The following is a 54,179-nucleotide window of genomic DNA, read 5'->3' as shown; positions in this document are numbered from 1 at the left end:
GGCGTTGCAACGGTTACAGAATTCTGCGCTGTTGCACATTATGGCAACGGTCACGGCATGGATCCTCGCCCGAGGATGACGAAGGCGTGGTTGCCCCAAACAAAACGGCCCGCCTTTCGGCGGGCCGTTCATCGTTGGATTGGGCCTGATTACTGAGCCGGCGCAGGTGCCGGTGCCGGTGCCGGAGCTGGCGCAGGGGCGGGCGCGGGAGCCGGGGCCGGTGCGGGAGCCGGCGTGGGCGCAGGCGCAGGAGCCGGGGCAGGCGCCGGTTCGGCAGGCTTCATGGCAGGCGCTGGGGCCGGCGTGCTCGCGGCCGGTGGCTCAGCCGGAGCCGGGGCATGCACGCCGCCGCTTCTGCCAAAGACATAATACGCAACAATGGCCAGGATAATGACAACTAGGGCGATCAGCCATCCGCTGCCGCCACCACCCGACTTGGGAGGCGTGCTCGAAGGGGTGAAGGGGTCGTTAGGGTTCGCCATGAAACGTGTCCTCCTTGGATGAAAGCATCAAAATAACAGCCATCAACGCATGGATCCCGCAATGGGTTTCACGCGGACGGACGGAAAGCGCTGAAAAAACCGGCGTTTTCAGGTCCGCCAACCGCCAGACGACTCAGTTGACGGCGGTAACACTATACCCTGCCTTGCGAAAATCCTCGACCAGTCCTTCCGGACCGGGCAGATGCATGGCGCCAACGGCCATGAAGACGTTGCCTTTGGCCAATATCGGCCCGGCATGCGCCGCCATCACCTTGTTGCGGCTGGTGATCATGGTCTGCTCGAAGGCGGCATAGCCGGCCTTGTCGTCGGCCGAGTCCGGCAACACGGCCCGGAACAGCGGCCAGAACATGCCGACCTCGCCTCGCTGGTAGAGCACGATCATCGTCTCGTTGACGTCGTTCACCTTGTCGCCGAGCTTCATCGTCTCGACCAGGCTCTTCATGTGGAATTCGAGCGGCAGCGAGGCCATGGCGCGCAACTGGTCGACGGCGGTTTCGAGCCCTTCGACGTCTTTTCCCGAGGCCTTCGCGTCCGACGCGAGCTTGACGTCCAGCACCGGTTCGCCGGCGGTCTGGCGCGCCACCTCGCAGGCCGGCAACGCCATCATCGCCGACAGGATCCACGGCTTCATCTTGGCGACCGTCGCCGGCGGAATGCCGCGGGCGTCGAGCCCCTTGTCCAGCGCCGCAGCATCCTCAGGTGACAATAACGACGACAGCGTGGTGTTGTCGGTGAACATCATCAGCCCGGGTTCGCTGGCCATCGCGCCCATCATCTTGGCCTTGTCGAGCGCATCGGTGGTTTCGATGATGATGGTGCTGGCGCCGTCATAGGCCTTTTGCGCAGCAGCCGGCAGCGTGGTGACGCGCGTATCGGTCATGTGCATGGTGCCGAACAGGTAGGATGGTTTTTCGCCCGGCTTCTCCAGCTTCCACAGCAGGCCCTTGCCGTTGGGAACGGCAGCCGCCTCGGTCTCGACCTTCTTGAAGGCGGCGGGATCGTTCTTTTCCAGCGCGGTCAAAAGATCGGTGCCGGCGCAACTGGGCGCTTCGGCATGCGCCCGGACGGCGAGTAGCAGAACGACGATGAAAGACAGGAAAAACAGCAGGTTGAGCGCCGCAAGCAGCTTCAACGAGACAAGGGCCGCGCGGTCGGCGATGGCGATGACGCGTTTCATGAGGAAGCGTCATAGCGATGAAAAGCGGCAAAACGGTTAACTGGGAGAGTGAAATTGTTTGCGGTCCGGTGAGCTTTGACGTTCGCTTGAGTTGTTGGGGAATGCTTTGACGATTGGCCGCAATGCCCATCGCGTCGTCATTCCAGGGTCTCCGCTTCGCTACGCCCTGGAATGACGACGTCCGAAGGCCTCGCACAACGCCAAAGGCGTCACGCCCTGGGATGCGCCTTCTCATAGATGTCGAGCAGCCTTGCCGTGTCGACGCCGGTATAGATCTGGGTGGTCGACAGGCTGGCGTGGCCGAGCAGTTCCTGGATGGTGCGCAGGTCGCCGCCACGGCCGAGCAGATGAGTGGCGAAGGAATGGCGCAGGGCATGCGGCGTCGCGGTGTCCGGCAGGTTCAGCGCCGAGCGCAGCTTCGCCATCTCGCGCTGGACGATGGCCGGGTTGAGCGGGCCGCCACGGGCGCCGCGGAACAGCAGGCCCTTGGGATCGATATGGAAAGGACAGAGCCGGCGGTATTCGGCGACCGCGCGCAACGCGACAGGCAGCACCGGCACCAGCCGCGTCTTGCCGCCCTTGCCGGTGACGCGCAGCACGGTGTCGGCTTCGGAGGCGAAATCGGCGCCGGTCAGGCCGAGCGCTTCCGAAATGCGCAGGCCGGAGCCATAGAGCAGCGTCAGCACGGCGGCGTTGCGGGCGGCGATCCAGGGCTCGTCGGCGAGCTGGCCTTCCACGGCGACGACCTGCTTGGCGTCGCTTGCCGTCAGCGGCTTGGGCAGCGATTTCGGCTGGCGCGGCGCGCGCAGTGCCGCCGCACCCGCCGCGTTGGCGAGACCTCGCCTTTCGAGAAAGCGCAGCAGCGAGCGGATGCCGGCAAGGCCGCGCCCCAGCGTGCGGGCGCCTGCGCCGGTGTTGCGGCGCGCGGCGAGGAAGCCGCGCAGGTCGGCGGGGCGCAGGTCGGCGATGTCCGAAATGCCCGGCGGGCCGCCGCGGTGTCCGGTCAGGAAATGCAGGAATTGGCGCGTGTCGCGCTCATAGGCCTCGACCGTTTCCGGCGACAGCCGGCGCTCGCGCGCCAGCATCTTCAGCCAGGTCTCACGCGCCGCCTGAAGGTCGGGTTTTGCCGGGATGAGGAATTCCTGCATGGGCGTTTTCCGGTTTCCGGCAGTTTCAGGCATGCGGGTTAGGAAGCGGTGAAGAGGCCGTCATTGAAATGGCGGCTTCAGGGGGTTAGAGCAGAGCAAAGGAAGTGGCGCCGATGTCGAAGCTCGAAAACCCCGTACAGATGGGTGTCATCGGTGCCGCGCACGGCATCAAGGGCGAGTTGCGGGTGAAAACCTTTACCGGCGATCCGATGGCGCTGGCCGATTACGGCCTGCTTCATACCAAGGACGGCCGCACCTTCCAGATCATGGATATCAGGCCGGCGGGTACCGTCGTCGTCGTGCGCTTCAAGGGCATCGGCGACCGCAATGCCGCCGAGGCGTTGGCCGGCACCGAGCTGTTCGTCGACCGTTCGGTGCTGCCGGACGACGGCGAGGAGGACGAGTTCTATCACGCCGATCTCATCGGCCTCGATGTCAGGGACGATACGGGTGTCATCGGCAAGGTCGTCGCCGTGCATAATTTCGGCGGCGGCGACATCCTCGACGTCACGCTTGCCGGCCGCAAGGGCGTGCTGATCCCGTTCACGCAGGCCGCGGTGCCGCATGTCTCGATCGCCGACGGGTTCGTCGAGATCAATCCGCTTGCGGCGGGACTGGTCGATGACGAGGAAAGCGAGGCGCCAAGCCGGTCCGGTTTCGATCCGAAAGGCAGGCCGCGCGGACCGAAGGATGCCGGGGGCAACCGTTGAGCTTTGCCGCCTCGGTGCTGACGCTCTATCCGGAGATGTTCCCGGGCGCGCTTGGCCTGTCGCTGGCCGGCCGCGCGCTGGAGGCCGGCACGTGGTCGCTGCAGGCGATCCAGATCCGCGATTTCGCCTCCGACAAACACCGCACGGTCGACGACACGCCGGCCGGCGGCGGCGCCGGCATGGTAATGCGCGCCGATGTGCTGGCCAAGGCCATCGACCACGCCTCGCCGCCGGGCGATCCGCGCCCGCGCCTGCTGATGAGCCCGCGCGGCAAACCGTTGACGCAGACGCGCGTTCGCGAGCTGGCCGATGGTCCGGGCGCCGTGATCCTGTGCGGACGCTTCGAAGGCGTCGACCAGCGGCTGATCGAGGCGCGCGGGCTGGAGGAAGTCTCGGTCGGCGATTTCATCCTGTCGGGCGGCGAGCCCGCCGCGCTCGTGCTGCTCGATGCCGTGGTGCGGTTGTTGCCCGGCGTCATGGGCAACGTCGTCTCGGGCGAGGAGGAAAGTTTCGAGAATGGCCTGCTCGAGCATCCGCATTACACGCGGCCGCAGGAATTCGAGGGCAGGCCGATCCCCGAGGTGCTGATTTCCGGCAATCACAAGAAGATCGCGGAATGGCGGCGCGCCGAGGCCGAGAAGCTGACCCGGGAACGGCGGCCGGACTTGCTGGCGTCCGATCCGCCCCGGTAGCCCGGGGCGATCGTCCTTTTTGTCTGACCATGATCTTTTTCCGAAAACCGGTTCCCGCTTTTCGCTTACGCGGTCCTGCGGTTCGGGATCATGGTTCTCAGCCCTTGGTGAAATAATAAAACGCCAGAAGCAGGCCGACGGCGACGACGAAGCCGCGCACGACGCCTTGCGGCACGCGCTTGGCGATCCAGACACCGGCATAGCCGCCGAGCGCGCCGCCCGGAATCATGACGATCGCCTGCGGCCAAGCGACGACGCCCCCCGAGGTGAAGACCAGGATGGCGATGGCAGCGATGACCACGGCCAGCATGTTCTTCAACGCATTGAGCCGGTGGTAGTCACCGGCCTGCGTCAGGCCGAGCGTCGCCAGCATCATCACGCCCATGCCGGCGCCGAAGAAGCCGCCATAAACGGAGGTCGCGAACTGGGCGAGCGATCCGGCGAATGAGCCGAGCGAGGCCTTATGCTCCGGTCCGGCCGCAGGCTTCAGCCACGGTCCGGCAGCGAACAGCGCGGTCGCGGCGATGAGCAGCCAGGGGACCAGGGCGCGGAACGACGGATTGGACAGCGCAAGCAGGATCAGCGATCCCGCCAGCGCGCCGCAGGCGGAGATCACGCAGAGCAGCAGCGCCTGGCGCCAGAAATGCCTTAAGTCGTCGAGATAGGCGAGCGTCGAGGTGATGTAGCCGGGAAACTGCGTCACCGAGGAGGTGGCGTTGGCGACGATCGGCGGCACGCCGACCAAAGTCATGGCGCCGAAGGTAACGAAAGTGCCGCCGCCGGCGACGGCATTGACCGCGCCGGAGACAAAACCCGCGAGAAACAGCAAGGCGGCATCGAACATGGTCATTGAGAAGACGTCTGGCAAATACACATTTCCCCGCTTAGAAAGCTTGCGAGGCGCGCGCAACCCGGCACGGCGGCAATATCATGGTGCCATCAGGTTCAAAAAATACGCGTCAAAGTCCTTGTTTTGATGCATGCCGCGGTCCCAGAACCGCGCACACTTCTGAGCGACATGCATTAGGGGCGTGACAAAGCGCTGAAATAGCTGTATGTGCCCGCCCGAACCGGAAGAACGATCTTCTGGACCCGTCAACAAGTGCGGTGTAGTCGTCCCTGCCCGATGGGCATAGCCGAGCGGCCAATGGAACTGCAAGGCGAGCGCAGGACGCTCTGACTGTCGGAAGAACAAGAAGTGGATATTTGAGATGGATCTCATCCGTCAGCTCGAGGCCGAACAGGCCGCCAAGATCGAAGCCAAGCGCAAGCTGCCTGAATTCCAGCCGGGCGACACCGTGCGCGTCCAGGTGCGCGTCACGGAAGGCACCCGCACCCGCGTCCAGGCCTATGAGGGCGTCGTCATCGCCCGCTCCGGCTCCGGTTTCCAGGAGAATTTCACCGTTCGCAAGATTTCCTACGGCGAAGGCGTCGAGCGCGTTTTCCCGGTCTACTCGCCGATGGTCGAGGGCGTCGAGATCGTGCGCCGCGGCAAGGTGCGCCGCGCCAAGCTCTATTACCTGCGCGACCGTCGCGGCAAGTCGGCCCGCATTTCGGAAAACACCGGCGTCCGCGCCCGCAAGCTTAACGACGAAGAGCGCGATGCGCTGAACGCCGAACGCGCCCGCATCGAGGCCGAGAAGGTTGCCGCCGCGCAGGCGCTGGCCGCCGAGACGGCCGCCAAGGAAGCCGCGGAGAAGAAAGCCGCCGAGGCCGCTTCCGCCGAATAAGAGACTTCGACAGCACTGTTTGGAAGAGGCGGCTTCGGCCGCCTTTTCGTTTTGGCAAGTCTGCCCGACCCTCGCCATCCTCGGCCAGTTCTCGGGCAGTTTTGTAGTGCTGCGTTCCTTCACACCCCCTCTGTCCTGCCGGACATCTCCCCCGCAAGGGGGGAGATTGGCAGCTTGGGCGACGCGCCCTCCTTTCAACGTCGACAATTGGCGAAAGCCGCGGTGACGTCCGATCTCCCCCCTTGCGGGGGAGATGGCCGGCAGGCCAGAGGGGGGTGCTGTCCCGCCAGCGTTTCGAATGTCTACGCTGCAGCAAAGCTTTGATCCTCGGGTCTGCGCTCCGCTTCGCGTCGCTCCGCCCGTGGATGACGACATCGGGGTTGACAGGCAATTACCTTGTACACTAAATAATAGTGTACAAATCAAATGGAGATGAAGATGACGGCACTTTACAGCACCCAGGCTCACGTTACCGGCGGTCGCGCCGGTCACGGCGAGACCAGCGACGGCCTGCTCAAGGTCGATCTGGCGATGCCGAAGGAGCTCGGCGGCAAGGGTGGCGCCACCAATCCCGAGCAGCTTTTCGCCGTCGGCTACGCGGCCTGCTTCGAAAGCGCGGTGCGCTTCATCGCGCGCCAGCAGAAGCTGCCGCTGCAGGATGCTTCGGTGACGTCCACGGTCAGCCTCTATCCGAACGGCCAGGGCGGCTTCAAACTCGGCGTCGCGCTGGCGGCTGAGATCAAGGGCCTTGATCAGGCGGGCGCAGAGGCGCTTGTATCGGAAGCGCACAAGATCTGCCCCTATTCCAACGCCATCCGGGGCAATATCGATGTGGCGCTCTCGGCAAGGGCGCATCCGGCAAAGGCAGCATGACGACGACAACCGAAATTCGAGCCATGGACGTCCCGGCGGATACCGCCGGGACGATTGACGTGCCGCGCCTCGACCAGCAGCTTTGCTTTGCGCTCTATTCGGCAAGCGGGCTGATGACCAAGCTCTACCGGCCATTGCTCGATCCGCTTGGCCTCACCTATCCGCAATATCTGACGATGCTGGCGCTGTGGCAGCATTCGCCGAGCACAATCGGCGAGCTCGGCGCCGCACTGGGTCTCGATTCGGCGACGCTGACGCCGCTGATCAAGCGGATGGAAGCGGGCGGCCTCGTGACTCGGCGCCGCGATGCGGCAGACGAGCGGCGGGTGCTGGTCGAGCCGACCGCCAAGGGCCAGGCGCTGCGGGCGAAGATGAAGGACGTGCAGGAAGGGCTGAGCTGCGGCGTGCCGCTGGGGCGGGCCGAGCTCAAAGCCCTGCATGGCACGCTTACCCGCCTGGTCGCCGGATTGCGCGAGGCCACGGCCGATCAGGACTGATCGCCGCGACGGCCGTCCTCGAAACCGTCGCTGAAGAGCATTGGATTTGCGTATTGGCGCGCCAAGGCGGTGCCGACCGGCTTGCAAGGCGCTTGCGGCAAGCTAAAGTCGGCCCCGGATTTTCCTGGCCGCGAGAATTGCAGCGCGGCCCTGCACCTTCGGAGATTTGTCATGACCAAGTCGAAACTGCTGCTGGCCGCCATGGTGGCCTGCTTTCTCGCCCCCGTCGCCGCGCTTGCCGACAACCTGCCCGATCTCGGAGGCAAGAAGGTGGTGGTGGTGACGGAGAACGCCTATCCGCCACTGCAGTTCATCGACAAGAAGACCGGCAAGCAGATCGGCTGGGAATATGACGCAATGGACGAGATCGCCAAGCGGCTGAACTTCAAGGTCGAGTACCAGAACACCTCCTGGGACGCGATGATCCAGGCGGTTTCCGACAACCAGTACAACATCGGCATGACCGGCATCACCATCAAGGACGACCGCAAGGAGAAGGTCGATTTTTCCGATCCCTACATGCGCTCGGAGCAGTTCATGCTGGTGCGCGGCGATGAAAGCCGCTTCACCGACGCCAAGAGCTTCGGCGCCTTCAAGGACGGGCTGATCGGCGCCCAGCCCGGCACCACGCCGTTCTACACCGCCGTCAACAGCGTGCTCGACGGCAACGAGCAGAACCCGCGCATAAAACTGTTCGAGACCTTTGGCGCGACCGTGCAGGCGCTGAAGTCGGGCGATGTCGATGTCGTCTTGACCGACGGCACCGCCGGCCAGGGCTATGTCGATGCTTCCGAAGGCAAGTTGAAGCTGATCGGCGGGCCGCTCGGCACCGAGGACTTCGGCTTCATCTTCCCGAAGGGCTCGGACCTGGTCAAGCCGGTCAACGCCGCGATCGCCTCGCTCAAGGTCGACGGCACCTTGGACAAGCTCAACAAGAAGTGGTTTCTTGATTACAAGATGGGGCAGTAGGCGCTTTTGTTGCCAATGATGCGCGACAGTGGCGGGCCGAAGTTTCCAAAGGCCTCATTCCTTCACACCCCCCTCTGTCCTGCCGGACATCTCCCCCGCAAGGGGGGAGATCGGCAACTTCACCGCTGGCGCATTTCCTCCAACGTTGGAGATTGGCGAAAGCCAACGCGACATCTGATCTCCCCCCTTGCGGGGGAGATGCCCGGTAGGGCAGAGGGGGGTGTGCCGGAACGCGGCCTTCGCAACTACGCTGCCGGCGCCGCCTGATGTCCGCAGCCTTCACCGCCAAATCCGAATTCCCCTGGTGGCTGGCCGCCGCGACCGTGCTTGCTTTGGCCGCCGCCCTCGCCATTGCTTCCAGCGACCTCTACGCCGAGGTCTTCGCCACCGTCGCCAAGGGCATCGGCATCACCATCTTCGTCACCGCGGTCGCTTTCGCGCTGGCCTCGGCGTTCGGGCTCGGCATTGCGCTGATGGCGCTGTCGGGATCGCGGTGGCTGCGCCAGATCGCGCGCTTCTATGTCGAGATCATCCGCGGCGTGCCGATCCTGGTGCTGTTGTTCTGGATCGCCTTTGCCGGCGCGCCGGCCTTCGTCGCCGCCTGGAACGCCCTTACCGCACCGCTGCAGAGCGCCGGCCTCATGGGCGAACTCCTGGTGCGCGACGTCTCGCTGCTCTGGCGCGCCATCATGGCGCTCACCATCGGCTATTCGGCCTTCATCTCGGAAGTGTTCCGCGCCGGCATCCAGTCGGTCGAGAAGGGCCAGATCGAAGCGGCCAAGGCGCTTGGTCTGACACGGGTGCAGCGCTTCCGGCTGATCGTGTTTCCGCAGGCGATCCGCACCATCCTGCCGCCGCTCGGCAACGACTTCGTCGCCATGGTCAAGGATTCCTCGCTGGTCTCGGTGCTCGGCGTCGCCGACATCACGCAGATCGGCAAGGTCTATGCCGCGGGCTCGTTCCGCTTCTTCGAGACCTATTCGATCGTCGCCTATATCTATCTCATCCTGACCGTCGGCCTGTCGCTGGCGCTGCGGGCGCTGGAGCAGCGGCTGCGCCGGCAACATCAGGAATAGCCCGGCGCCAAAGTCCGCGCGATCTCTTTGTTTTTGACGCAATTCCGGACGGAAAACCGGTTCCCACTTTTCCTGGAATTGCTCTACCTTGGGTCACATGCGCCCGCGGAGGAGACGTCCCATGAATTTCGACAAGGCCAATGCGGCGCTGGACTCCGTCTACACGGCCGATACGCCGGAAGCCTTGGCCAGTGCCTATGCCGAATGGGCGGCGACCTATGACGGCGAAACCGCCTCGCTCGGCTACCTCCTGCCTTTCCTGATCACCGCCTGGGTGGCGCGGCACGTGCCGGCGGGCGAAGGCCCGCTGCTCGACGCCGGCTGCGGCACCGGCCTTTCGGGACCATCGCTCAAGGCGCTGGGCTATGGCGACATCGCCGGGCTCGATCTTTCCGACGACATGCTGAAGCTTGCCGGCAGCCGCAATGCCTATGGCGAGTTGAAGAAGGCGATGCTCGGCGGGCCGCTGCCCTGGCCCGACCGGCATTTCCGCGCTTTCTTCTCGACCGGCGTCTTCACCATCGGCCACGCGCCGGCTTCGGGGCTGCATGAGCTGGTGCGCGTCACCAAGAGCGGCGGCCACGCCATCTTCACCGTGCGCGACCAGGTTTTCGAGAGCGGCGGGTTCCAGGTGGTGTTCGACGAAATCACGCAGGCAGGGAAATGGCGGCTGGCCGAGGAGAGTCCGTGGTTCCGCTGCTATGCGATCGGCGACCCGGAAGCGCTGGTGAAGACGTTTGTTTTTGAGGTGGTTTGAGCGCGGCTCTCCCTTCTCCCCTTGTGCGAGAAGGTGGATCGGCGCGATAGCGCCGAGACGGATGAGGGGTGTTCCAGCGGAGTCAGACGACGGCGTTCCCTGGAGCACCCCTCATCCGTCGCCTTCGGCGACACCTTCCCCCACACGGGGAGAAGGCAAAGCTGCCGCAATTGCCGAAAAGCCAAAACATTGCTATTTACGCCGCCATGGAAAAGCTTTTCAGCGATCCGGCCTACAAGGGTTTTGTGCTGCAGGACAGAAAGCGCCTGCCGTCGCGATTTGCCGCGCGCGTCTGCGGCGCGCCTACCAGCCGACTTAGCTGAGCCGACGGATCGCAGTCGTTGCGCCGGACTGCCGGCGCTCCTTCTTCCTATTCTCATATCGACGGATTTACGCACATGAGCGCACCGCGCACCCTCTACGACAAGATCTTCGACGATCACACGGTCGACCGCCAGGACGACGGCACCTGCCTGCTCTATATCGACCGCCACCTCGTGCACGAAGTCACCAGCCCGCAGGCCTTCGAAGGCCTGCGGATGAGCAACCGCAAGGTCCGGCATCCGGAAAAGACGCTGGCCGTCGTCGACCACAACGTGTCGACCTCGCCCGAGCGCAAGTTCGGCATCAAGAACGAGGAAAGCCGCATCCAGGTCGAGGCGCTGGCCAGGAACGCCAAGGATTTCGGTATCGAATATTATTCCGAGAACGATATCCGCCAGGGCATCGTCCACATCATCGGTCCGGAGCAAGGCTTCACGCTGCCGGGCATGACGATCGTCTGCGGCGACAGCCATACCTCCACGCACGGTGCTTTTGGCGCATTGGCGCATGGCATCGGCACGTCGGAGGTCGAGCATGTGCTCGCCACCCAGACGCTGATCCAGCGCAAGGCCAAGAACATGCTGGTGCGCGTCGACGGCCGGTTGCCGGAAGGCGTCACCGCCAAGGACATCATCCTCGCCATCATCGGCGAGATCGGCACGGCCGGCGGCACCGGCTATGTCATCGAATATGCCGGCGAAGCCATCCGATCGCTGTCGATGGAAGGCCGCATGACGATCTGCAACATGTCGATCGAGGGCGGAGCCCGTGCCGGCCTGATCGCGCCGGACGAGACGACCTTCGCCTATGTCAAGGACAAGCCGCGCGCGCCCAAGGGCGCCGCCTGGGATGCAGCACTTGCCTATTGGAAGACGCTGCAGTCCGACGAGGGCGCGCATTTCGACAAGGTGATCGTGCTCGACGCGGCGAAACTGCCGCCGATCGTCTCCTGGGGTTCCTCGCCCGAGGACGTCGTCTCGGTGCAGGGCATCGTGCCCAATCCCGAAGAGATCGCGGACGAGAACAAGCGCACGTCGAAGATCCGCGCGCTCGATTATATGGGGCTGACGCCGGGAACCAAGATCACCGACATCGCGCTCGACCGGGTGTTCATCGGCTCCTGCACCAATGGCCGCATCGAGGATCTGCGCGCCGCCGCCAAGGTCGTCGAAGGCAGAAAAGTCAATCCGCGTGTCAACGCCATGATCGTTCCGGGCTCCGGCCTGGTCAAGGAACAGGCCGAGGCCGAGGGACTGGACAAGATCTTCCTCGCCGCCGGCTTCGACTGGCGCGAGCCCGGCTGCTCGATGTGCCTGGCCATGAACGACGACCGGCTGAAGCCGCATGAACGCTGCGCCTCGACCTCGAACCGCAATTTCGAGGGTAGGCAAGGCTTCAAGGGCCGCACCCATCTGGTGTCGCCGGCCATGGCGGCGGCGGCGGCAATCGCCGGCCACTTCGTCGACATCCGCGACTGGAAATAACGGCGCGGTTTGGAAAGCAGCAGGCCCGGAAATCCGCGCAAGCCCCAATCTCGTCATCCCAGGGCGAAGCAGGAGCGTAAGCTCCGTCGCGGAGACCCTGGGATCCATGCCGTTACCTTGATCGAAGGGTGCAGCGGAGCAGAATTCTGCACCGCAGAAGCGCTTATGCCTCACGGCATGGATCCTCGGGTCTGCGCCGCGTCGCTTCGCTCCTTGCTTCGCCCGTGGATGACGACGGGATGGGCGTTTCGGCCAATCTCCGACGCATGCGACCTGCCAACGCAGGCCGCCGCTTAACCGCTTGTTTGGGCTTACGTCTTAGTATCTCCTCCTGGGTAAGTTGGGGAAAGTCGCAGTCCTTTGGACACCGGTCTGCTCATAGCGCTGCTCAATCCGACAATAGCGCTGGCGCTTGGCGCTGCGTTCCTCGTGCTGTGGTCCTATCAGCGCCATCGTCCGTATCTGGCGGCGCTGGCCGCGAGCTACTGCCTGTCGGCGCCGGGCTTCCTGCTGCAATATTTCACGCTTCCGGTCGGCGTCGTGCTGACCAAGCTGATCTCCAACATATGCTTCACGATTGCTGCCTGCTGCCTTTCCGGCGCGATCGTGGCACGCTACGGTCGGCGCGTGCCCTATATCGGCATCGGCATCATGACCGGTGGCGGGCTCGCCGCCTTCGCATGGTTCATGTTCGTCCAGCCGGATCTCACCTGGCGCGTGCTCGGCATGAATTTCGGTTTCGGCGGCTTGAGCCTGCTCGTCGCTGCCGAGCTCAGGCCGGTTCGCAACAATGGACCGACCGAAAAGATCCTGTTCGCGCTGTCGCTGCTTTCCGCGCTGAACTTCACCGCCCGCACGCTGGTCGTCGTCGTCGCGCATGGACCGTTCCCGAGCTATGCCGGCTTCTACGGCTCGTCTTACTGGACGACGGCGCTGCTTTCGCATGCGCTTTTGTCGCTGCTGATCGCGCTTTGCCTGTTCACCGCCGCCGCGCTCGATGTGATGAGGGCGCTGAAGGCGGAGACCCACACCGATCCGCTGTCGGGCATCCTCAACCGTCGTGGCTTCGAGGAGCGGTCGACCCTGCTGCTCGATCAGTGCGGCAAGGCCGGATTTCCCGTCGCCCTGGTGCTGGCCGACCTCGATCACTTCAAGGCGCTGAACGACCAATACGGGCACGAGACCGGCGACCGGGTGATTGCCGACTTCGCCGCCAAGCTGCGCTCCGCCACCGGTGCGCGCGGGGCCGCCGGCCGCATCGGCGGCGAAGAGTTCGCCGTGCTTTTGCCGCTCAGCGACCTTGCTTCGGCAAGGCTCTTTGCCGAAGCGATCCGCGCCTTCTATTCGGCCGGCGCGATCGACGGCCTGCCGCCCGGCACCCGGGTCACGGCAAGCTTCGGCGTTGCCGCCCGCACCGGCAAGGAAGGGCTGATGCCTTTGATGCGGCGCGCCGACGAGGCGCTCTACAAGGCCAAGAAGAACGGCCGCGACAGCGTCCGTCTGTCCTACGAGCGGCCCGAAACGACTTTCGTTGCCGACCCGCTCGCCGTCGGCTGAGGCAAGGCCACGGCGAAGTCGCCGAGCCCGACCGCTGCACGCTATTTCCGGGTTGCTTCAAGCAACTCATGCGCGCATTAACGTGTTCTTCGCCCGTCGATGGTTTTCTGTCCGGAACGTCCGACGAAGGAAGATATGGGCAGCGCCGACTTCATCCTGATGATCAACCTGCTCGTCGCCGGGCTCCTGGCAGGGGCGTTCATGGCGATTGCCGTCTATGATGCCGGGCGCGTGTCGGCGCGCTGGCTTGCCTTCAGCTACCTGCTCGGCATGGCCTATTTCGCCATCGAATTCAGCATCCCCGCCTTCGCGGACGCGCGGCTGCCGGTCGTTGCCGCCTTTGCCGTGTTCCTCGGCGCGACCATCGCCTTCAATGGCGGGCTGGCCCATAAATATGGCGTGCGGCCGCCCTGGGCGCCGATGCTGTGCTTCCTGGTCGTCGCCACGGTCGCCGTCTATCTGGCGCAGGATCTGCCGCGCCACTCGCTCACGCGAATGATGGCCTACCAGCTTCCCTACGCCGCCATGCAGTTCGCCGCGCTCGGCATCGTGCTCTCCTCCCGGCAAAGGCTTGGGCGGTTCGACCACCTGCTTGCGCTGGTGCTCGGCGCCAGCGCCGTGCAGTTTGCATCCAAGCCGCTCATCGCGGGAGCGCTGGGTGGCTGGGGCGCCAACCCGCAAGCCTATGTTCAGACGGCTTACGCGCTGGTGTCGCAATCGCTCGGCACCGTGTTCGGGCTGGCGCTGGCGCTGCTTGCTTTAGCCGTCCTGGTGCGCGACGTGCTGGCCGAGGCGACCTCGAAGTCGGAAACCGACGCATTGTCGCGGCTCTTCAACCGCGGCGGCTTCGAGCGTCACGCGGACCTTGCCATGCGGGATGCCGTTCGGCGTGGCGTGCCGGTGGCGCTGGTGATCGCCGATCTCGACTATTTCAAGAGCATCAATGACAGCTATGGCCATGCCTGCGGCGATCGCGTGATCGAGACGTTCGCCGGTTTCCTGCGCGAAGCCGCCGCCAAGCACCACGTCGCCGGCCGTATCGGCGGCGAGGAGTTCGCCATCATCCTGCCAGGCACCAATCTTGCCGCCGCGCGGCTTTTCGCGGAGGGCGCGCGCAACGCGTTTGGAGCCTTGCCGATCGAGGGCGTGCCCGCCGACCATCGCTGCAGCGCAAGCTTCGGCGTGGCGGAACTGGCCGCGGACGAAGGTTTTGCCGATCTTTTGCGGCGCGCCGACGCCGCGCTCTACGAAGCCAAGAATGCCGGCCGCGACTGCGTCCGGGTATCAGGCTCGGCGCGCCGCCGCCAGGCGCCGACGGTTTTCAACGGCAAGGGCTGAGATTGGGCATCTCGCCGTCGGAAAGCCCGTACATATAGGAGCGGCCTTTCACCAGCACCGGCGCCTGGTAGCAGCCGGGCGCGCCAGGCTCGTCCGCACCGTCATAGACGACATCCGGCTGGCCGGCGCCGGTGTATTCGGAAAGCTTCCTGGCAAGCTTGCCTTCGCCGACGATGATGCGCTTGTAGCCGGCGGCGCTGTCGATGACGAGATTGCCGAAGGAATCGGCATAGACGCGGTCGTGATGCCGCAGCCCCGCTTCGGCCGGCGAGGCGATCGCCACGACAAGCGCCGCCAGCGATGCGGCCGCAAGAACTATCCGCACTGAATTCAAACGCATGTCGCTCTCCCTTGATGGACGCGACAGGTCGCGCCCGGTATCCGGTCCGAATCAGAAATTAACTCTTTCTTAACCTTTGTTAAGTGGCTGGAGGCCTTCGACGCCGGTTCTTAAGGAACATGGTTAATTTCCGGGACCGGTTTCCCAGGGGGGAGCGGGCGCGGAGCGGGGGTGACTCTGGGTGAACTTGATCTTGGGGCGCCGCGTGGCTAGAGCGTTTGACGCAATTCCGGACGGAGGGCTACGGCGAATGCGCCGAGCCCAGCCGTTTCACACTTTCCCTGGAATTGCTGTAGCGTGCCGCGCACGAAAGGGGCAGCGCATGAGCTTTGGCCACACGGTTCGGGTGTCGATAACGATCCCGCTGCTTCTCGCGGCCGCGGCCTGCGTGCCGCAGGATAACGCGCCGAAAGCGGCCAATGCCGCGCCGCCGCCGGTCTTGTCCGCGCCAACCCAGCAGTCCGCCGCAGCTGGGGCGGCGCCGATACCGGCAACACCCCCGGTATCTGCAACGGCCAAAATGCCGGCAACGCCTGCGCCACCCACAACCAAGACCATCACCGACCTTACCGTGCCGCGATCCGGTATCGGCACGGCCACCTACAGATGCGGCAATGGCGGCATGATCACCATCCAGAATCTCGGCGCGTCGCTGCGTGTGGTCCGGCCGGATGGTACGGCCGAGGAATTTGCGGCCTCGCCCGCCAACCAGAGCAGCCGCTACCAGGAAGCTGCGACGCATGACGCAATCGTGATCGACGGGCGCGAGGCGTTGGTGATGAAGCGGGGATCGACGCCGCAGACCTGCAAGCGCTGAGGGTACGCTGCCATTCAGGTCACGCCGGCCTGCAAACGCCAGCCACTCGTGAGTGCTTCCGCCCTTCGCCGGCCGAAGCACTCATGAGTGGCTGGCAGTTAAATCGAGACTACGGCCGGCGTAGGCCGGTTCTCGGAAGCCACCGTTCTCGGCCCTGCCTGACCTGAATCTCAAGCACACCCCGGCACTTGCCCGTACAGATGAGAATACCGCACTGCAGCGAACGCTGCGCCGGCTTCAAAACAGCCGCTAATCGATTGAAGCGCGCAGCCGCCAATTTGTCAGACTAAATGATGTTTCCAAAACGATTTTCCGGCTTTGACGCGGTGCAAAAAGAGCATTAGAAACCGGCTGTCCGGAGCCATATATGCGGGCGGCAAACGCCGCATTCTCATCGCGGCTCCAGGATGCCGAACTGGGGGAGCCATGAGCAAATCACCAGCCACCCGCGCAGTTGCCAGACGTGAACGGCCGCTCTCGCCGCATCTGTCGATCTACCGGCCGCCGATCACGATGACGATGTCGATCATCCATCGCATCACCGGCGGCGCGCTTTATTTCGGCACGCTGCTGGTGGCGGCGTGGTTGATCGCTGCTGCGAGCTCGCAGGCCGCTTTCGACTGGGTCGACTGGGCCTTCGGTTCCTGGCTCGGCCGGCTGGTTCTCTTCGGCTACACCTGGGCGCTGATGCACCACATGCTGGGCGGACTGCGCCACCTCGTCTGGGACACCGGGGCGGGATTGGAAAAACACACCGCTTCGAAGATCGCCTGGGCGACGCTCGCCGGCTCGATCGTGCTGACGCTTTTGATCTGGATCGCCGGCTACATGGCGCGGGGGGGCCTGGCATGAGCGGCAACAATAACGATATGCGCACGCCGCTCGGCAAGGTGCGCGGCCTGGGCTCGGCGCGCGAAGGCACGCTGCATTTCTGGCGCCAGCGGCTGACGGCGATCGCCAACATCCCGCTGCTGTTGTTCTTCGTCGGCTTCCTGATCGCGGTCAACGGCCACGGCTACACGGAAGTGCGGGCGGCGCTCGCCAATCCCTTCGTGGCGCTGGTGCTGGCGCTGGTGCTGATCTCCGGCCTCTACCACATGCGGCTCGGCATGCAGGTCATCATCGAGGACTATGTGCATGGCGAAGGCATGAAACTGGCGCTGATCGCTCTCAACACCTTCTTCGCAGTCGCAGTCGGCGTCGCTTCGCTGCTTGCCCTGCTCAAACTGGCATTCGGAGGCTGAAGTCTTGGCCAAGGACGCAAACAACACGGCTTCCGCCTATAGCTTTGTCGACCACAAATTCGACGTCGTGATCGTCGGCGCCGGCGGCGCCGGCCTGCGCGCCACGCTCGGCATGGCCGAGCAGGGTCTGCGCACCGCCTGCATCACCAAGGTGTTCCCGACGCGCTCGCACACCGTCGCGGCGCAGGGCGGCATCGCCGCCTCGCTGTCCAACATGGGCCCGGATTCCTGGCAGTGGCACATGTACGACACCGTCAAAGGCTCGGACTGGCTGGGCGATGTCGACGCCATGGAATACATGGTGCGCGAAGCGCCGGCCGCGGTCTACGAGCTCGAGCATTACGGCGTGCCGTTCTCGCGCACCGAGGAAGGCAAGATCTACCAGCGGCCGTTCGGCGGCCACATGATGAATTATGGCGACGGTCCGCCGGTGCAGCGCACCTGTGCCGCAGCCGACCGCACCGGCCACGCCATCCTGCATACGCTCTACGGCCAGTCGCTGAAGAACAATGCTCAGTTCTTCATCGAGTATTTCGCGCTCGACCTGATCATGGAGCCGGACGGCACCTGCACCGGCGTGGTGGCCTGGAACCTCGATGACGGCACCATCCACCGCTTCTCGGCCAAGATGGTGGTGCTGGCGACCGGCGGCTACGGCCGCGCCTATTTCTCCGCCACCTCGGCGCACACCTGCACCGGCGACGGCGGCGGCATGGCCGCGCGTGCCGGACTGCCGCTGCAGGACATGGAGTTCGTGCAGTTCCATCCGACCGGCATCTATGGCGCCGGCTGCCTGATCACCGAAGGCGCGCGCGGCGAGGGCGGCTATCTGGTCAATTCCGAGGGCGAGCGCTTCATGGAGCGCTATGCGCCGTCGGCCAAGGACCTTGCCTCGCGCGACGTGGTCTCGCGCTGCATGACGCTGGAAATCCGCGAGGGCCGCGGCGTCGGCAAGAAGAAGGACCACATCTTCCTGCATCTCGACCATCTCGATCCGGCCGTGCTGCATGAGCGCCTGCCGGGCATTTCGGAATCGGCCAAGATATTCGCCGGTGTCGACCTCACCAAGGAGCCGATCCCGGTGCTGCCGACGGTGCACTACAATATGGGCGGCGTGCCGACCAATTACTGGGGCGAGGCGCTCAACCCGACGGTCGAGAATCCCGACCGGGTGTCGCCCGGCCTGATGGCGGTCGGCGAGGCCGGCTGCGCCTCGGTGCACGGCGCCAACCGGCTGGGCTCGAACTCGCTGATCGACCTCGTCGTGTTCGGGCGGGCGGCCGCCATCCGCGCCGGCCAGGTGATCGACCGCAAGTCGGCTATCCCGACGCCCAACGAAGCTTCGGTCGAAAAGATCATGGAGCGCTTCGATCACCTGCGCCACGCCAACGGCTCGATCCCGACCGCGGTGCTGCGTGAGAGAATGCAGCGGGCGATGCAGGAAGACGCCGCCGTGTTCCGCACGCAGGAATCGCTCGAGAACGGCTGCAAGCGCATTTCGGAACTCTGGGGCGAGCTCAAGGACATCAAGGTCACCGACCGCTCGATGATATGGAATTCCGACCTCGTCGAGACGCTGGAGCTGGAAAACCTGATGGCCAACGCCATCACCACGGTCTATGGCGCCGAGGCGCGCAAGGAGAGCCGCGGCGCGCATGCGCGTGAGGATTTCGACAAGCGCGACGACGCCAACTGGCGCAAGCATACGCTTGCCCATCTGAGCGAGGACGGCAAGGTGGCGCTGACCTACCGGCCGGTGCACACCGAGCCGTTGCTGGCGGAAAAGGACGGCGGCATCAGCCTGGCCAAGATCGCGCCGAAGGCGCGGGTGTATTGATCATGGCGCAGGCGGCCACGGGATATTCCGGCACGCCTCTTCCGGCCAAGCTCGGCCTGAAGGACGGCATGGTCGCCGCCTTCATCGCGTTGCCGCCGGAGCTCGATGCGCTGACCGAGGCCGTTTCCTTTGCCGGCGTCGATCGGCTGGCGGAGTGGTCGGCGATCTCGGGAAGCCAGAAATACGACGCCGTGCACGCCTTCACCCGGCAGCGCGCCGAGATCGAGGACGGCCTGTCCGGCATCGAGACGGCGATCAAACGCGACGGCATGGTCTGGGTCTCATGGCCGAAGAAGGCCTCCAAGGTGCCGACCGATGTCACCGAGGATGTCATCCGGTCGGAGGCGCTGAAGCGCGACCTGGTCGACGTCAAGGTCGCCGCCGTGAACGAAATCTGGTCCGGGCTGAAGCTCGTCATCCGAAAGGACCGCAGGTAATGGTCGAACTCACGCTTCCCAAGAATTCCAAGGTCCAGCAGGGCAAGACCTGGCCGAAGCCCGAGGGTGCCACCAACCTGCGCGAATACCGCATCTATCGCTGGTCGCCGGACGATGACGAGAATCCGCGCATGGATACCTATTTCGTCGACATGGACGATTGCGGGCCGATGGTTCTCGACGCGTTGCTGTGGATCAAGAACAAGATCGACCCGACGCTGACGCTGCGCCGCTCCTGCCGCGAGGGCATTTGCGGTTCCTGCGCCATGAATATCGACGGCTCGAACACGCTGGCCTGCACCAAGGGCTGCGACGACATTTCCGGCGCGGTGAAGATCTACCCGCTACCGCATATGCCGGTGATCAAGGACCTGGTGCCCGACCTCACCAATTTCTACGCCCAGCACGCCTCGATCGAGCCTTGGCTGAAGACGGTTTCGCCGACGCCGGCCAAGGAATGGCTGCAGAGCCATGAGGATCGCGAGAAGCTCGACGGGCTTTACGAATGCATCCTGTGCGCCTGCTGCTCGACGTCTTGCCCGAGCTACTGGTGGAATGGCGACCGCTATCTCGGCCCGGCCACCCTGCTGCAGGCCTACCGCTGGCTGATCGACAGCCGCGACGAGGCGACGGGCGAGCGGCTCGACAATCTCGAAGATCCGTTCCGGCTCTATCGCTGCCACACCATCATGAACTGCGCGCAGACCTGCCCGAAGGGCCTCAATCCCGCGAAGGCGATTGCCGAGATCAAGAAGATGATGGTGGAGAGAAGGGTTTAGTTCCGCAGGGGTGATTGCTGACGAATCGCATCGGTAGCGATCCGTCAACCCCCCTCTGGCCTGCCGGCCATCTCCCCCGCAAGGGGGGAAATTGGCCGTCACCTCAGCTTTCGCTAATCTTCAACGCGGCAAGAATGGGCGAGCTGCGCGGAAGCTGCTGATGTCCCCCCAAGAGGGGGAGATGTCCGGCAGGACAGAGGGGGGCGCTGTCCCTCCGGCTTCAAAAGGATAGCTCAGATGACCGATCTCCCCGTCCTCTCTCCCATCGAAGCCCGTGTGCTCGGCTCGCTGATCGAGAAGAAGGAGCTGACGCCGGACGTCTACCCGCTGACGCTCAACGGCGCGCATCAGGCCGCCAACCAGAAGACGGCGCGCGAACCGGTGATGGCGCTGGAACTGGCGGAAATCAGGCGGGCGCTGAGCTCGCTCGAGCAGAAAGGGCTGGTGCGCCAGGCCTTCGCCTCGCGCGTCGAGCGCTACGAGCATCTGATGGCGCAGCGCTTTTCGCTGACCACGCCGCAGATCGCCGTTATCGGTCTCTTGCTGCTGCGCGGCGCGCAGACCGCGCATGAGCTGCTTGCCCGTTCGGAACGCATGGCGCGCTTTGCCTCGATCGAGGAGTTTCGCGACAATCTCGATCTCATGATCGGCCGCCGGCCGCCGCTGATCCAACTGCTCGAACGCGCGCTCGGGCAGCGCGAGGAGCGCTATGTGCACCTCTTGAGCGGACCGGTGGAATCGGCGGCGGTAGCGGCGCCGTGGCAGCCGGCGGCGACAGCTGCGGATGTGGATCTCGAAGCGCGCGTGCGGGGACTCGAAGAAGAGGTCGCGGCGTTGCGGGCGAGGATCGAGGCGCTGGGCGGTTAAGTCCCTTAGCGGGAAACGTCGGCGGGACAGCGCCCCCTCTGTCCTGCCCATCCTCCGCGGCGGCTACGCCGCAGCCTCGGAGGGTAAACCGGACATCTCCCCCTCTTGGGGGGAGACAGATGTCGCGCCGGCTTTCGCCAATCGCCGACGTTGAGAGAAGAGCGCCGGCGCTGGAACCGCCAATCTCCCCCCAAGAGGGGGAGATGCCCGGTAGGGCAGAGGGGGGCGCGAAGGATCGCGACCTTGGCCAAATATGCGCCTGATCAGCCAAGCCTTGCGTCCAACGAGACCTTGATGGCGCCAAGCGCCTTCGAGACCGGGCATTCGGCCTTGGCCTTCTCGGCCAGTTCCTGGAACTTCGCGGCATCGATGCCAGGCACCTTGCCGACCAGGGTGATGGCGCTGCCGGTGATACCGGTGCCGGGGACCAGCGTCACCACCGCTTTGGCGTCGAGCTCGGCGGCGGGGGTGCCGTTCTCGGCCAGGAAGTGCGACAGCTGCATGGCGTAGCAGCCGGCATGCGCTGCGGCGATCAGCTCTTCCGGATTGGTGCCGGACTTGCCGCTCTCGTCCTGGAAGCGCGCCTTGAAGGAATAGGGCGCGGCCGTCAGGGCGCCGCTCTGCGTGTCGAGCGTGCCTTTGCCTTCCGTCAGATTGCCCTTCCAGACGGCGTTTGCGGTGCGGTCCATGAAATTCCTCCTGCGTGTCGGGGTTTCTCGCCGGCGAGCGCCGGCGTTCTGTCGAACTATAGCGCGGGCGGGCCGGAAGACCATCCATGGCTTGATATGATTGTGCTTGCGCGACGCACTTCGAAAATTCTCGAAAAAAATGTGCGTGCGAAAATGTCGACTTCGCGTCGGCCCGACCGTCCTGCGGGCGGCCACTCGCGGCCGATGGAGATTAGGATGGACAATCTGTTTCTTGCGCTCTGGGGAAAGCCGGGGCGAAAAGCCCGGCAACCGGAAGAGTTCTGGCTGGATCCGCCGTCGCCCGGCTTCGGCCGGCTGGCCGCGGCCATCGCCATCATCGGCGTCGCGGCATTCCTGCTCGATCACGCGGCAACGGCAAGCAAAACCGACACCGTCGCCTTGGCCCCCTATAACGCATCAACGGAAGGGAACCTGAAATGAAATATGTCCTGCTGGTCTATGGCGAGGAAAAGGATCTCTATGCGCTGACCCCTGAGCGCGCGGCCAAGCTCGATGCCGACTCGCTCGCCTATGACAGGGAGCTCGACCGACAGGGCAAGCTGATCATCGCGCAGGCGCTGCAGTCGGTGAAGACCTCGAAATCGCTCAGGCGGCGCAAGGGCAAGGCGCTGGTGACCGACGGGCCGTTCGCCGAGACCAAGGAACAACTGCTCGGCTTCGTCATGGTCGAGGCAGCGGACCTTACCGAGGCGCTGAAGCTTGCCGGGGGCATTCCGCTGGCCGAACTCGGCACGGTCGAGGTCCGGGCGATCTACGACGTACCGGGGTCATAACCGCCGCCGCTCAGGACGGATCCGGAACCGTCGAAGCTTTCTGAGGGGAAATCTTCAGCGTTTCTTCGCCACAGCAACCGTTGCGTGTTGAAGCGGAGCCGCGGTTCTCTTATCGTCGCCGCGATTTCGGGGGAATTCGGCATGCCGTTCCTGATCGCTATCCTTGGCTTGCTCGGGGCGGCCGCCATCTGGTGGTACCGGCTGAAATATCTGAGCGACGCCGCGCGTGAGGTTGCCGACGTCGTCGGACGTGTTCAGGGCAACATGCGCCGCAAGAAATTGCGCAACCAGGCCGCGCTGTCACCGCTGACGGCGATCGACGATCCGGTGGTGGCGGCGGCGACGCTGATCACCGCGATCGTTTCGGAGCACGGCCCGGTCCTGCCGCAGCGCGAGGCGGTCATCCGCGAGGTGATCTCGCAGATCGCCGACAGTCAAAAGACGACCGATGAGGCCGTGGTCTACGCCAAATGGGCGACCTCGCAGGTCGACGACACGACGATCGTCATCGACAAGCTGGCGCCGTTCCTGCGCGAGCGCCTCGATCCGCACGAGCGGGACGATCTGCTCAGGATGCTGAACCGTGTCGCGCAGCAGGGCGGCGAGCAGAGCCTCAAGATCGCCGACCAGCGGATGCTAAGGCTGCGGCAGAAGCTGGGCTTCGAGGTGAATTGAGGGTGTAGCGATATTCGGGGCTGTGGCTTCGGGCTCAACTCATTTGCCATCGTTTGCGCCGCCCCTCACCTGCCTGCCGGCATCCTCTCCCCGTATAGCGACGGGGAGAGGGGCGCTCTCTTTGATGATTTCGCCGATCGCCAAGCGTTGCAGGAATAGCACCGAGAGGGCGGCCAGCCATTTCTCCCCGTCACTATACGGGGAGAAATGCCCGGTGTCCGAACCGGATAGATAGGTAACAGAATGGACCGATAGCATGGGTGACAGTTTTCTTGTCCGCCGGAGGACCGGCGATGGTTTGGCGAGAGACTGGCATCATGGACGAGCGGCTTCGGTTTGTAGTGGATTGCCTTGCCGGCGAGGAGACGATGAGCGCGCTTTGTGCGGCCTACGGCATATCGCGCAAGAGCGGGTACAAATGGCTTGGTCGCTATCGGGAGTTCGGCCCGAAAGGTTTGCATGATCTGCCGCGAGCACCGCTCAATCATGGCCGGGCAACAGCTCTGAATCTGGTGGAGCGGATCGTCGCGGCCAAGGAGACGCATCCGCTTTGGGGGCCCAAGAAGATCGTGGCCCGGCTCAAGCGCACGGCTCCCGAGCTCATCTGGCCTTCAGCCTCGACGGTGGGGGCGATCCTTGCTCGACACGGGCTTGTCAGCGCCCGCAAGCGGCCACGCCTGCGGGCCTGCGGCAACGGACCGTGGCCGGAACCGCAAGAGCCGAACGCGGTGTGGACTGGCGACCACAAGGGCTGGTTCCGAACCGCCGACGAATGGCGTTGCGAACCCTTGACGGTGATGGATGCCTCGAGCCGCTACCTTTTGGCGCTCGAAGCGACGGGATCGACAGCAGATAGCGAGGCCTGGCCGGTGTTCGAACGGCTGTTTGAGGAGCATGGCCTGCCGGATCGCTTCAGAAGCGACAATGGTCCGCCCTTCGCATCGGTCGGTGTCACCGGGCTGACGCCGCTTGCGGTGCGTTTCATCAAGCTCGGCATCACACTGGAGCGGATCGCACCCGGCAAGCCGCAGCAGAACGGACGCCATGAGCGCTTTCATCTGACCATGCTACCGTTGGCTGAGGAACCGGCGGCCGACAGAACGGCGCAGGGCCAGGCCTTCGAGGCGTTTCGGCGTAGCTACAATGAGGAGCGTCCGCATGAGGCGCTAGGCATGGACACCCCGGCCCAGCGCTACCGATCCTCACGGCGCGCCATGCCGCGAACGCTACCCGAACCCGACTATCCGGTCGAGGCTGCGGTCCGCCGCGTGCGCCACAATGGCGAGATCAGATGGAACGGCGGCTTTATCTATGTCTCGCAATCACTGGCCGGCGAAGCCGTCGCCGCTACCGAAACCGAGGACGGCCAATGGGCACTTTCCTTCCACGCCCACCCGCTCGGCATCATCGACACCAGGCACATGAAGCTCGTCCGCCGCAGCGCCGCGCCAACCAAACCGCTTGGCGCTGCGGCGGACCAATAGGGGAGAACTGTTACCTATGTATCCGGTTCAAAGTGTTACCCATCTATCGGCTGGACACCGGCAGGGCAATGAGGGGCGGCGCTCACTTCGGTGATCTATCGCTCGTACGAAACGATTGCTCTGCTGATAGCCAGGCGCGAGCCCCTAAATCGCCTCGCCCTTCAGCAGCCGCGGCGTATCCCCGGACAGGCCCGAGGCCTGGCGGATGAAGAAATCCTTGAGCCTCGGCATGCGCTCGACGAGGCCAAGGCCCAGGTCGCGCACGGCGCGCAGCGGGCCTATGTCGTTGGAGAAGAGCCGGTTCAAAACGTCGGTGGTGACGCCCATCTGCAGCGTGTCGAAGCGGCGCCACTGCTGGTAGCGCTCGAGCACGTCGAGGGCGCCGATGTCCTGGCCGAGCCGATCGGCCTCGACCACGACTTCGGCCAATGCCGCGACATCCTTGAAGCCGAGATTGAGGCCCTGGCCGGCGATCGGATGGATGCCGTGGGCGGCGTCGCCGGCGAGCGCGATGCGGGGCGCGACGAAGGCGCGGGCGAGCGTCAGGCCAAGCGGCCAGGCGCGCGGCTTGTCGGCAACGCGGATCTCGCCGAGCTTCAGGCCGAAGCGCTGCTCCAGATCGTGCTCGAAGACGAACTCGTCGCCCTCGACCAGCGCCTGCGCGTCTTGCGTGCGCTCCACCCAGACGATCGACGAGCGGTTGGTGCCATCCTTGCCCGGCTTCAGCGGCAGCGTGGCGAAGGGGCCTGCCGGCAGAAAATGTTCTTCGGCGCGGCCGTTGTGCGGACGCTCATGCGCCACCGTGCAGACGATGCCGGACTGGCCGTATTCCCATTTGACGGTCTTGATGCCGGCCATGTCGCGCAGCCTGGAGTTGACGCCATCGGCGGCAATCAGCAGCCGCGCCTTCAGCGTCGCGCCGTCGGCCAGATGCACCGTGATGCCGGCGCCGTTGGTATCGAAGGCGCTGACGGCCATGCCTTCGATGATATCGATGCCGAGCTTCGCGGCGCGCCGCCGCAGCGCGCCGTTGAGGTCTCGGTTGGCGACCATGTGGGCGAAGGGCTCGCCCGGCGCCACCTCGCCGTCGAAGGTCAAGAACACCGGGCGCACCGGGTCGGCGGCGCGCGAGTCGGTGATGATCATTTCGGTGATCGCCTGCGCCTCCGGCGCGATCTCCTCCCAGACGCCGAGCTGTTCCAGCATGCGGCTGGCGGCCGCCGCGATGGCCGAGGCGCGGCCGTCTTTCTGCCAGGCGCCGGCAGGGGCGGCGTCGACGATGGCGATGGCGAAGCCGGGCCGCGCCTGCTTCAGCGACACGGCGGCGGTGAGGCCGACATAGCCTGCGCCGGCTATGAGCACATCGAGCGGCGCCTTGCGGTTTCCATTGGTCCCTGTTGCATCCGGTTTGCGGTCGACCATGGCAATCATCCTTTCGCGGCTTCGGCCGGCTGCCGTCTGCGGGCCTTGACTGCCTGCGCGTCATGTCCGAAACCGGCCATGGCACATCTTTGAAGGATTTCAAACATGACAGCGGCCATGGACGAGCTTCTCGACATTCTCGACCTCGAGCAGCTCGAACACAATCTGTATCGTGGTCGCAGCCCCAAGGTCGACTGGCAGCGCGTCTTCGGCGGCCAGACCATCGCCCAGGCGCTGGTCGCCGCGCAGCGCACCGTGGAGCCGGAACGCCACGTGCATTCGCTGCACGGCTATTTCATGCGGCCGGGCGACACCAAGCTGCCGATCGTCTACGAGGTCGATCGCATCCGCGACGGCGGCTCCTTCACCACGCGCCGGGTGGTGGCGATCCAGCATGGCCAGGCGATCTTCTCGCTGGAGGCTTCATTCCAGCAGGATGAGGTCGGCCTCGAACACCAGTTGCCGATGCCGCGCGATGTGCCGGCGCCCGACACGCTGCTGTCGCAGCGCGAGCTGCTCGGCAAGTTCGGCGAGGCGGTGCCGGAAGGCATCAGGCGCTATTGGGAGCGCGACCGGCCGATCGAGATGAAACCGGTGATGCTGAAGCACTACACAAGCCGCGAGAAGCTGGAGCCTGAGCAGAATATCTGGATCCGCACCACCGGCCCAGTGCCGGAAAACCGCGCCATCCAGGCGGCGGTGCTTGCCTATCTCTCGGACATGACGCTGCTCGACACCTCGACCTTCGCGCATGGCCGCGCCATCTTCGACCGCGACATCCAGGCGGCCAGCCTCGACCACGCCATGTGGTTCCACCGCAGCCATTCGCTGGACGACTGGATCCTCTACAATCAGGACAGTCCGTCGTCGCAAGGCTCGCGCGGCTTCACGCGCGGTTCGCTGTTCGCGCGGGATGGCACGCTCATCGCCTCGGTCGCCCAGGAAGGCCTTATCCGCCTCAAACGCTGAGCCCGCTTCCGGTCAAAGCCTACTAAGTAGGCATTTTCATATTTTTGCCTATTTTTTAATCGGATAGCTCGATGCGTTTGCGCACAAGCAATGTGCGTGGGCCGTCCGTTCCCTTTGTTTACAACAAGTTAACGCCCTGCTTCGGCAATTGGCACGGAGCTTGAATCCTATTGGGCACTCTCCGGCTCTCCTCGGGATCGGTGAAGGTGTGCAAACGCGGGGGACCGCAACAGCAAAGGGTGAAACCTTATGAAAATCGTGATGGCAATCATCAAGCCGTTCAAGCTCGACGAGGTGCGCGAAGCGCTCACCGCCGTCGGCATCCAGGGCCTGACCGTCACCGAAGTCAAAGGCTACGGGCGTCAGAAGGGACACACGGAAATCTATCGCGGCGCGGAATACGCGGTCAGCTTCCTGCCCAAGATCAAGATCGAGGTCGCGGTCGGGGCCGACATGGTCGACAAGGCCGTCGAAGCCATCACTTCGGCCGCCAAGACCGGCCAGATCGGCGACGGCAAGATCTTCGTCTTCGGCATCGACCAGGCGGTGCGCATCCGCACCGGCGAAACAGACACCGACGCGCTCTGAGCGGCGACCAGAAATTCCAACGGAGAGTTCAATGAATATTCCTTCCACCTTCAAGACGACGGGACGCGCGGCCGCTTCGCTCGCGCTCCTGGCCATGAGCACCGTCGCCGCCTTTGCGCAGCAAGCCGCCCCGGCAGCCACCGCCGCGGCGCCGGCCACGCCGGCGCCCGTGCTCGACTCCGGCAACACCGCCTGGATGCTGACCTCGACGGCGCTGGTGCTGATGATGACCATCCCGGGCCTGGCGCTGTTCTACGGCGGCATGGTGCGCAAGAAGAACGTGCTCGCCACCATCATGCAGAGCTTCGCCGTCACCTGCCTGGTGACTGTGCTGTGGTTCATGTTCGGCTATTCGCTGGCCTTCACCACCAATGAATCGGCGACGATGAATGCCTATATCGGCGGCTTCTCGCGCTTCTTCCACCATGGCATCACCGTCTCGACCCTGTGGCTGCCGGGTGTATCGAACATTCCTGAATTCGTCTTCTCGATGTTCCAGATGACCTTCGCCATCATCACCCCGGCGCTGATCGCCGGCGCCTTTGCCGAGCGCATGAAATTCTCGGCGCTCTTGATCTTCATGGGCCTGTGGCTGGTCTTCGTCTATGCGCCGATCGCGCACTGGGTGTGGGGTGGCGGCTTCCTTGGCACAGCCGGCGTGCTCGACTTCGCCGGCGGCACGGTCGTCCACATCAACGCAGGTGTCGCGGGTCTGGTCTGCGCGCTCGTGCTGGGCAAGCGTGAGGGCTACGGCACCACCAACATGGCGCCGCACAACCTCGTCTATTCGGTGATCGGCGCCTCGCTGCTGTGGGTCGGCTGGTTCGGCTTCAACGCCGGTTCGGAACTCGCGGCCGACGGCCTCGCCGGCGCGGCGATGATGAACACGCAGGTCGCCACCGCCGCGGCGGCGCTGGCCTGGATGTTCGCCGAATGGATCGTCGCCAAGAAGCCTTCGGTTCTCGGCATCATCTCGGGCGCCGTCGCCGGCCTCGTCGCCGTGACGCCGGCCTCCGGCTTCGTCAACCCGACCGGTGCCTTCATCGTCGGCATCATCGCCGGCGTCGTCTGCTACCTGTCGGCGGTCAAGCTCAAGCATGCCATGGGCTATGACGACTCGCTCGATGCCTTCGGCGTCCATGGCGTCGGCGGCGTGGTCGGCGCGCTGCTTACCGGCGCGCTCGCCGATCCGTTGATCAACCCCGCCGGCAAGGGTGGCTCGGTCGCCATCCAGGCTTACGGCATCGTCTTCACCATCCTGTGGACGGCGATCGCCACCTTCGTGATCCTTTTCATCGTCAAGGCGCTGGTCGGCCTGCGTCCGTCGACACAGGAAGAGGTCGAGGGCCTCGACGTCACCCAGCACGGCGAAGTGGTGCCGTAAGGCCGCCTTCGCCAACGGGACCGGCGGATCCTCCTCCCGCCGGTCCCGGATTTTCCCTCCCAAGATCCCGTCGTGATGCTCTCAAAAGGGGCTCACGCCTTGAGGCCCGGAACGACCTTCCGGGCCTCCTTTTTTGCCAGCCTGCCGCCCACGCAGGCTTTCGATCACAGTCACTTGATCGCGCCAGCATGAAACGTTGGCCCCGTGGTTTCGTACCTGGATTGCGACCGCCACCGTGGCGCTCGCCAGACAGAGGGAAGGAACCACCTGATGAACATCAAGAACATCTTCCTGGGAGCAATGGCGCTTTCGATGGTGAGCGGCGTTGCACTCGCCGGTGCTCTCGATGAGCCGGACAACATGGCCCCGTTCTTCACCGATTCCAGCATGAAGACCATGAAGCCCGAGGCCGACTTCAAGGCCGCCTGGGCTTCGACGGCGAAGGACAAGCAGGACATGATGATGAAGGAGTGTCAGGACGCGGCGATGAGCAAGCCTCACGCCGAATTCTGCGCCAACCTGATGGCATATGCCGGTCACAAGTGATGTGCCGAAGGTCGGGTCCGCACGGGCCCAATCGTTTCGACGTTTCAAGCAAAGGATGGCGGGCCGCAAGGCCTGCCATCTTTGTTGGAGATGAAGCTCGGTAAAGGGCCATGGTTAATGCGGCTTTAACCTTCCCCCCGATAGTCTGGCGTTCGAATCTGCCGAGGTGCGCCATGCGCCCGGCCAGGCAACGATTACGGGGAAGAGGCATGCGTTCAGGCGCTTCAGCACCGCTCGCGCTGACCGATACGGGGCACGGCATCCAGGCATTCGCGCGGCGCCAGGTCGGGCGGCTGGTCGGCGCCGGCCTGTTCCTGTTCACCGCCTTCGGCATCGCAGGGCTGGCCACCTGGAACGTGGCCGATCCGAGCTTCTCACACGCCACCAGCAACGTCGTCACCAACGCCATGGGCTATGCCGGCGCGGTGTTCTCCGACCTCGCCATGCAGTTCTTCGGCCTTGCCGCCGTCGCCGGCCTGGTGCCGGCGGTGATCTGGGGCTTCCTTTTGTTTTCCGCGCGCGGCGTCGACAAGTTGCCGAAGCGCGGCTTTGCCTGGTTCGGCTTCACGCTGACTGCCGCGGCCATCGCCGGCTGCGTGACGCCGCCCAACACCTGGCCGCTGCCCACCGGCCTCGGCGGCGTCTTCGGCGACATGGTGCTGAAGATCCCCGGCATCGCGGTCGGCGGCTATCCGAAAGGGCTTTTCGCCAGCATTATCGCGGTCATCCTCGCGGTGCCGATGTTGTGGCTGTTTGCCTACGGCTCGGCGCTGATCGCACGCAAGAACGGCTTTGCCGTCATGGAGCGCGCCGCCCGGCCCGACCCGCGCGAGCAGGACGAGATGCTGTTCGACGAGGACGAGGACGAAGGCGACGAGGGCATACTCGCGCTCGGCGCCATCACCCATTGGTGGCTGTCGTTCCGCGCCTGGATGCATCGCCGCGCCGCGCGCCGCAGGCAGGAGCGCGACGAGTTCGAACCGCCGATGGAACCGAAGGCCAGCGCCTGGCGGCGCGCCGCCGAGCGGGTCGAATCGGCCGAGTTCGCCGAGGCCCGCATGAGCCCGGGCGGCCGCGCCCGCGTCGAACCGGAATTCTTCGCCGCCATGGTCAATGATCGAAGTGCTTCGGTAGATCCGGTCGATGAAGACATTTTTGGCGACGACGAGGACGTCGGCCTTGACGACTTCGATGACGAGTCGCCCATGCAGCGCCGCGCCGCGCCGACCAGGGTGCAGAATTTCCGTTCCGACGCGGCGACTCGCGTCGCGGCGCCGGCGGCGCGCCCCGTGCCGGGCGCCCGCATCCAGCGCGAGGCGCAGACCTCGCTGATCGGTTCCGACACGTTCGAGATGCCGTCGCTGCATTTCCTGTCGGAGCCGAAGAACGTCGCAAGGGACCCAAGCCTGTCGAAGGACGCGCTGGAGCAGAATGCGCGCCTGCTCGAAGGTGTGCTGGAGGATTTCGGCGTCAAGGGCGAGATCATCCATGTACGGCCCGGTCCGGTCGTCACGCTTTACGAGCTGGAGCCGGCGCCCGGCATCAAATCCTCGCGCGTCATCGGCCTTTCCGACGACATCGCCCGCTCGATGAGCGCGATCGCCTGCCGCGTCGCCGTCGTTCCGGGCCGCAACGCCATCGGCATCGAGCTGCCCAACGCCAAGCGCGAGACCGTCTATCTGCGCGAGATCATGGCCAGCCGCGACTTCGAGACGACCAAGGCGAAGCTGGCGCTGGCGCTTGGCAAGACCATCAACGGCGAGGCCGTCATCGTCGACATCGCCAAGATGCCGCACGTCCTGGTCGCCGGCACCACCGGCTCGGGCAAGTCGGTCGCCATCAACACCATGATCCTTTCGCTGCTCTATCGGCTGACGCCGCAGGAATGCCGGCTGATCATGATCGACCCGAAGATGCTCGAACTTTCCGTCTATGACGGCATCCCGCATCTGCTTACGCCCGTCGTTACCGATCCGAAGAAGGCGGTGGTGGCGCTGAAATGGACTGTGCGCGAGATGGAGGACCGCTACCGCAAGATGTCCAAGGTCGGCGTGCGCAACATCGACGGCTTCAACGCGCGCGTGCAGCAGGCCGAGAAGAAGGGGGAAAAAATCTCGCGCACGGTGCAGACCGGTTTCGACCGCCAGACCGGCGAGGCGATCTACGAGACCGAGGATCTCGATCTCGAGCCGATGCCCTATATTGTGGTCATCATCGACGAGATGGCCGACCTGATGATGGTGGCCGGCAAGGACATCGAAGGCGCGGTGCAACGCCTGGCGCAGATGGCGCGCGCTGCGGGCATCCATGTCATCATGGCCACGCAACGTCCCTCGGTCGACGTCATCACCGGCACCATCAAGGCCAATTTCCCGACCCGCATCTCTTTCCAGGTGACGTCGAAGATCGACAGCCGCACCATCCTGGGCGAGCAAGGCGCCGAGCAGCTGCTCGGCATGGGCGACATGCTCTACATGGCGGGCGGCGGCCGCATCCAGCGCGTCCACGGCCCGTTCGTCTCGGACGACGAGGTCGAGAGGATCGTCGGGCATCTGAAGCTGCAGGGCGTGCCGGAATATCTCGACGCCATCACCGAGGACGACGAGGAAGACGACGAGGACGGTCCGTCGGGCAAGGGTGGGACCGGCGGCGGTGGCGGCGGCAATTTCGAGGATTCCGACGATCCCTACGACCAGGCGGTGGCAGTGGTGCTGCGCGACGGCAAGGCATCGACCAGCTACATCCAGCGCCGGCTGGGCATCGGCTACAACCGCGCCGCCTCGATCATCGAGAAGATGGAGAAGGAAGGCATTGTCGGCCCGGCCAACCATGCCGGCAAACGCGAGATTTTGGTGCCGACGGAGGACGACAAATTCTAGGGTTTATCGATATTCAGGTGACCTCGATCTCGACAAACCCTTGACCCGGCGAGGCGTCAACTCGGGTCGGCAGGCAACCGGAAATCGTCTGGCGCGTTCATGCGGCGAAGCTGTCGCGCACCCGCCAAACTTAAGCCCTACTGGGAGTCCAGATACTGCCACCACACGAATCACAGGAAGTGACCGGGATGAAGACCCAGACCGAATTCGCCCTCACGCGCCGCCAGGTTCTCGGCCTCGGCCTGATGCTTGGCGGAGCTGCCGCTCTCAACCTCGTGCCGGGTTACCAGCTTGTGGCCGCCGCGCAGGCCGCCGTGCCGCCGGCGGCGCAGAAGATCGCCGACCATTTCTCCTCGGTGAGGTCGATGAGCGGCGAGTTCGTCCAGTTCGGCCCCAAGGGCGAGCAGACCGGCGGCAAGTTCTTCCTCGAACGGCCAGGCAAGATCCGCTTCAATTATGACGGCTCCTCGAACTTCCGCGTGATCTCCGACGGCAAGTCGGTGGTGATCCTCAACAAGAAGCTCAACACCTCCGACCTCTACCCGCTGTCGAAGACGCCGTTGAAATTGCTGCTCGACGAGCGGATCGACCTCTCCGGCGGGCGCGTCAAGGCCGTCAAGGAAGAGGACGACCTCACCACGATCAAGCTCTCCGACAAGTCGGTGTTCGGTAATGCGATGATCACCATGATGTTCGATCCGAAGACCTACGAACTGCGCCAGTGGACGATCACCGACGCGCAGGGCAAGGACACGACGGTGATGATCTTCAACGTCAAGGAAGGCGGCAGCTTCCCGGCCGACACTTTCGCGATCGACTATACGGCGAATAGAGAATTGAATACCAAGACGCGGTAGGTCTTTCGCCGCTCCGGAGCTCTTTCGGGCCACGCCGGGGCCGCCCCTCATCTGGCTGCCGCCATCTTCTCCCCGTGAACGGGGAGAAGGAACCTGGCATCGCCGATCGCAGCTGCAACGAGGGACGGCGCTGACCTCTGAGATATAGCCTGGCTTGTCTTTACGGCGCACGGCTGGCACTAGATCGGCGATCTGTTGCCGGACCTCGCCGCATGCCCTTCACCATCGCCACCTGGAACATCAACTCCGTGCGCCTGCGCATGCCGATCGTCGAGCGGCTCCTGAAAGAGCATGCGCCCGACGTGCTGTGCCTGCAGGAGACCAAGGTCCCCGATGAGCTCTTCCCGGAAAAGGCCTTCCGCAAGGCCGGCTACGAGCACATCCTGTTCCACGGCCAGAAGGGCTATCACGGCGTCGCCACCGTCGCTCGCCGCCCGATAGAGCTGGTCGAAAAGCGGCGTTTCTGCGAGATCGAGGACAGCCGGCATCTGTCGGTCAGGGTGCAGGTGGGCGGCAAGTCGCTGCTGGTGCATAATTTCTACGTGCCGGCCGGCGGCGACGAACCGGATCCGGAGATCAATCGCAAATTCAGGCACAAGCTCGACTTCGTCCATGAGATGAACGGCATGCCGGCGAGCCAGGACGGGCTATCCGCGTCAATCCTGGTCGGCGACTTGAACATCGCGCCGCAGGAGCATGACGTCTGGTCGCACAAGCAATTGCTCAACGTCGTCAGCCACACGCCGGTCGAGACGGAAAACTTCGAGGCGATGCGCAGAAGCGGCGGCTGGATCGACCTGATGCGGCTCAACGTGCCGGCCGAGCAGAAGCTCTACACCTGGTGGAGCTATCGCGCGAGGGACTGGGAAGCTTCCAACCGCGGCCGCCGCCTCGACCATGTCTGGTCGTCCGCCAACCTGGTGCCGGATTTCACCGGCTACGAGATCCTGCAGGCGGCGCGCGGCTGGGAAAAGCCGTCGGATCACGTGCCGGTTATTGCGCGGTTCGATCTGGATTGACGCGCGGTGGCGGTTGGGGAAAGGGGCAGCTGTCCTTCGGGTCGTCTCTTGTGCATCACCCCGTAAAGCGCGGCGCCAGTTTCTCAATGCGGGCGATCATCTGCTGGAATTCCTCCAGGATGCGCTCATGCAACAGCACCGCGATCTCCGGATATTCTTCCAGGATTCGGCGGAACATCTTGCGGCTCAATCGGATCACTTCGGAGTCGACCGCGGCCGAGGCGCTGGTCAGCCGGTTGGTATCGGCGATCAGCGCCAGTTCGCTCAGCATGGTGCCTGGGCCTGCCGTACCGATCGGGACGCGTTTGCCGCCTAGCTCCCGATAGAGTGCGATCAAGCCGCTGACTACGATATAGGCAGAGTCAGCGACGTCGTCCTCGCGGTAGAGCTTATGGTCGGCCTGCAGGACGGTGGTCTCGGCGCCGAAGGCGAGCAGGCGCAGCTGTTCCTGGGTGAAGCCCTGGAAAAGCTTCACACTGGACAGGATGTGGATGTCGTCATCCAGCGCCATCCTAGCTGTGTCCCCGAGCGGTCAGTCCAGTCCCTCCTTTGGAGCGGCGCGTTCTTATGGGACGCGCAAGAACGCTCCAACACTTGCAGCCTGCACACCGTGCGAGGCATCCATCGAGCCGATCCGTCACCCTCCAGCACCAGCATCGAACCCGAAGCGGTCCCGCCCCGACCGCTCTGTCTGCTTGTTTGGCGCAATTCCGGACGGAAAACCGCCTCACACTTTTCCCGGAATTGCTCTAGATCATGAAATGTTTAAGGAACCAGCTTGTAGCCGCCGCTTTCTGTCACAAGAATTTCGGCATTGGAAGGATCGCGCTCGATCTTCTGGCGCAACCGGTAGACATGGGTTTCCAGCGTGTGCGTGGTGACGCCGGAATTGTAGCCCCATACCTCTTCCAAAAGCACGTCGCGCGTCACCACTTTCTGGTCGGCGCGATAGAGATATTTGATGATCGAGGCTTCCTTTTCGGTCAGCCGCACCTTGGCGCCGCGCGGATCGATCAGCAGTTTCTGGCTGGGCTTGAACGTATAGGGGCCGACCGAAAAGGTCGCATCCTCGCTCTGCTCATGCTGGCGAAGCTGGGCGCGGATGCGCGCGAGCAGCACGGCGAAGCGGAAGGGCTTGGTCACATAATCGTTGGCGCCAGCTTCGAGGCCCAGAATCGTGTCGGAATCGGTGTCGTGGCCGGTCAGCATGATGATCGGCGCCTTGTAGCCGCCTTTGCGCAGGATTTTCACCGCCTCGCGGCCGTCCATGTCGGGCAGGCCGACATCCATAATGAGCAGATCGACAACGCCGCCGCGCGCCGCAGCGACGCCTTTTGCGGCGGTCGATTCCTGCTGGACGTCGAACTCTTCGTAAAGCGCCAGCTGCTCCACCAGGGTGGCGCGCAGGTCGTCGTCGTCATCAACGATCAGAATGGTGCGAGATGTCATGGATCAATCCGTTGTTTTAAAAAGAATATTCAGTTGACCTCCCCCCATTTATGCGGAAGCTCACCGGCGCAACAGCCGATCACAGTGATTTGTTCCGTGACCCAATCATACAAGAAAAAACGCGCGCGCAATGAGGCGGGCGCATTTTTGCCGAAAGCCTTAAGTGTTTTGGTCGTGCGGGCACGCCCCGGCAACCCCGCGCAAGGGTTCCTGCAAGCCGGCAAAACGGTGTTTCCCTGCGCCTTGGGGCGCGGCGGCATCTTAGCCAACAAGCATGAAGGGGATGGCGCGACGCCGTTGGCGTCGATGCGCATCCTGTCGGGCTATTTCCGCAACGATCATTTTCCGGGCGGGCGCAGGACAAGGGTGCCGATGGCCCCCATCGGCCCGGATCTCGGCTGGTGCGAGGTGCCTGACGACCGCAATTACAATCGGCCGGTCAAGATTCCCTACGGCGCGAGCCATGAGCGGATGCGGCGCGACGACCGGCTCTACGATGTCTGCCTGGTGCTCGATTGGAACATCGCGCCGCGTCGTCGCGGCCGCGGCAGCGCGATCTTCTTCCATCTGGCCCGGCCGGGCTTCACGCCGACCCAGGGCTGCGTGGCGGTGACGGCGCGTACCATGGCAAGGCTGCTTCCGCTGTTGTCGGATAGGACGGTGGTGAGGGTGGTGCGGTAGGCAGTAGGCAGTAGGCAGTAGGCAGTAGGTGTCTCTTTCCCTATTGCCTACTGCCTAATCCCTTACTGCCTCTTTCCCGGTTGCTGCCAACCGGTGCCCAGAAGCCCGATCTCGCGCAGTTCCCGGTCCATCGCCTTGGCAACGTCGCGGCGCTCGCCGCCGATATCGCGCAACTGGTGGTCCGAAAGGTCCTCTATCGATTCGAGCGGAAGCCGGGCGGCGACACGCGCTTGGCGCAGCCAGTCGAATGTTGCCTGCAGCCAGTTCGGCAGGGATGATTTCAGGGTGGTGTGAGACTTCAAAACTATCTCAGACATGGCGCTATCCGTGTTCTCCGGATATCAAATCCGGTTTGATGGTGTTTCGATGAAGCCATCATGCCGGATTGAAAAACAAACGGGAAACGAGTAGTTCTTTCCTGATCATCAAGTTTTATTTGGAGATTGCATGTCCAAGCTGCTGCCCGGGACGCGTGCGCTGAGGACGTTCGAAGCGGCTGCCAGGCATCTCAACTTTACCCGCGCCGCCGACGAGCTAGGCCTGACGCCGGCGGCGGTCAGCCACCAGATCAAGGAAATCGAGGATCAGCTCGATTTGGTGCTGTTCACGCGCACCAGCCGCACCATCCGGCTGACGGAAGCGGGCAACGTGCTTAACGACGCGTCAATCGATGCGCTCGACCTGTTGAACCGCGCCGTCAGCCGCGCTCGCAAGTTGACGCGCGGAACCTCATTGCTGAAAGTGACGCTCGACGCCCAGTTCGCGACAAAGTGGCTGATGCGGCGCGTCGACGATTTCCGCCAGCAGAAGCCCGGTATCGAGCTGCGCTTCGACATCACCTACGACGTCAGGGATTTCGAGCGCGACGATGTCGATATCGGCATCCGCTTCGGCGCAGGCAAATATCCGGGGCTTTGCGCGCACAGGCTGTTCGAAAACATCATCATTCCCGTATGCAGCCCGGCGTTGCTGGCGTCAGGTCCGGCGTTGAAAGAGCCGCGCGATCTGTTCAACCACACGCTTGCGCATATCGAATGGTCGCGGCAGGGCGTGACCTGGCCGAACTGGAGCATGTGGATGCACGCGGCCGGCGTCGACGATTTCGACGACAGCCGCACGCTGGTCTTCGGGTCCTCGACAGACGCCACGCAGGCGGCGCTCGACGGCAATGCCGTCGCGCTCGCCGACTTTGCCATGGTCGCTAACGATCTTTCGCAGGGGCGCCTGGTGCGGCCCTTCGAGCTCGGCATCAAGGTCGCGCCCGAATTCGCCTATTTCCTGGTCTATCCCGAGGCCGCGAAGGACGACGCGCGCGTCGGCGCCTTCCGCGAATGGCTGCTGGACGAAGTGGCGAAGACGCCGACCTGAGAAGGCCTTCAGCCCGCCGGCGCGGCCGGCGCGCCGAACCAGCCGATCACGGCCCCGATGATCAGCATGACGCCCAGCCAGTGGCCGGCATCGATCAGCGTCAGCGCCCAGCCGAAGCCTTGATAACGGTGGTTGGCGGTCAGCGTGGTGGCGATGAAGCCGAGCCAGAGCACGAAGCCGAACAGCAAGCCCGCGATCGGGTTCGGCTCGCCGCCGGTCATCGCGCCCACCACCAGCGTCAGGACGAGCGCCATGACCAGCTCGGCGATGAAGCTGACGATGAAGGGAACGGCCGAGCGCTTCATGGTAGCCGGGTCGAGCCTGGCTGCGTTCATCCAGGGCTTGCTCAAGCCCATGTACCAGACGGCGCCGAACAACCATGCGACAACGGCGGCGACGATCACCGCCAGCCAGTTCACGACCGAAAAATCCATGCTTTTCCCCTCCAAATCGAAATGCGATGGAACGCTTGTTCGCTCATCGCGTCAAGCAAGGCGCCAGACGGTCGTGCGCTTGACCTCGGCGTCTTCCAGAGCGCGCGTCACCGGGACCTGGTAGACGGCAAGCGATCGCAGTCCGGTCCTGGGGAGGTAGGCGCGGCCGGGGTCGCCGATGAGGATCTCGGCGCCGCGCGCCTGCAAGCCCGCGAACCAAGGGAGCAGCCTATCGGCGAAGGCCTTGTCGTAGAAGACGTCGCCGGCAAGCACGACGTCCCAGCCATCGTCGGTGCCGACACAATCCGTACCGAAGAATTGCGCTTCAACGGCATTGGCTTCGAGGTTGAGCGCGATCGCCGTCTCGCAAAACGGGTCGATGTCGGTGGCGATCACGACCGCGGCACCGGCCTTCATCGCAGCGATCGCGACGAGGCCCGAGCCGAAGGCGAAATCGAGCACGCGTTTTCCGCGCACGGTTCCGGGGTTGTCGAGCACATAGCGGGCGAGGCCCTGGCCGCCGGCCCAGGCAAAGGCCCAGAAGGGCGGCGGCAGACCGATCTCGGCCAGCTCCTCCTCGGTGCGCAACCACAGATCATGCGCCTCGTCGGCGAGATGCAAAAGCACTTCCGGCACATGCGGCGGGGCCATCAGCGCGGTGTTGTCGAGGATGAACTTTTTCGCGCTTCCTGGCGTAAGCTTGGTCACGGCGCCGGGTTGAGCTCGGCCATGCGGCAGACTTCTTTCCATTCGGCCGGCGTCACCGGCTGCACGGAAAGCCGGCCGAGCCGGACCAGCGCCATCTCGGCGAGCTTGGGATTGGCCTTGACCTGTTCCAGCGTCACGGGCTTCGGCACGTCCTTGAAGGCGCGAATGTCGACGCATTCCCAGCGCGGATCGTCGGTCGTGGTGTCGGGGTGCGCCAGCGCGCAGACCTCGGCGATACCGACGATGTCGAGACCTTCATTGGAATGATAAAAGAAGCCGAGATCGCCGATCAGCATCGCCTTCATGTTGTTGCGGGCGGCGTAATTGCGCACGCCGTCCCACTGCGTGCCGGCCTTGCCTTTCGCCTTCAGCGCCTCGAAGGAAAAGACCGAGGGTTCGGACTTGAACAGCCAGTAGTTCATATCAGTTGTCCCATCGCATCATCGGATCGCCACGCACGGCGTTCTCGTCGCCGCTACCCTTAGCCTGTCGCCGTCGCTGCGGCGAGAGGGCGCAGGGCGGCCGCGCCGCGAACGATCATGCGCCGGCGGGCTTCTGGAAGACCCAGCTCCATGCGCGGATTTCGACGCTTTCGAACAGGCCGGCCCTGGCATAGGGATCGGCGGCAGCCAGGGCTTGCGCCCCGGCCATGTCCGGCGCCTCGATCATCACCAGGCTGCCGTCCGGCTTGCCGTCGGCGCCGAGGAACGGCCCCGCAAAGGCAAGCTTGCCCTCGCGGATCAGGCCTTCCAGGAACGCCGCATGCGCAGGCCGCGTGTCGACGCGCAGCTGCAGGCTGCCCGGCTTGTCCTTGCAAATCAACGCAAACAGCATCTTCAAAACTCCGATGATTCAGATGTCGGTCTCGGTTCTCAGCGGCCGTGTCATCAGCGCCGTCACGGCTTGGTCGATCGTCACCTTGCCGTCGAGGATGGCCGCGACGGCGGAAATGATCGGCGCCTCGATTTGGCGCTCGGTCGCGATGCGGGCGGCAATGCCCGCCGTCGGCACGCCCTCGGCCAGAGGCAGGCCGGCCAGCGGCTTGCCCTGGCCGAGCGCCAGGCCATAGGCGAAATTGCGTGACTGCGACGACGAGCAGGTGAGCAACAGGTCGCCGAGGCCGGAAAGCCCCATCAGCGTCTCCGGCCTGGCGCCGAAGGCGGCGCCGATGCGGCGCAACTCGACGAAGCCGCGCGTCACCATGGCGGCCTGGGCGCTGGCGCCGAGCCCGGCGCCGGTGACGGCGCCGGCGGCGATCGCAAAGACGTTCTTCAGCGCGCCGCCGATCTCGACGCCGATCAGGTCGTCGCTGGAATAGCAGCGCAGGTTTTGCGCCGAGAAGCGGGCGGCAAGCTCGGCCGCCAATTCCGCCTCGCGAGCGGCAACCACCACGGCGGTCGGCAGGCCGCGCGCGACATCGCTGGCGAAGCTCGGACCGGACAGCGCGGCCACGGGATTGTCCGGCAGGCTTTCGGCGACGATCGCCGACAGCAGCGCGCCGGTGTCGCGCTCGATGCCCTTGGCGCAGAGCACCAGCGGCACACCCTGAGGCACATGGTTTCGAGCGGTGGCCAGGACGGCGCGCAGCGCCTGCGCCGGCGTCACGGCGAGCACGCAGTCCGCGCCGTCGAGTGCCGCGGCAATATCGCCGGTGGCCGCGATGCCGGACGCGATCTTGATGCCGGGCAGATAGCGCGGGTTCTCGCCCCTAGCGATGGCGGCGACGGTTTCGGCGTCGCGCGCATAAAGCCGGACATCATGGCCGGCACGCAGCATGGCCAGCGCCAGCGCCGTGCCCCAGGCGCCGCCGCCCAGCACCGCAACGCGCCAGCCGCTCGCGGATCGCCCGGCGGTCATGCCTTGGCACCGCGCCGGCCCGAGCCGACCAGGGGCGTGGAAACGCTGTCGAGCGGCCAGCGCGAACGCGGCACGAAGTCGGCGGTGTTTTCGCCGGCGATGCCGGCGCGCAGCCGCTCGATGCCGGCCCAGGCGATCATCGCGGCATTGTCGGTGCAGAGTTTTTGCGGCGGCGCGACAAAGGCGAAGCCGGCTTGCGAACAAAGCGCTTCAAGCGTTGCCTTGATCGTGCGGTTGGCGGCAACGCCGCCGGCAACAACCAGCGCCGGCTTTGCCTGGTCGGGGAATTCCTGGCGGAAGCGGGCAAGGGCGCGGCCGACACGGTCGCCCAGCGCGTCGGCCACCGCCGCCTGGAAAGAGGCGCAGATGTCGGCGACGTCCTGGTCGCCCAGCGGCGCAATCGCCGTCGCCGCCTGGCGCACCGCCGTCTTCAGCCCGGAGAAGGAGAAATCCGGCTGCGCCGAGCCTTTCATCGGACGCGGGAAGGCAAAGCGGCGGGCATCGCCGCTGGCCGCCGCCTTCTCGACATTCGGCCCGCCGGGATAGGGCAGGCCAAGCATCTTGGCCGTCTTGTCGAAGGCTTCGCCGAGCGCATCGTCGATGGTGGTCGCCCAGCGCTGGTAATCGCCGACGCCGCGCACCGCGACGATCTGGGTGTGGCCGCCGGAGACGAGCAGAAGAAGGTAGGGAAAGTCGAGGCCGTCGGTCAGCCGCGCCGTCAGCGCGTGGCCTTCCAGATGGTTGATGGCGATCAGCGGCTTGTTGGCGGCGGCGGCGATCGCCTTGGCCGTCATCAACCCGACGATCAGCCCGCCGACCAGGCCCGGCCCCGCCGTGGCGGCGATCGCGTCGATCTCGTCCAGCGACACCGCCGAATCGGCCAGCGCGGCTTCGACGATGCCATCCAGCGCCTCGACATGGGCGCGCGCGGCAATCTCGGGCACGACGCCGCCAAAAGCGGCATGCTCCTCGATCTGGCTCAGTACAATATTGGACAGGATTTCGGGCGCGGCGGTTCCGTCCAGCGCCACTACGCTGGCCGCTGTCTCGTCGCAGCTCGTCTCAATGCCCAGAACGCGGATCAATTGGTCGCTGTCCATGAAGATTGTGTCGCCGGAGGTCTGTCGATATTCAGGTGATGCCGGCCTGCAAATGGCGGGTTCCTGCGCTTCCGGTGCTCACGTACTTCAAGTACGCTCCGCTCCGGTTCTCAGAACCCACCATTTTCGGCTCGGCCTGACCTGAATCTCGGCAGACCTCGCTTGCCGGGGGTTATCACGGACCGCGCGCCATGCAAACTTTGAAAATCGGAACACGCGGCAGCCCGCTGGCACTGGCCCAGGCGCATGAGACGCGCGCGCGGCTGATGCAGGCGCATGGCCTGCCCGAGCAGGCGTTCGAAGTGATGCCCATCTCGACCAGCGGTGACCGCATCCAGGACCGGCCGCTTTCGGAAGCCGGCGGCAAGGGCCTGTTCACCAAGGAAATCGAGGAGGCGCTGCTCGACGGCCGTATCGACATCGCCGTGCATTCGTCGAAGGACATGCCGACGGTGCTGCCCGACGGATTGGAGCTTGCCACTTTCCTGCCGCGCGAGGACGCGCGCGACGCTTTCATCGGCAAGCGGGTAAAGCGGCTCGCCGACCTGCCGCATGGCGCGACGGTCGGATCGTCATCGCTGCGCCGCCAGGCGCTGATCCGCCGGATGCGGCCGGACCTCGACGTGGTGATCTTCCGCGGCAATGTGCAGACCAGGCTGCGCAAGCTGGACGAGGGCGTCGCCGACGGCACCATCCTCGCCTATGCCGGGCTGAAGCGGCTCGGGCTGGAAAATGTCGTCACCGACCTGATGCCGCTGGACGCTTTCCCGCCGGCGCCGGGACAAGGCGCGATCGGCATCGAAACCCGCGTCGGCGACCGCGACGTCGAGAAAATGCTTGCGGCGATCCATCACGTGCCGACCGGTCAGGCGCTCACCTGCGAGCGCGCCTTCCTCGCGGCGCTCGACGGGTCGTGCCGCACGCCGATCGCCGGCCATGCGACGGTATCGGGCGAGAAACTTTCCTTTGCCGGGCTGATCATCTCGCCTGACGGCACGGAATCGCATGAGGTGCGACTGGAAGGCGAGGCCGCGGACGCGGCGGAAATAGGCCTGGACGCCGCGCGGACGGTGCGCGCCAGGGCCGGCGCGAAATTCTTCGACGGCTGGGCCTGACATGGTCCGCGTCCTGGTGACGAGGCCGGAGCCTGGCGCGTCGCGCACGGCACGACGCCTTGAAGCCGAGGGATTTCAGCCTGTGCTGCTGCCGCTGACCGAAACGAGCGCATTGCCGGTCGAGGCGGCCATCGGCGCCGATGCCGTGGCGGTCACTGTTACCAGCGCCAATGCGGTGCGTCATGCATCGAAGGAAATGATCGCGGCGCTTGTGAGCCTGCCTTGCCACGCGGTTGGAAAAAGAACGGCTGAGGCCTGCCGCGCGGTGGGATTTTTATCCGTCACGGAAGGCCCTGGCGATGCCGAAGCGCTGGTTGACGCCATCGCCGGCGGCCTCGCCGGCAAAGCGATCGTCTTTTTGTGCGGCCGCGTTCGCTTCCCGGTGTTCGAGCAGCGGCTGGCGATGGCGGGGGTGCAAGTCCAGGCGATCGAGACCTACGACACGGCCGGGATCGACTATGACGATGCCGACGTGCTTGCCCGGTTGTCGAACCTGCCGGTCGAGGCAGCGCTGCTTTATTCGGCCAAGGCCAGCGCGGCGCTGGTCAACCTGATGGCGCGACCAGCCCTGCGGCATGTCTTTGAAAAGGCGGAATTTTTGGCACTCTCGGCGCGTGTTGCCGAGCCGCTGGACGGTGTTGTCCGTCAAACGATCCGCATCGCGTCGCGGCCCGAGGAAGATGCCTTGCTGGCGCTTTTGTCGCTGCCGGGCTGAGCCGCGTCATCACACCGCCCCTTTTCACCGCTTGGTGATGTGCTAGAGCATCTCCTGGACCCTTTGAACCATCCACAAGCCAGTTCGCGGAGCCCAAAGCATGGTCAAGACGCCGAAGATGCGACATTCGAAGACCCGGCGCGAGCCGGTGACCATCGAACTCGAGCCCGGCGCCGTCTCGCGAATCACCGACGAGGATGCCGCCAAGGCCGGGGCCAGCAAGGCCGATGCCAATGCCGGGCAGACCGACGAGGCGAAGGCGGAAGAAGCCGTCGCCGCTTCGCAACCGGAAGCCCCGGAAGAGCCGATCCATGCCGAGCAGGCCGATATCGAGCCATGGGAGCATAGCGACGCTGCGCAGGCGGCGGCTGACAAGCCTGAGGCCGGCAAAGACGAAGCCGAAGCGCCGTATCCCAGCGGTTCCGACGCACCGAAAAGCCAGCCCAAGGGCTTCGAATATAATTTCGAGGACGCGTCCGCGGCCGGCGCCCCGACATCGAAGTCAAGCGAGATACGAAGCGAGGATCGCGTGCCACAGCCATCGCGCAAAGCCGGCGTCAACGCCATCGCCGCCGGCGTCATCGGCGGCGTGATTGCGCTTGCCGGCGCCGGCCTGCTGCAGGCGGTCGGCCTGCTTGGCGCGCCGGGGTCGAACGGCGGCTCGCTCGATGGCGTCAATGGCGAGATCGCTTCGCTGAAGAGCGAGGTCGCGGGGTTGAAGGAAGGCGGCGACACCGGCGCCGCCGCCAAAGTCGACGGTCTTTCGTCGGCGCTCGCGCAGGTCAAGGCCGATGTCGCGACACTGAAATCCTCGGCAGGGCAAGGCAGCGACGGCACGGCGCTCAAGGCGCTTGGCGACAAGGTCGGCCAGATCGAGACGACCATTGCCGACCTGCGGAAGAACGGCATGGCCGCGCCTGTCGATCTCGGCCCGCTCAACGAGAAGCTCGCCGGGCTCGACGCGCTGGTGAAATCGTCCGGCGACGCGGCCAAGGCCGAAGAGGGCCGGGTAGCGGCGCTGGAGCAGTCCGTGTCGCAGCTCTCCGGCAAGGTCGAGGCACAGGCCTCGCAGCCCAAGATTGCGCTGGCGATCGCCGCATCGGCGCTGAAGGCGGCGCTCGATCGCGGCGCGCCGTTTGCCACCGAGCTCGACACTTTCGCGGCGATCGCGCCGGATGCGCCGGAGCTAGCGGCGCTGCGGTCCTATGCCGAGAAGGGTGTGCCGACCCGCGCCGTCATCGCTTCGGAAGTCGATGCCGCGGCCAATGCCATGGTCGAGGCGGCGACGCCTGTCGACCAGAACGCCGGTTTCTTCCAGAGCCTGGTGTCGAGCGCGAAATCGCTGGTTCAGGTGCGGCCGGTCGGCGCCGTCGAAGGCAAGGGGGCGCCGGAAACCGTGGCGCGCATCGAAGTTGCGGTCAATCAGGGCGATTACGCCAAGGCGCTCAGCGAATATGACACGCTGCCAGATGCCGCGAAGGCGGCGGGCGCCGATTTTGCCGGCAAACTGAAGGCGCGGCTGGAGGTCGAAAAGCAACTTGAAGCGCTGATTGCCGGCGCGACGAAGGCATGAGGACCACAAGATGATCCGCATCCTCGCCTTCCTCGCCGTCGTCTTCGCGCTCGGGCTGGGCTTCGCATGGCTGGCCGATCGCCCCGGCGAGATGCTCGTCACCTTCAACGGCTATCAGTACCAGGTCACGCTGATGGTGGCGGCGGTGGCGATCGTCGCCGTGGTCGCGGCGGTAATGATCGTCTGGTGGATGATCAAGTCGCTGTGGAACAGCCCGTACACGATCTCGCGCTATTTCCGGGTGCGCCGCCGCGACCGCGGCTACCAGGCGCTGTCGACCGGCATGATCGCCGCCGGCGCCGGCGACGGCGCGCTGGCGCGCAAGAAGACCAAGGAAGCCGCCAAGCTGATCAGCTCCGACCAGGAGCCGTTGATCAACCTGCTCGACGCGCAGGCCTCGCTGCTCGAAGGCGACCATGAAGGCGCACGCGAGAAATTCGAGCGCATGCTCGACGATCCCGAGATGCGGCTGCTCGGCCTGCGCGGGCTCTATCTGGAGGCCGAGCGCCTCGGCGACCGCAATGCCGCGCGACACTATGCGGGCCGCGCCGCGGCGGTTGCGCCGCAGCTCGCCTGGGCAGCGGAATCGACGCTCGAGGAATTGACCGAACGCGGCGACTGGGACGGCGCGCTGAAGCTGGTCGAGGCGCAGAAATCGACAAGGCAGATCGAGCGCGATGTCGCCAACCGCCGCCGTGCCGTGCTGCTCACCGCCAAGGCGCAGGCGCTGGTCGACAGCGATCCGAACGCGGCCCGCACAGCGGCGCTCGAAGCCAACAAGCTGGCGCCCGATTTCGCGCCGGCGGCGGTCATCGCCGCCGATATGGTTTTCCGGCAAAACGACGTGCGCAAGGGCTCCAAGATCCTTGAGACCGCCTGGAAGGCCGAGCCGCATCCGGACCTCGCCGAGCTCTACACGCATGCCAGGTCGGGCGACGCCGTGCTCGACCGCCTCAACCGGGCGAAGAAGCTGCAGGAATGGAAGAAGAACCACGCCGAGTCTTCCATGGCCGTGGCACGCGCGGCGCTCGATGCGCAGGATTTCGCCACCGCCCGGCGCGAAGCGGAGGCCGCGATCCGCATGGATCGCCGCGAGGGCGCCTACCTTCTGCTCGCCGATATCGAGGAGGCCCAAACCGGCGACCAGGGCAAGGTGCGGCAGCTGCTGTCGAAGGCGGTGCGCGCGCCGCGCGATCCGGCCTGGGTGGCGGACGGCGTCATCTCCGAGCGCTGGGCGCCGGTGTCGCCGATCACCGGCAAGCTCGACGCCTTCACCTGGCGCGCGCCGATGGAGCGGCTTGGCCAGCTGATTGACAGCGACGCCGATGGGCCGGTGCCGGCGATCGCGGCGCCGCCGGTCGAACCGATTGCCGAAAAGGCGATCGACATCGTTGCCGATGCACCCGCCGAGAAGCCGGCGCTGGCGACCTCGAATGGCGGCGAAAAGGACATGGCGGTTGCCGAACCGGCCGGCGAGACGGAAACAGTCGGGCAGGGATCGGAGTTGCCGCCCTTGCCGGACGATCCGGGTGTCGCGCCGGAAGACGAGGCGGAAAAATCGCCGCGCCGGTTTCGTTTGTTCTAAAGCTGTATTCTGGGGCCGGGTTTTGGCGGGCAGGGAAAAAACATCGATGTTCGAGCGCGTATTGTCCTTCCTGAGGGATCTGCCGGCTGCCGGCGAGACCAGGCCGAGCTCCGACGATCCGCGCGTCGCGGCGTCCGCGCTGCTCTACCATGTGATGAACGCCGACGGCGTGCGCCAGGATGTCGAATGGGAGCGGTTCAAGCAAATCTTGGCCGAGACCTATTCGGTGAGCGGCGAGGAGCTCGACGCGCTGGCCGCGGCCGGCGAGCGTGCCGACAATGAGGCGATCGACCTCTACGCCTTCACCAGCGTGCTCAAGCGCGACCTCGACGCCGAGGCGCGCAAGGCCTTCATCGGCCTGATGTGGGAAATCGTCTATGCCGATGGCGAGCTGGACGAGCTCGAGGACAACACGGTATGGCGGGTCGCCGAACTGATCGGCGTCGAGCGTGGTGACCGCATCGAGGCGCGCCGCAAGGCGGCGGCCGAGGTGCCCGGCGCGCGGGGCAAATCCAGCGACGAATAACAGGACCCTTCGCCTTCATGCCATCCAGACCGAGGCCGAGACCAAAAATCCTGATCGTGCTGCATCAGGAGACTTCGAGCCCCGGCCGCGTCGGCCATATGCTTCTGGAAGAAGGTTTCGATCTCGACATCCGCCGGCCGCCATTGGGCGAGGAGTTGCCCTGCACGCTGGACGATCATGCCGGCGCGGTGGTGTTCGGCGGGCCGATGAGCGCCAATGACGAGGACGAATTCGTCCGTCGCGAAACCGATTGGCTGGAAATCCCGCTGAAAGAGAACAGGCCGTTCCTCGGCATCTGCCTCGGCGCCCAGATGCTGGCCAACCATCTCGGCGGCAAGGTCGAGGGCCATGGCGACGGGCTGGTTGAGATCGGCTGGTATCCGCTGAAGGCAACCGATGCCGGCAAAAAGCTGCTGCACTGGCCGGAGATGGTCTATCAGTTCCACCGCGAGGGCTTTTCGCTGCCGAAGGAAGCGACGCTGCTGGCGACGGCGGAAACCTATCCCAACCAGGCTTTCCGCTATGGCGACAATGCCTGGGGTATTCAGTTCCATGGCGAGTTGACCCGGGCGATGATGCAGCGCTGGGTGGTGCGCGGCGCCCATCGTTTCGAGCTACCCGGCGCGCAACCCGGCCGCGACCATCTCGGCGGCCGGCTGATCTGGGACATGCACCTCAAGCGCTGGCTGAGCGAATTTCTGGGCCTGATTTTTGGCAGGCCAGCGGTGGGGTAGGGCGAAGGCCGGTTGTTTTGAGCGGCCGAGCTTGACCCAAAGATAACTTATGCCTGCCGAGGCGTGGACAGCTAACTTTGCGCCGCAAACTTGCCGCTCCCGGGCAAAGTTAGCTGTCCCGAAAGCGGCCATTCGTTCCGATTGTCCGTTTGCGGCTCGGATAAGGTTGTGAGTAGCCGGATATCTCCGAAGCCGGTACGGAATGGTTCTGTTGCATTGGCACGGCGTTAAGGAGACAGAAGGCGGAAAAGTTTCAGGATATCTCGTGTCAGACTTCAAAGGTCGCCGGTTTCAATGTCGCATTCTGTTGGACCGCCGGACCGCCGACCGGCAGGCATAACTTCAGAATGTTGATTTCGAGGGCCGGACGAAGATATGCGTCTCGCTATTCCAGATACGGCCTCAACACATCCTCGATCCATTTCATGAATGCGCGGACTCGGCGCGACAGATTGCTCCGATGCGCTACGACGAGGGACACGGCGATCGCCCGTCGACGAAAATCGGGTATGACCTCCACAAGCGCTCCGCTCTCTAAGTATTGGCCAATCCCCAAGAGTGGCGCCTGAATCAGGCCAAGGCCGGCGAGGGCAGCGGCGTCGTAGGTCTGCGCGCTGTTAACGTGTAGCGCACCTGGCAACTGAAGCGTCGCGTAGCTATCGCCGTCCGGATATTCCCATCCCAAGGGTCTTGCGCCCAGCACCGTCGAAAAATGAATTGCCCGATGTTCCTGACGCTGGAGATCTTCTAGCGATCGAGGGACGCCGTAGCGCGCCAGATAGGCGGGACTGGCAGCATTGACCATGCGCAACAGGCCCAGTGGGCGGGCAATCAGCGTCTCGTCCCTTATGGGTCCAAGCCGCAAGACACAGTCAAATCCCTCTTGAACCAGATCAACTTGCCGATCCGTACTCGACACCTCCAACTCCAATTCGGGGTGAGTCGCCATGAAATCCGGCAAGGCCGGCACGATCGTTGTGCGGGCCACCTCGGTCGGAAGATCGACCCGTAAACGCCCGCGAAGTGCGACGCTATCGCTTGCGAACATCGAGTGTAGGTCATCGACTTCGGCAAGCAGATCGCGGGCACGGGCATGAAATGCGCGTCCGTCTTCTGTCAACTGCACGCTGCGCGTCGTCCGGTGCAGGAGCCTGACACCGATACCTTCTTCCAGCTTCCGGACCGCCGTTGAGGCCCTTCCCTTTTGAATGCCCAGGCTGTCGGCTGCGCGAGTGAAGCTCCCCATTTCCGCTACCGTTATGAATATGAGGATGGGTTCGAGATTTTGCATTTTCATGCCTCGTATTGTTCCCCAAAGAGAGAACAGTAAGTTCTCTTCCTCGGTATTTATCACGCCTAGGAGACACAGTAAGCTCCGAATATGAAGATCCCCTATCGGAGAATGACAGGTGTCCGAAACTATGAACCTTCATCAGGTGCCCTGTGGGCCGGCCGGGTAATCAGCGCGTTTGTCGTGATCGCTCTGGCGGCAGACGGCACTATTCAGCTTTTCGCGCCGGCACAGATCGCGAGCTTGTTGCAGGAAACCGGGTTCGCGATGGACCTGACCCGCATCGTGGGTCCGATCATACTCGCCTGCGCCATCCTTTACGCCATCCCGGCCACCGCCGTCCTCGGCGCAATCCTCGTGACGGGCTTTCTGGGAGGTGCCATCTGCGCCCATGTCCGCATTGGTGAGTTGGGGTCGCCGCCGGAAGTCATTTCCCTGCTTCTGGGCGCGATGACATGGGGTGGCCTCTATCTGCGCGATCCCCGTATCCGGGCCCTTCTGCCGCTCATCCTTTGAACCCGCAGAGCAGGGTTCTGTACCTCAAGATCAGGAGAAAACGCATGTTTTTAGTAATGGGAATTACGGGAAAAGTTGGCGGCGCGACGGCAAGGCATTTGCTGGCGCAAGGCAAGAAAGTGCGCGCGCTCGTCCGCGACCGCGCGAAGGCGGCTAGCTGGACAGACCAGGGCGTCGAACTGGTCGACGGCGACTGGAACAATGCGGAAGCGATCGAGCGGGCGCTCGAAGGCGTCGACGGCGCGTTTGTCATGTTGCCTCCCATCTGGGCCCCCACGCCGGATTTCAAGGAAGCCAAGGCAGTCATCGCGAACTATGTCGAGGCGCTCACCAAAGCGCCGGCGCCGCGGGTCGTCGCGCTTTCGTCGATGGGCGCAAACAGAACCAGCGGGATGGGGCTGATCACGGCCCTGTCGCTTCTGGAGCAGGGCTTTGGCGACCTGAAATTGCCGATCGCATATGTGCGAGCCGGCGGGTTTTTCGAAAACTTCCTTTATGGCTTGCTCGTCGCCCAGGGCGGCGCGTTGCCGGTCTTCTACAACCCAACAGATCGGAAATCGACCATGGTCGCGGCCGACGACATCGGCGCCGAGGTCGCAACGCTTCTGGGCGGGCCGGCGTGGTCGGGGCATCGGGTCATCGAACTCGGTTCGATGGTGAGCGCGGATGAAGTCGCTGAACAATTGGGTGATGTCATGAAGCTCGACGTCAAAGCCTTTGCCGTCCCGACGGCCGAGTGGCCGGCGGCGTTCGAACAGTTCGGCATTCCGAAAGGCCAGTCTGGCCCCGCCGAAGCGATGTACAAGGCAGTCAACGCCGGAGGAATGGACCTCGGAGTCTAGGGTACGGAGCACGTGGCGGGTACGACGTCCGCACGCGATGTATTCGAGGCTGCACAGAACGCCGCAAAGGTGTAAGTCCGGGACGTCCGCTATCGTCGGTCTCGGCGGAGCCGCGAATCTGTGCTAAGCCGCCGCCCGATCAATCAAAGGACGACAGCTGTGAGCGAACTGACCGTGGCCGAGGCGACCGAAAATATCTATGCCTCACTCCGAGCGGACAATGCCGACATCGATGCGCATATCGTGACACTCAAGGCGGTGCTGGCACGAGAGGGGAAAAAGCAGGCGGTGTTCGATCCGACCAGATTGGTGCAGAACAACCGCTCCGGCCGCAAGTTGATGCAGGCCTATTTTCGGCAGCGCGGCGTTAGCGTGAGCTTTTCGGAGTAAATCTGCTCGCGACCTATCTCGCTCATCGACGGTGCAGCCTGATTGGCCGAGCGCCCGATTCCGCGGCTTAAATCTGCCGCTCAATCAGTTCCGGCTGTTCAGATGCCGGACCTGCCGAAGCGCCGGGAACAGATAGGCCCACAATCCTGCAACGGCGACGGCGCCGATGCCGCCGATCACAACCGCCGGAACCGTGCCGATCAGCGCCGCCATGGTGCCGGCGCGGAATTCGCCGACCTCGTTGGAGGCGCCGACGAACACCTGGTTGACGGCATTGACGCGGCCGCGCACCTCGTCCGGCGTCCAGAGCTGGATCAGCGTCTCGCGGATGTAGACGCTGAACATGTCGGTGGCGCCGAGCAAGGCAAGCGCTGCGATCGACAGCCAGGTGATGGTCGAGACGCCGAACAGCACCGTGAAGGCGCCGAACAAAGCGACGAAGCCCAGCATGATCTTGCCGGCATGGTTGCGGATCGGGTGGCCGGCAAGCCAGACGGCGACGCAAATGGCGCCGATGCCGGGCGCCGCGCGCAGCAGGCCGAGACCCCAGGGGCCGAGCTCCAGTATGTCGCGTGCGTAGACTGGCAGCAGCGCCGAGGCCCCGGAAAGAAGCACGGCGAACAGGTCGAGGGAGATCGCGCCAAGCACGGTCTTCTCGCCCCAGATATAGCGGAAGCCGGCAAACAGCGTCTGCATCGTCGGCTTGTCGGTGGCCGTCTGCTGGGCGGGCTTCGGAATGGTGAAGATGAGCAAGGCGGCGGCGAGCATCAGGAAGGCGGCGGTGGCGTAAGCCACTTCCGCCGAAACGCCGTAGAGCAGGCCGCCGGCAACCGGGCCGACGATGGTCGCCGTCTGCCAGGCCGACGAGTTCCAGGCGATCGCGTTGGCGAAATCCTCCTGCGGCACCAGATTGGCGAACAGCGAGGACGAAGCCGGCCCATAGAACGCGCGAGCAATGCCGAACATGACGAGCACGGCGAAGATCGGCAGCGGGCTGGTGAGCCCGCGCAGCGTCAGAAAGAGCAGACCCAACGCGCAACCGGCCTCGATCAGTGTCGACAAGGTCATGATCAGCCGGCGACCGAAGCGGTCGGCAACGACGCCAGTGACCAGCACCAGAAGCAGCGACGGCAGGAACTGGACGATGCCGACAATGCCGAGGTCGAACGGATCGCGGGTCAGGTCATAGACCTGCCAGCCGACGGCGACCGACACGATCATGGTGGCAAAAGTGGTGAGGAAGCGCGCCGTCCAGTAGCTGAGGAACGGGCGGTGCCGGAAGGCGGCGTAACGCTGGTCAGGTGAAGTTGCTTCGACGGTCATGATACAAGGGCCCCGTTGTGACAACGGCCGGCGGGGCACTTCCACGGTGGGCGCTGGTCCGGCCGCAACCCTTTAGCCCAGTTAACTTCGCCATGCGCGCAAAAAATCCGCGCTGGATTAAAGGAAAATCGAAAATTCTGCGCTGGTTAGAGCGTCTCACCGTTTCGCGGAAACGGCGAACCCCTCCATCTCTTTGTTTTTTAGGCAAATTCCGGACGGAAGGCTACGACGAAGTCGCCGAGCCTAACCGCCTTACACTTTTCCTGGAATTGCTCTGGTGGCCATATCCAAGCCATAAAAGCAGGAAGCCTGCCAAGGCGGGTTCCTCGGCAGGCTTCCTCAAATCATTGTTGCAGGCGCGCTATTTCAGGCCGTCGCCTTGGCCTTCCTGCCCCTGGCGGGCTTCACCGGCACCGGTTCGGCCTTGCGGCCAAGCCCGATCGACTTGGCGAGCTGCGAGCGCGACGCCGCATAGTTCGGGGCGACCATCGGGTAGTCGACCGGCAAGCCCCATTTGGTCCGGTAAGCCTCCGGGGTCAGGCCGAAATGCACGCCGATATGGCGCTTCAGCGATTTGAACTTCTTCCCGTCCTCGAGACAGATGATGTAGTCCGGCGTCACGGAGCGCTTGGGATTGACGGCGGGGGTCGGCGGGGGCGCCGCGGGCTCCGCCGGCTCGCTGATCTCGCCGATCGATGAGGCGACGCTGGCGATCAGCTCACCCAGGCCCGAAGCAGGCAGGCGGTTTTTCGCGACATAAGCCGATACGATGTGAGCGGTGATCTCAAGCAGGTCGACTTCCTTGGCTGTGCTGGTGTCCTCGTCCACGTAATCCCTCCATTTCTGCCGCAAGGTCGCGAAAACGATCCGGTTTTCGCGATGTGTAATGTTAGAGCGCTGCGAGCGTTGCTTGCGAATCCGGAAAGCCGCAGGGGCCGCAGGCCGGCGAATTCCTAGTCGGCAAATCTGCGCGGCGCAATGATCTGCCGCGTCATTACACGCTATTTTGAACACCTATACTGAAATGTAACAATATCAGACGACCAGTGCCTTGTCGCGCCAAAGTCGAAATCCGCCCGCGAAAGCGCGAGTGTTATCTCCACGCCGGGATTTTTCGGGTAATTCATCGAGCTTGTCGACATTGCCGCCGCCAATCACGACATAGTCCGGCTGCAAGGCGGCGCGAAGCCTGTCGACCACGTCGAAAACGTATCTGCGCCACTTTTTCTTCCCGCGCTTTATCAGGCCGCGCTCGCCGACATAATCCTCGAAACTCGCCCCCTTTTTGTAGGGAAGGTGGGCAAGCTCCATCGGCTGGCCGACATTCTTGATGATCATGGCAGCACCCAGGCCCGTGCCGAGGCCGAGGAAGAGCATGCGGCCGCCATCATAGCTGCCGATCGCCTGCATCAGCGCGTCGTTGACGAGCTTCACCGGCTTGCCGAAGGCGGCGGTGAAATCATAGCCGTTCCAGCCCTTGCCGAGATTGAAGGGATCGAGCGAGGGCTTG

At 64.5% G+C, this 54,179-nt stretch carries 59 protein-coding genes (1 of these 59 cut by a window edge); 40 read left to right on the top strand and 19 right to left on the bottom strand.

Going from position 1 to position 54,179, the window contains the following annotated elements; translation table 11 throughout:
- Positions 1–615: 615 nt before the first annotated feature.
- Positions 616–1,680: a TraB/GumN family protein gene (locus ACWGS9_RS10085; RefSeq protein ID WP_454505103.1), complete on the bottom strand. Its 1,065-nt coding sequence runs from the start codon at positions 1,678–1,680 to the stop codon at positions 616–618.
- A 209-nt stretch (positions 1,681–1,889) separates the two neighbouring features.
- Positions 1,890–2,828, bottom strand: a complete 939-nt coding sequence (locus ACWGS9_RS10080) for a tyrosine recombinase XerC (RefSeq protein ID WP_454505102.1) — start codon at positions 2,826–2,828, stop codon at positions 1,890–1,892.
- Positions 2,829–2,941: 113 nt separating this feature from the next.
- Between ACWGS9_RS10080 and rimM the strand changes: the two genes are divergently transcribed.
- Both rimM and trmD read left to right on the top strand, forming a co-directional pair.
- Positions 2,942–3,538: a ribosome maturation factor RimM gene (gene rimM, locus ACWGS9_RS10075; protein WP_454505101.1), complete on the top strand. Its 597-nt coding sequence runs from the start codon at positions 2,942–2,944 to the stop codon at positions 3,536–3,538.
- Positions 3,535–4,230, top strand: a complete 696-nt coding sequence (gene trmD, locus ACWGS9_RS10070; protein WP_454505100.1) for a tRNA (guanosine(37)-N1)-methyltransferase TrmD — start codon at positions 3,535–3,537, stop codon at positions 4,228–4,230. The genes rimM and trmD overlap by 4 nt, the downstream gene beginning before the upstream one ends.
- 97 nt (positions 4,231–4,327) lie before the next feature.
- On the opposite strand, the gene ACWGS9_RS10065 is transcribed toward trmD, so the two are convergent.
- Positions 4,328–5,080 (bottom strand): sulfite exporter TauE/SafE family protein, encoded by a 753-nt coding sequence (locus ACWGS9_RS10065; protein ID WP_454505099.1) that lies wholly within the window; start codon positions 5,078–5,080, stop codon positions 4,328–4,330.
- Between the two features lie 361 nt (positions 5,081–5,441).
- Here ACWGS9_RS10065 and rplS point away from each other — a divergent pair, with 361 nt between their 5' ends.
- The 9 genes from rplS (at position 5,442) to ACWGS9_RS10020 (ending at position 14,835) form a co-directional block, all read left to right on the top strand.
- Positions 5,442–5,960, top strand: a complete 519-nt coding sequence (gene rplS / locus ACWGS9_RS10060) for a 50S ribosomal protein L19 (RefSeq protein WP_454505098.1) — start codon at positions 5,442–5,444, stop codon at positions 5,958–5,960.
- Between the two features lie 432 nt (positions 5,961–6,392).
- Positions 6,393–6,833 carry an organic hydroperoxide resistance protein gene (locus ACWGS9_RS10055; protein WP_454505097.1) on the top strand — a complete coding sequence of 147 codons (441 nt, stop codon included), beginning with the start codon at positions 6,393–6,395 and terminating at the stop codon, positions 6,831–6,833.
- Positions 6,830–7,330, top strand: a complete 501-nt coding sequence (locus ACWGS9_RS10050; protein ID WP_454505096.1) for a MarR family winged helix-turn-helix transcriptional regulator — start codon at positions 6,830–6,832, stop codon at positions 7,328–7,330. Before ACWGS9_RS10055 ends, ACWGS9_RS10050 begins: the two co-directional genes overlap by 4 nt.
- Positions 7,331–7,501: 171 nt before the next feature.
- A complete protein-coding gene (locus ACWGS9_RS10045; protein WP_454505095.1) occupies positions 7,502–8,299 on the top strand; it encodes a transporter substrate-binding domain-containing protein in 798 nt (265 codons plus the stop codon).
- Positions 8,300–8,565: 266 nt separating this feature from the next.
- Positions 8,566–9,375: an amino acid ABC transporter permease gene (locus tag ACWGS9_RS10040; protein ID WP_454505094.1), complete on the top strand. Its 810-nt coding sequence runs from the start codon at positions 8,566–8,568 to the stop codon at positions 9,373–9,375.
- A 121-nt stretch (positions 9,376–9,496) separates the two neighbouring features.
- Positions 9,497–10,132, top strand: coding sequence for a class I SAM-dependent DNA methyltransferase (locus ACWGS9_RS10035; protein ID WP_454505093.1), 636 nt, complete (start codon positions 9,497–9,499; stop codon positions 10,130–10,132).
- Positions 10,133–10,530: 398 nt separating this feature from the next.
- Positions 10,531–11,940 (top strand): 3-isopropylmalate dehydratase large subunit, encoded by a 1,410-nt coding sequence (gene leuC, locus ACWGS9_RS10030; protein ID WP_454505092.1) that lies wholly within the window; start codon positions 10,531–10,533, stop codon positions 11,938–11,940.
- A gap of 360 nt (positions 11,941–12,300) precedes the next feature.
- Positions 12,301–13,497 carry a GGDEF domain-containing protein gene (locus ACWGS9_RS10025; protein WP_454505091.1) on the top strand — a complete coding sequence of 399 codons (1,197 nt, stop codon included), beginning with the start codon at positions 12,301–12,303 and terminating at the stop codon, positions 13,495–13,497.
- 135 nt (positions 13,498–13,632) lie between these two features.
- Positions 13,633–14,835, top strand: a complete 1,203-nt coding sequence (locus ACWGS9_RS10020; protein WP_454505090.1) for a GGDEF domain-containing protein — start codon at positions 13,633–13,635, stop codon at positions 14,833–14,835.
- Here ACWGS9_RS10020 and ACWGS9_RS10015 read toward each other — a convergent pair.
- On the bottom strand, positions 14,819–15,175 hold the full coding sequence (locus tag ACWGS9_RS10015) for a hypothetical protein (protein ID WP_454505089.1): 357 nt from the start codon (positions 15,173–15,175) through the stop codon (positions 14,819–14,821). The two genes, ACWGS9_RS10020 and ACWGS9_RS10015, sit on opposite strands and share 17 nt — an antisense overlap.
- Positions 15,176–15,497: 322 nt before the next feature.
- Here ACWGS9_RS10015 and ACWGS9_RS10010 point away from each other — a divergent pair, with 322 nt between their 5' ends.
- From ACWGS9_RS10010 to ACWGS9_RS09980, 7 genes are all read left to right on the top strand, one after another.
- Positions 15,498–15,992, top strand: coding sequence for a hypothetical protein (locus ACWGS9_RS10010; RefSeq protein WP_454505088.1), 495 nt, complete (start codon positions 15,498–15,500; stop codon positions 15,990–15,992).
- A gap of 426 nt (positions 15,993–16,418) precedes the next feature.
- On the top strand, positions 16,419–16,844 hold the full coding sequence (gene sdhC / locus ACWGS9_RS10005) for a succinate dehydrogenase, cytochrome b556 subunit (RefSeq protein ID WP_454505087.1): 426 nt from the start codon (positions 16,419–16,421) through the stop codon (positions 16,842–16,844).
- Positions 16,841–17,236: a succinate dehydrogenase, hydrophobic membrane anchor protein gene (sdhD, locus tag ACWGS9_RS10000; protein ID WP_454505086.1), complete on the top strand. Its 396-nt coding sequence runs from the start codon at positions 16,841–16,843 to the stop codon at positions 17,234–17,236. The genes sdhC and sdhD overlap by 4 nt, the downstream gene beginning before the upstream one ends.
- Before the next feature lie 4 nt (positions 17,237–17,240).
- Positions 17,241–19,073, top strand: coding sequence for a succinate dehydrogenase flavoprotein subunit (gene sdhA / locus ACWGS9_RS09995; protein ID WP_454505085.1), 1,833 nt, complete (start codon positions 17,241–17,243; stop codon positions 19,071–19,073).
- 2 nt (positions 19,074–19,075) lie between these two features.
- Positions 19,076–19,510 (top strand): DUF3052 domain-containing protein, encoded by a 435-nt coding sequence (locus ACWGS9_RS09990; RefSeq protein WP_454505084.1) that lies wholly within the window; start codon positions 19,076–19,078, stop codon positions 19,508–19,510.
- On the top strand, positions 19,510–20,289 hold the full coding sequence (locus ACWGS9_RS09985) for a succinate dehydrogenase iron-sulfur subunit (RefSeq protein ID WP_454505083.1): 780 nt from the start codon (positions 19,510–19,512) through the stop codon (positions 20,287–20,289). Before ACWGS9_RS09990 ends, ACWGS9_RS09985 begins: the two co-directional genes overlap by 1 nt.
- A 237-nt stretch (positions 20,290–20,526) precedes the next feature.
- Complete coding sequence (locus ACWGS9_RS09980) at positions 20,527–21,156, top strand: YceH family protein (RefSeq protein ID WP_454505082.1); 630 nt, start codon at positions 20,527–20,529, stop codon at positions 21,154–21,156.
- Between the two features lie 263 nt (positions 21,157–21,419).
- Here ACWGS9_RS09980 and ACWGS9_RS09975 read toward each other — a convergent pair whose 3' ends face one another.
- The gene (locus ACWGS9_RS09975) at positions 21,420–21,845 is read right to left on the bottom strand and encodes an OsmC family protein (protein ID WP_454505081.1); all 426 of its coding nucleotides are present in this window, start codon (positions 21,843–21,845) and stop codon (positions 21,420–21,422) included.
- 216 nt (positions 21,846–22,061) lie between these two features.
- Between ACWGS9_RS09975 and ACWGS9_RS09970 the strand changes: the two genes are divergently transcribed.
- From ACWGS9_RS09970 to ACWGS9_RS09955, 4 genes are all read left to right on the top strand, one after another.
- The gene (locus ACWGS9_RS09970) at positions 22,062–22,286 is read left to right on the top strand and encodes a hypothetical protein (RefSeq protein ID WP_454505080.1); all 225 of its coding nucleotides are present in this window, start codon (positions 22,062–22,064) and stop codon (positions 22,284–22,286) included.
- Positions 22,283–22,639 (top strand): YciI family protein, encoded by a 357-nt coding sequence (locus ACWGS9_RS09965; RefSeq protein ID WP_320309156.1) that lies wholly within the window; start codon positions 22,283–22,285, stop codon positions 22,637–22,639. The genes ACWGS9_RS09970 and ACWGS9_RS09965 overlap by 4 nt, the downstream gene beginning before the upstream one ends.
- Positions 22,640–22,780: 141 nt before the next feature.
- Positions 22,781–23,314, top strand: coding sequence for a hypothetical protein (locus ACWGS9_RS09960; protein ID WP_454505079.1), 534 nt, complete (start codon positions 22,781–22,783; stop codon positions 23,312–23,314).
- 293 nt (positions 23,315–23,607) lie between these two features.
- Positions 23,608–24,798 (top strand): integrase core domain-containing protein, encoded by a 1,191-nt coding sequence (locus ACWGS9_RS09955; RefSeq protein WP_454505078.1) that lies wholly within the window; start codon positions 23,608–23,610, stop codon positions 24,796–24,798.
- A gap of 144 nt (positions 24,799–24,942) precedes the next feature.
- Here the strand turns inward: ACWGS9_RS09955 and ACWGS9_RS09950 are convergent, their stop codons facing one another.
- Positions 24,943–26,220, bottom strand: a complete 1,278-nt coding sequence (locus tag ACWGS9_RS09950; protein WP_454505077.1) for a ubiquinone biosynthesis hydroxylase — start codon at positions 26,218–26,220, stop codon at positions 24,943–24,945.
- A gap of 105 nt (positions 26,221–26,325) precedes the next feature.
- Here ACWGS9_RS09950 and tesB point away from each other — a divergent pair, with 105 nt between their 5' ends.
- From tesB to xth, 7 genes are all read left to right on the top strand, one after another.
- Entirely contained in the window at positions 26,326–27,189 is an 864-nt protein-coding gene (gene tesB / locus ACWGS9_RS09945; RefSeq protein WP_454505076.1) for an acyl-CoA thioesterase II, read from the top strand.
- A 249-nt stretch (positions 27,190–27,438) separates the two neighbouring features.
- On the top strand, positions 27,439–27,777 hold the full coding sequence (locus tag ACWGS9_RS09940; RefSeq protein ID WP_027169082.1) for a P-II family nitrogen regulator: 339 nt from the start codon (positions 27,439–27,441) through the stop codon (positions 27,775–27,777).
- A 94-nt stretch (positions 27,778–27,871) separates the two neighbouring features.
- Positions 27,872–29,161, top strand: a complete 1,290-nt coding sequence (locus ACWGS9_RS09935) for an ammonium transporter (RefSeq protein WP_454505181.1) — start codon at positions 27,872–27,874, stop codon at positions 29,159–29,161.
- A 270-nt stretch (positions 29,162–29,431) separates the two neighbouring features.
- A complete protein-coding gene (locus tag ACWGS9_RS09930) occupies positions 29,432–29,707 on the top strand; it encodes a hypothetical protein (RefSeq protein ID WP_320309154.1) in 276 nt (91 codons plus the stop codon).
- Between the two features lie 209 nt (positions 29,708–29,916).
- Positions 29,917–32,586: a DNA translocase FtsK gene (locus ACWGS9_RS09925; protein ID WP_454505075.1), complete on the top strand. Its 2,670-nt coding sequence runs from the start codon at positions 29,917–29,919 to the stop codon at positions 32,584–32,586.
- Between the two features lie 188 nt (positions 32,587–32,774).
- On the top strand, positions 32,775–33,443 hold the full coding sequence (locus tag ACWGS9_RS09920; protein WP_320215686.1) for an outer membrane lipoprotein carrier protein LolA: 669 nt from the start codon (positions 32,775–32,777) through the stop codon (positions 33,441–33,443).
- Between the two features lie 212 nt (positions 33,444–33,655).
- Complete coding sequence (xth, locus tag ACWGS9_RS09915) at positions 33,656–34,462, top strand: exodeoxyribonuclease III (RefSeq protein ID WP_454505074.1); 807 nt, start codon at positions 33,656–33,658, stop codon at positions 34,460–34,462.
- Between the two features lie 55 nt (positions 34,463–34,517).
- Here xth and ACWGS9_RS09910 read toward each other — a convergent pair whose 3' ends face one another.
- Complete coding sequence (locus ACWGS9_RS09910; RefSeq protein WP_454505073.1) at positions 34,518–34,973, bottom strand: cyclic nucleotide-binding domain-containing protein; 456 nt, start codon at positions 34,971–34,973, stop codon at positions 34,518–34,520.
- Positions 34,974–35,227: 254 nt separating this feature from the next.
- Positions 35,228–35,911: a response regulator transcription factor gene (locus ACWGS9_RS09905; protein ID WP_040991447.1), complete on the bottom strand. Its 684-nt coding sequence runs from the start codon at positions 35,909–35,911 to the stop codon at positions 35,228–35,230.
- An 84-nt stretch (positions 35,912–35,995) separates the two neighbouring features.
- Here ACWGS9_RS09905 and ACWGS9_RS09900 point away from each other — a divergent pair, with 84 nt between their 5' ends.
- Complete coding sequence (locus ACWGS9_RS09900; protein WP_454505180.1) at positions 35,996–36,592, top strand: L,D-transpeptidase family protein; 597 nt, start codon at positions 35,996–35,998, stop codon at positions 36,590–36,592.
- Between the two features lie 62 nt (positions 36,593–36,654).
- Here the strand turns inward: ACWGS9_RS09900 and ACWGS9_RS09895 are convergent, their stop codons facing one another.
- Positions 36,655–36,909: a hypothetical protein gene (locus ACWGS9_RS09895; protein ID WP_454505072.1), complete on the bottom strand. Its 255-nt coding sequence runs from the start codon at positions 36,907–36,909 to the stop codon at positions 36,655–36,657.
- Between the two features lie 130 nt (positions 36,910–37,039).
- Between ACWGS9_RS09895 and gcvA the strand changes: the two genes are divergently transcribed.
- Complete coding sequence (gcvA, locus tag ACWGS9_RS09890) at positions 37,040–37,960, top strand: transcriptional regulator GcvA (protein WP_454505071.1); 921 nt, start codon at positions 37,040–37,042, stop codon at positions 37,958–37,960.
- Positions 37,961–37,968: 8 nt separating this feature from the next.
- Here gcvA and ACWGS9_RS09885 read toward each other — a convergent pair whose 3' ends face one another.
- The 6 genes from ACWGS9_RS09885 to tsaD form a co-directional block, all read right to left on the bottom strand.
- Positions 37,969–38,394, bottom strand: a complete 426-nt coding sequence (locus ACWGS9_RS09885) for a DUF1761 domain-containing protein (protein ID WP_454505070.1) — start codon at positions 38,392–38,394, stop codon at positions 37,969–37,971.
- Between the two features lie 51 nt (positions 38,395–38,445).
- Positions 38,446–39,144 carry a class I SAM-dependent methyltransferase gene (locus ACWGS9_RS09880; protein WP_454505069.1) on the bottom strand — a complete coding sequence of 233 codons (699 nt, stop codon included), beginning with the start codon at positions 39,142–39,144 and terminating at the stop codon, positions 38,446–38,448.
- Positions 39,099–39,524: an EVE domain-containing protein gene (locus tag ACWGS9_RS09875; RefSeq protein ID WP_454505068.1), complete on the bottom strand. Its 426-nt coding sequence runs from the start codon at positions 39,522–39,524 to the stop codon at positions 39,099–39,101. The genes ACWGS9_RS09880 and ACWGS9_RS09875 overlap by 46 nt, the downstream gene beginning before the upstream one ends.
- Before the next feature lie 115 nt (positions 39,525–39,639).
- Positions 39,640–39,936, bottom strand: coding sequence for a YciI-like protein (locus tag ACWGS9_RS09870; RefSeq protein WP_454505067.1), 297 nt, complete (start codon positions 39,934–39,936; stop codon positions 39,640–39,642).
- Positions 39,937–39,954: 18 nt separating this feature from the next.
- Positions 39,955–40,959 carry an NAD(P)H-dependent glycerol-3-phosphate dehydrogenase gene (locus ACWGS9_RS09865; protein WP_454505066.1) on the bottom strand — a complete coding sequence of 335 codons (1,005 nt, stop codon included), beginning with the start codon at positions 40,957–40,959 and terminating at the stop codon, positions 39,955–39,957.
- Entirely contained in the window at positions 40,956–42,041 is a 1,086-nt protein-coding gene (tsaD, locus tag ACWGS9_RS09860; RefSeq protein WP_454505179.1) for a tRNA (adenosine(37)-N6)-threonylcarbamoyltransferase complex transferase subunit TsaD, read from the bottom strand. The genes ACWGS9_RS09865 and tsaD overlap by 4 nt, the downstream gene beginning before the upstream one ends.
- Before the next feature lie 209 nt (positions 42,042–42,250).
- On the opposite strand from tsaD, the gene hemC reads away from it, so the two are divergent.
- From hemC to ACWGS9_RS09830, 6 genes are all read left to right on the top strand, one after another.
- A complete protein-coding gene (gene hemC, locus ACWGS9_RS09855) occupies positions 42,251–43,174 on the top strand; it encodes a hydroxymethylbilane synthase (RefSeq protein ID WP_454505065.1) in 924 nt (307 codons plus the stop codon).
- 1 nt (position 43,175) lies between these two features.
- Positions 43,176–43,889: a uroporphyrinogen-III synthase gene (locus tag ACWGS9_RS09850; protein WP_454505064.1), complete on the top strand. Its 714-nt coding sequence runs from the start codon at positions 43,176–43,178 to the stop codon at positions 43,887–43,889.
- Between the two features lie 100 nt (positions 43,890–43,989).
- Complete coding sequence (locus tag ACWGS9_RS09845; RefSeq protein ID WP_454505063.1) at positions 43,990–45,462, top strand: COG4223 family protein; 1,473 nt, start codon at positions 43,990–43,992, stop codon at positions 45,460–45,462.
- A gap of 10 nt (positions 45,463–45,472) precedes the next feature.
- Positions 45,473–47,047: a heme biosynthesis protein HemY gene (locus ACWGS9_RS09840; RefSeq protein WP_454505062.1), complete on the top strand. Its 1,575-nt coding sequence runs from the start codon at positions 45,473–45,475 to the stop codon at positions 47,045–47,047.
- Between the two features lie 46 nt (positions 47,048–47,093).
- Positions 47,094–47,573, top strand: coding sequence for a tellurite resistance TerB family protein (locus tag ACWGS9_RS09835; protein WP_454505061.1), 480 nt, complete (start codon positions 47,094–47,096; stop codon positions 47,571–47,573).
- A 17-nt stretch (positions 47,574–47,590) separates the two neighbouring features.
- Complete coding sequence (locus tag ACWGS9_RS09830; protein ID WP_454505060.1) at positions 47,591–48,307, top strand: glutamine amidotransferase; 717 nt, start codon at positions 47,591–47,593, stop codon at positions 48,305–48,307.
- A gap of 385 nt (positions 48,308–48,692) precedes the next feature.
- Here the strand turns inward: ACWGS9_RS09830 and ACWGS9_RS09825 are convergent, their stop codons facing one another.
- Entirely contained in the window at positions 48,693–49,598 is a 906-nt protein-coding gene (locus ACWGS9_RS09825) for a LysR family transcriptional regulator (protein ID WP_454505059.1), read from the bottom strand.
- 90 nt (positions 49,599–49,688) lie between these two features.
- On the opposite strand from ACWGS9_RS09825, the gene ACWGS9_RS09820 reads away from it, so the two are divergent.
- From ACWGS9_RS09820 to ACWGS9_RS09810, 3 genes are all read left to right on the top strand, one after another.
- Entirely contained in the window at positions 49,689–50,114 is a 426-nt protein-coding gene (locus ACWGS9_RS09820; RefSeq protein WP_454505058.1) for a DoxX family protein, read from the top strand.
- The gene (locus ACWGS9_RS09815) at positions 50,111–50,956 is read left to right on the top strand and encodes an NmrA family NAD(P)-binding protein (protein ID WP_454505057.1); all 846 of its coding nucleotides are present in this window, start codon (positions 50,111–50,113) and stop codon (positions 50,954–50,956) included. Before ACWGS9_RS09820 ends, ACWGS9_RS09815 begins: the two co-directional genes overlap by 4 nt.
- Before the next feature lie 159 nt (positions 50,957–51,115).
- Positions 51,116–51,346 carry a hypothetical protein gene (locus ACWGS9_RS09810; protein ID WP_454505056.1) on the top strand — a complete coding sequence of 77 codons (231 nt, stop codon included), beginning with the start codon at positions 51,116–51,118 and terminating at the stop codon, positions 51,344–51,346.
- 84 nt (positions 51,347–51,430) lie between these two features.
- On the opposite strand, the gene ACWGS9_RS09805 is transcribed toward ACWGS9_RS09810, so the two are convergent.
- The 3 genes from ACWGS9_RS09805 to ACWGS9_RS09795 form a co-directional block, all read right to left on the bottom strand.
- The gene (locus ACWGS9_RS09805; protein WP_454505055.1) at positions 51,431–52,669 is read right to left on the bottom strand and encodes an MFS transporter; all 1,239 of its coding nucleotides are present in this window, start codon (positions 52,667–52,669) and stop codon (positions 51,431–51,433) included.
- Positions 52,670–53,035: 366 nt separating this feature from the next.
- Positions 53,036–53,497, bottom strand: coding sequence for a Ros/MucR family transcriptional regulator (locus ACWGS9_RS09800; RefSeq protein WP_454505054.1), 462 nt, complete (start codon positions 53,495–53,497; stop codon positions 53,036–53,038).
- A gap of 207 nt (positions 53,498–53,704) precedes the next feature.
- Positions 53,705–54,179: the 3' portion of an ROK family protein gene (locus tag ACWGS9_RS09795; protein ID WP_454505053.1), read on the bottom strand. It continues 230 nt past the right edge of the window; the window shows 475 of its 705 coding nt (coding positions 231–705); its start codon lies beyond the right edge, outside the window — the gene reads right to left on this strand; the stop codon is at positions 53,705–53,707.

The organism is Mesorhizobium sp. Arg314 (genome assembly GCF_053714275.1).
The sequence above is the reverse complement of the archived record's forward strand: the minus strand, read 5'-3'. Positions and strand labels throughout refer to the sequence as shown.

Bases quoted from the DNA above. Each gene is read 5' to 3' on its own strand.
- ACWGS9_RS10085 (WP_454505103.1), bottom strand. From the start codon at position 1,680: ATGAAACGCGTCATCGCCATCGCCGACCGCGCGGCCCTTGTCTCGTTG.
- ACWGS9_RS10080 (WP_454505102.1), bottom strand. From the start codon at position 2,828: ATGCAGGAATTCCTCATCCCGGCAAAACCCGACCTTCAGGCGGCGCGT.
- rimM (WP_454505101.1), top strand. From the start codon at position 2,942: ATGTCGAAGCTCGAAAACCCCGTACAGATGGGTGTCATCGGTGCCGCG.
- ACWGS9_RS10065 (WP_454505099.1), bottom strand. From the start codon at position 5,080: ATGACCATGTTCGATGCCGCCTTGCTGTTTCTCGCGGGTTTTGTCTCC.
- rplS (WP_454505098.1), top strand. From the start codon at position 5,442: ATGGATCTCATCCGTCAGCTCGAGGCCGAACAGGCCGCCAAGATCGAA.
- ACWGS9_RS10055 (WP_454505097.1), top strand. From the start codon at position 6,393: ATGAAGATGACGGCACTTTACAGCACCCAGGCTCACGTTACCGGCGGT.
- ACWGS9_RS10050 (WP_454505096.1), top strand. From the start codon at position 6,830: ATGACGACGACAACCGAAATTCGAGCCATGGACGTCCCGGCGGATACC.
- ACWGS9_RS10045 (WP_454505095.1), top strand. From the start codon at position 7,502: ATGACCAAGTCGAAACTGCTGCTGGCCGCCATGGTGGCCTGCTTTCTC.
- ACWGS9_RS10040 (WP_454505094.1), top strand. From the start codon at position 8,566: ATGTCCGCAGCCTTCACCGCCAAATCCGAATTCCCCTGGTGGCTGGCC.
- ACWGS9_RS10035 (WP_454505093.1), top strand. From the start codon at position 9,497: ATGAATTTCGACAAGGCCAATGCGGCGCTGGACTCCGTCTACACGGCC.
- leuC (WP_454505092.1), top strand. From the start codon at position 10,531: ATGAGCGCACCGCGCACCCTCTACGACAAGATCTTCGACGATCACACG.
- ACWGS9_RS10020 (WP_454505090.1), top strand. From the start codon at position 13,633: ATGGGCAGCGCCGACTTCATCCTGATGATCAACCTGCTCGTCGCCGGG.
- ACWGS9_RS10015 (WP_454505089.1), bottom strand. From the start codon at position 15,175: ATGCGTTTGAATTCAGTGCGGATAGTTCTTGCGGCCGCATCGCTGGCG.
- ACWGS9_RS10010 (WP_454505088.1), top strand. From the start codon at position 15,498: ATGAGCTTTGGCCACACGGTTCGGGTGTCGATAACGATCCCGCTGCTT.
- sdhC (WP_454505087.1), top strand. From the start codon at position 16,419: ATGAGCAAATCACCAGCCACCCGCGCAGTTGCCAGACGTGAACGGCCG.
- sdhD (WP_454505086.1), top strand. From the start codon at position 16,841: ATGAGCGGCAACAATAACGATATGCGCACGCCGCTCGGCAAGGTGCGC.
- ACWGS9_RS09990 (WP_454505084.1), top strand. From the start codon at position 19,076: ATGGCGCAGGCGGCCACGGGATATTCCGGCACGCCTCTTCCGGCCAAG.
- ACWGS9_RS09985 (WP_454505083.1), top strand. From the start codon at position 19,510: ATGGTCGAACTCACGCTTCCCAAGAATTCCAAGGTCCAGCAGGGCAAG.
- ACWGS9_RS09980 (WP_454505082.1), top strand. From the start codon at position 20,527: ATGACCGATCTCCCCGTCCTCTCTCCCATCGAAGCCCGTGTGCTCGGC.
- ACWGS9_RS09975 (WP_454505081.1), bottom strand. From the start codon at position 21,845: ATGGACCGCACCGCAAACGCCGTCTGGAAGGGCAATCTGACGGAAGGC.
- ACWGS9_RS09970 (WP_454505080.1), top strand. From the start codon at position 22,062: ATGGACAATCTGTTTCTTGCGCTCTGGGGAAAGCCGGGGCGAAAAGCC.
- ACWGS9_RS09965 (WP_320309156.1), top strand. From the start codon at position 22,283: ATGAAATATGTCCTGCTGGTCTATGGCGAGGAAAAGGATCTCTATGCG.
- ACWGS9_RS09960 (WP_454505079.1), top strand. From the start codon at position 22,781: ATGCCGTTCCTGATCGCTATCCTTGGCTTGCTCGGGGCGGCCGCCATC.
- ACWGS9_RS09955 (WP_454505078.1), top strand. From the start codon at position 23,608: ATGGTTTGGCGAGAGACTGGCATCATGGACGAGCGGCTTCGGTTTGTA.
- ACWGS9_RS09950 (WP_454505077.1), bottom strand. From the start codon at position 26,220: ATGGTCGACCGCAAACCGGATGCAACAGGGACCAATGGAAACCGCAAG.
- tesB (WP_454505076.1), top strand. From the start codon at position 26,326: ATGACAGCGGCCATGGACGAGCTTCTCGACATTCTCGACCTCGAGCAG.
- ACWGS9_RS09940 (WP_027169082.1), top strand. From the start codon at position 27,439: ATGAAAATCGTGATGGCAATCATCAAGCCGTTCAAGCTCGACGAGGTG.
- ACWGS9_RS09935 (WP_454505181.1), top strand. From the start codon at position 27,872: ATGAGCACCGTCGCCGCCTTTGCGCAGCAAGCCGCCCCGGCAGCCACC.
- ACWGS9_RS09930 (WP_320309154.1), top strand. From the start codon at position 29,432: ATGAACATCAAGAACATCTTCCTGGGAGCAATGGCGCTTTCGATGGTG.
- ACWGS9_RS09925 (WP_454505075.1), top strand. From the start codon at position 29,917: ATGCGTTCAGGCGCTTCAGCACCGCTCGCGCTGACCGATACGGGGCAC.
- ACWGS9_RS09920 (WP_320215686.1), top strand. From the start codon at position 32,775: ATGAAGACCCAGACCGAATTCGCCCTCACGCGCCGCCAGGTTCTCGGC.
- xth (WP_454505074.1), top strand. From the start codon at position 33,656: ATGCCCTTCACCATCGCCACCTGGAACATCAACTCCGTGCGCCTGCGC.
- ACWGS9_RS09910 (WP_454505073.1), bottom strand. From the start codon at position 34,973: ATGGCGCTGGATGACGACATCCACATCCTGTCCAGTGTGAAGCTTTTC.
- ACWGS9_RS09905 (WP_040991447.1), bottom strand. From the start codon at position 35,911: ATGACATCTCGCACCATTCTGATCGTTGATGACGACGACGACCTGCGC.
- ACWGS9_RS09895 (WP_454505072.1), bottom strand. From the start codon at position 36,909: ATGTCTGAGATAGTTTTGAAGTCTCACACCACCCTGAAATCATCCCTG.
- gcvA (WP_454505071.1), top strand. From the start codon at position 37,040: ATGTCCAAGCTGCTGCCCGGGACGCGTGCGCTGAGGACGTTCGAAGCG.
- ACWGS9_RS09885 (WP_454505070.1), bottom strand. From the start codon at position 38,394: ATGGATTTTTCGGTCGTGAACTGGCTGGCGGTGATCGTCGCCGCCGTT.
- ACWGS9_RS09880 (WP_454505069.1), bottom strand. From the start codon at position 39,144: ATGGAAAGAAGTCTGCCGCATGGCCGAGCTCAACCCGGCGCCGTGACC.
- ACWGS9_RS09875 (WP_454505068.1), bottom strand. From the start codon at position 39,524: ATGAACTACTGGCTGTTCAAGTCCGAACCCTCGGTCTTTTCCTTCGAG.
- ACWGS9_RS09870 (WP_454505067.1), bottom strand. From the start codon at position 39,936: ATGCTGTTTGCGTTGATTTGCAAGGACAAGCCGGGCAGCCTGCAGCTG.
- ACWGS9_RS09865 (WP_454505066.1), bottom strand. From the start codon at position 40,959: ATGACCGCCGGGCGATCCGCGAGCGGCTGGCGCGTTGCGGTGCTGGGC.
- hemC (WP_454505065.1), top strand. From the start codon at position 42,251: ATGCAAACTTTGAAAATCGGAACACGCGGCAGCCCGCTGGCACTGGCC.
- ACWGS9_RS09850 (WP_454505064.1), top strand. From the start codon at position 43,176: ATGGTCCGCGTCCTGGTGACGAGGCCGGAGCCTGGCGCGTCGCGCACG.
- ACWGS9_RS09845 (WP_454505063.1), top strand. From the start codon at position 43,990: ATGGTCAAGACGCCGAAGATGCGACATTCGAAGACCCGGCGCGAGCCG.
- ACWGS9_RS09840 (WP_454505062.1), top strand. From the start codon at position 45,473: ATGATCCGCATCCTCGCCTTCCTCGCCGTCGTCTTCGCGCTCGGGCTG.
- ACWGS9_RS09835 (WP_454505061.1), top strand. From the start codon at position 47,094: ATGTTCGAGCGCGTATTGTCCTTCCTGAGGGATCTGCCGGCTGCCGGC.
- ACWGS9_RS09830 (WP_454505060.1), top strand. From the start codon at position 47,591: ATGCCATCCAGACCGAGGCCGAGACCAAAAATCCTGATCGTGCTGCAT.
- ACWGS9_RS09825 (WP_454505059.1), bottom strand. From the start codon at position 49,598: ATGCAAAATCTCGAACCCATCCTCATATTCATAACGGTAGCGGAAATG.
- ACWGS9_RS09820 (WP_454505058.1), top strand. From the start codon at position 49,689: ATGAAGATCCCCTATCGGAGAATGACAGGTGTCCGAAACTATGAACCT.
- ACWGS9_RS09805 (WP_454505055.1), bottom strand. From the start codon at position 52,669: ATGACCGTCGAAGCAACTTCACCTGACCAGCGTTACGCCGCCTTCCGG.